The organism is Vibrio sp. SCSIO 43132 (assembly GCF_019904195.1).
Lineage (GTDB): Bacteria > Pseudomonadota > Gammaproteobacteria > Enterobacterales > Vibrionaceae > Vibrio > Vibrio nigripulchritudo.
The window spans coordinates 2,767,421-2,825,091 of sequence record NZ_CP063199.1 but is presented as its reverse complement, the minus strand read 5'-3'; the positions used below and the strand labels follow the sequence as shown (position 1 = coordinate 2,825,091).

The window sequence follows — 57,671 nt, the reverse complement described above, 5'->3', positions numbered from 1 at the left end:
TTCGTCTGATAAAAGAATCAGTTAAGGATGAAAATCAATCGCAAGCGTAATCGCCTTTCGTTAAAAGCCAATTACGCTTGGTCAAAAAATACTTGAAATTCCGTATCGTTGAGCGTATTGATTCAGTATCAATACGAAATACGCATCCTTGCAAAATAACACTCACGGTTGCCTAAATTGTAAATAACAGCAACAATGAGATTGAGGGTTTGCTAAGGATAGCGATAATGACCCAAGATAACAAAAAAATTTGAGTGCATTTTAACTAGAATCAATTTTTTTGCAGCTTTTTTTTAAAGGTTGTCATTTTATTTTAGTGAGAGGTCGGTATGAATAATAAAGTCGGGCTTATCCATAGTTTGAAAGATGGTCAAAAATACATGGATATTTGGCCTATGAGAAAAGAGCTGACCCCTCTTTTTCCAGAACAACGCATCATCAAAGCGACGAAGTTTGGTATTAAAGTGATGCCAGCTGTAGCTGCGATCAGCGTGCTGATGCAAATGGTGTTTCAGAACCAGCAGGCGATGCCACAGGCAATCGTAATGGCGCTGTTTGCCATAAGCCTTCCGCTTCAGGGAATGTGGTGGTTGGGAAATCGCTCCAACACTCAACTTCCTCCTGCTCTTGCCTCTTGGTATCGAGAAATCCATCAAAAGATCATAGAAGCTGGTGGTGCTTTGGAGCCAATCAAAAGCAAACCGAGATATAAAGAGCTGGCGGTTACATTAAATCGCGCTTTTAGGCAGCTCGACAAATCTGCACTGGAACGTTGGTTCTAACTGCGAAAACCACAGAGATACATGAAAGGAGGCATTTGCCTCCTTTTTTACTGCCTAGTAAATTCATTGTGCCATTCATTATCCCTTCAAAGATTTGCTTTTATATGAAAGTCAACCCTTAACGAAAAATTGCCAAAGCTAGTTTTGTGCATAAAATCATCATCCGACTTGCTTGGGATTAACGAGAAGATAAAGTTGTTAGAACAAAAAGCGGTGGTTTTGTGTGCTAAATAACCTTAGATCTACATTTTGTTACTTCGTTGTTAATACTTGCTTCCATTTGTCCGGTCTTACTGGTAAAAATGTGTACATATGCGTAAATAAGCGCGTACAAAACAAATAAATAAAAAATAGTAGCTGTTTATTTCAAGTTTCCTAAACTTAAGCGCGAGAGACTGAAAAGTTTTTCTTCTAGTTTTTAGAGAATTTCAGCCACTTAGCTTACTGGAATCAAACAGCTTTCCACCCGGAGTGGGTGGTCACAACATCACAACTACTTTACTGCTGAATCAAGGAGTCAAGATGAAAGCAAGTCAAATCATTGTTGCTGCGTGCATTGCAGGAACAGCGTTACTTTCCTCCACAGGTGTTATTGCAAAAACTGCAAAAGTGGCAGTGTCTCAAATCGTTGAGCACCCAGCATTGGATGCTACCCGCCAAGGTCTGCTCGACGGTCTGAAAGAGAAAGGGTATGAAGAAGGCAAAAACTTAGATTTTGAATACCGCACCGCTCAAGGTAACCCTGCTATCGCTGTACAAATTGCGCGTCAGTTCGTAGGTGAAAACCCTGACGTGCTCGTAGGTATCGCAACGCCTACTGCACAGGCTCTGGTATCTTCTACACGTTCAATTCCTGTTGTGTTTACAGCGGTAACGGACCCGGTTGGGGCAAAACTGGTTAGCCAACACGAAAAGCCGGGCAAAAACGTAACGGGTTTGTCTGATCTGTCTCCGGTTGCACAGCATGTTGACCTTATTAAAGAAATTCTTCCCAATGCTAAATCTATCGGCGTGGTGTACAACCCAGGTGAAGCGAATGCTGTGACTTTGGTTGAACTACTAAAAGAAGCGGCAGAATCTAAAGGGTTCAAAGTTGTTGAAGCGACAGCGCTGAAAAGTGCTGATGTTCAGTCGGCGACTCAGGCTATTTCAGCGAAATCCGACGTTATTTACGCACCAACTGATAACACAGTCGCAAGTGCCATCGAAGGTATGATTGTGGCAGCGAATCAGGCGAAAACACCAGTTTTAGGTGGTGCAACGTCTTATGTTGAAAAAGGCGCAGTAGCGAGCCTTGGTTTTGATTACTATCAGGTGGGTGTTCAGACAGCAGATTACGTTGCAGCAATTCTAGAAGGTGCTGATCCTGGTAGCCTGGATGTAAAAGTTGCAAAAGGTTCTGACTTAGTTGTGAACAAATCAGCGGCTGAAAAAATTGGTATCACCATTCCTCAATCCATTCTGGATCGTGCAACAAGCGTAAAATAATAACTATTAGCCCGAATAGCGCCTGCTATTCGGGTTTTTTATATCAAGCAGAAAGGGAGTCGTTATGTCTGCTTTTGCATTTTTTGGAGCCCTCGAAATTGGGCTCATTTATGGATTGGTCGCACTGGGCGTTTACTTAACCTTTAGGGTACTGGATTTTCCCGACTTAAGTGTTGATGGGAGTTTTCCTATGGGAGCCGCGGTCGCTGCAACAGCGATTGTGGCAGGTATCGACCCTTGGATTGCTACAGGAATGGCAATCATTGCAGGCGCAATAACGGGCTGGGTTACGGCTTTTTTAGCTGTAAAGTGTGGGATCTTGCATCTATTGGCTTCGATCTTAACCATGATCGCGGCTTTCTCAATCAATATTCGAATTATGGGTCGTCCTAATATGGCTCTGATCGGCGAAGATACCATCTTAACGCCGTTCGAAGCGTTGGGTGATTCGATGTACGTAAGACCAATTGTGGTCGGCGTACTTGTTGTGCTTTCTGCCATCTTTGTCGTTCGACTTCTTAACAGTGATTTTGGACTTGGGCTTCGCGCTACAGGTGTGAATGCTCGCATGGTCGCATCTCAGGGAGCGAGTACTGCTTTCTATACCTACTTTGGTTTAGCTCTGTCTAACGGATTTGTCGGTTTTTCTGGTGCTTTGTTTGCCCAGACGAACAGCTTTGCGGATGTGACCTCTGGTGTCGGTACTATCGTGGTGGGGCTTGCAGCAGTTATTCTGGGGCAAACCCTGATTCCGGGTAGAAAAATTTGGGTTGCTGTCGTGGCTGTTATCGTGGGTTCGGTTCTCTATCGATTAGCGGTCGCGTTTGCACTGAGTACAGGAATGTTTGGTTTGCAGGCGTCTGATCTGAACTTAGTGACAGCGGTATTGGTGGCACTTGCACTGATCGCACCAAAACTAAAAGGAAACCTAAACGCAAAAAAGGGCGGTAAGCCTGCGAAGTCTGAATCTAAGGAGGTAGCATGATCCAGCTCGACAATATTCAAGTTACTTTCAATGCAGGCACTATTCTAGAAAACCGTGCACTACGCGGTGTTTCTCTGACGGTTCCAGAACATGAATTTCTCACTGTGATTGGTTCAAACGGGGCGGGTAAATCCACGCTACTTGGAGCAGTAACGGGCGAAACCCCAATGGCGGGTGGCAGTGTTGTTATCGATAACGTAGACGTAACAAGACAAACGGTTGATCAACGTGCAAACCAATGTGCTCGTGTATTTCAGGATCCACTCGCGGGAACCTGTGGCGATTTGACCATTGAAGAAAACATGGCGCTGGCGTACATGCGCGGTAAGCGCCGTGGCTGGAAGCTTTCGCTATCTTCCAAGCGAAGAAAACTGTTTCAGGAGCGAATCAGCATTCTGGGTCTTGGTTTAGAAGACAGGTTAGGGGACAACATTGGTTTGCTTTCAGGTGGACAGCGCCAGGCGGTAAGCCTTGTGATGGCGACGTTGTCGGACAGTAAGCTTTTGCTTCTTGATGAACACACCGCGGCACTCGACCCGAGAATGGCGGCGTTTATCATCGACTTAACTAAGCGAATCGTGAAAGAGTTCAACTTAACGGTCATGATGGTGACTCACTCCATGAAAGACGCACTTGCTTGCGGAGACCGGACTGTGATGCTGCACCAAGGAGAAGTTGTGCTGGATGTCGCTGGTGAAGAAAGGGCAAATATGTCGGTGCCAGATTTGCTTGAAATGTTCTCTAAAGTTCGAGGTGAAGAGCTGGCGGATGATAGTTTGCTCTTGAACTAGAACTTTTATAAAAATCAGCTCGGCAAGGCAACACACTTTATAAACCCTCTTTATCATAAAGAGGGTTTTTTCTTTGATTAAGATACTGTTAATATTGCGCTTTCGTTTTGAGATGGAGTGTCTCTCTGAATGTGTTTTAAGGCGCTGTTGTTGTGTTTGGGGTTCATATGATGTCTTCCCAACACATGAGTTTAAGATACGTATTTCTTGTCCCTGCCATATTTGCCATTGGCATGTTGCTGATGGTAGCAATGAATTACTTCGAGCGAACCGAAAAGCGGGTAGCTCACGAATATCAGCGTGTTGAACACGCCATCCACCGTTCCGTTAAGATACTGACCTCTCTTGATTACACACTTTCTACTCATTATCAGAACGAGAACTTTCCACATTTTCAACACAATTCTCAGGTGCAAAACGGAGTGTGTCGGATCTGGCCGATCGAAGCTCTAATTCTTGCTGAAGACAAAAACCTGAACATACCTGCTGTAGATATCAGCTATATGATTTCCGGCGACGACAGCATGTGCGTCCGAGGTTCTGCACTGAACCTTCATGCCGTTGAAATGATGGACCTCGCGCCTATGTTGTCTTTTCTGCATGATCTGGATGAGCACATACTTGGCGTTCACTATGTGGCGGAAGAGGGGCTGGTTATCTCATCTCCAGATAATCTTGCGAACAATATTGAACGTTCTTCAATAGAGCACTTTAAATCTCTTCCGTTCTGGTATCTGACAAGCCAAAACTCTGATTCCATTACGGTGACCGGACCAATAGAAAGCCCGAACGATCTGGACAGAGTGCTGACCTTGTCTTTACCTGTTAGCCATGGAGAGGATTTTAAAGGTGTCGTCTCTCTTGAAATAAATACCAATCTGCTGCTGACATCCAATACGTCTGCCAGCCAGCGTTTGATGTTGGTACAACACGAAAATCTCGCTGATTACCAAAACCGCAAATACGTTTACCCACTATCCATTCAGGGGGTGGCATTTGAGCACGTTCTTTTTTATCAGTCTGACTTGATGGATGAACTGATCTCATTGCTTAATGAAGAACGTAACGCCGTCTTTATTATTGCGATCATATACATACTCACGGTTATCAGCTTGTTTTACCTTAACCTCAATTTTGAAAGGCGATACTTCCAAAACCTCGCGGAGAGAGATCCAATGACGGGTCTGCTCAATCGACGCGGACTAGAGATTGAATTTAAGAAACCATGTCGATTTCAGTTTGAAGGAATCGCTGTGTTTGATATCGATAATTTCAAGAAGATCAACGACACCTATGGTCACGAGATGGGCGATCAGGTGATTTGCTTTGTGGCTGACCAAATGCGGAGTGTGTTACGTGAAATGGATGTGGTTTCACGCTTTGGAGGGGAAGAGTTTGTTGTGTACATACGTGCCAACAGCCCACAGTTGATTGTCGAAATTGCGCATCGGATACACAATCAAGTCGCGAGAGAATCCACAAAAATACTGGCAGAAGGGTTCACGTTATCGGGTGGCGTGTGTGTGGAAGATCATCATGATCACAAAGGGTTAAAAGAGCTGGTGAAGTCGGCCGACAAGAAACTCTACCATGCTAAAGAATCTGGCAAGAATCAGGTCACCTTTTAAGGAAGCGGGGGGTTATACCGCTTCCAGCAGACTGTCTCTGTAACGAGAGATATGCTCGACGATTGGAGCCGCTTTGTTAAAGGTGCGAATGTCTCTGAATAACGCTGCGGCTTCTGAGTACTCTTGCCTAAGGTAAGAGAACCACTGTTTTACGCGGTTGGGGTAGTACAAGCCTTTGTCGCCTTTGATTTCGTATTCAGAATACTTCAAGAGCAAATCGACCACTTCATGCCATGGCATCGCAGAATGGTTATGTTTGACTACATTACCTAAGTTAGGCACGTTGAACGCACCGCGGCAGACCATGAGCGAATCAATACCGGTCATGTCGATGCAGCGCTGACCATCCTCATAGTTCCATATTTCGCCATTGGCGATCATCGGAATCCCCACTTTTTGCTTCAGCTTGGTCAGGTATTCCCACTTAATTTCTTCTGCCTTGTATCCACCAGCTTTGGTGCGAGCATGAACGGTGAGTTCGTTTGCACCTGCTTGTTCAATTGCATCGGCAATCTCAAAGCAGTCATTTGGGTCTTCCCAGCCTAGGCGGATTTTTGCTGTTACGGGAACAGAAGGGTCTACTGCATCTCGGCAGGCTTTAACAACCTGATAGATGAGCTCTGGGTGCTGAAGCAAGGCAGCACCGCCCTTACTTTTGTTGACCATTTTGGCTGGGCAGCCAAAGTTAAGATCAATGCCATCAGAGCCTAGCGTAACTGCCTTAACGGCATTTTCAGCCATCCAGTTTGGCTCCTGACCGAGCAACTGAGTACGAACAGGAGTGCCGGCTTTGGTCTTGCTTCCGGTGAGTATTTCCGGGCAGATGCGTGTAAAGACATGGTCGGGCAATACTTGATCAACCACACGCACGAACTCTGTGACACACAGATCGTAGTCGTTAATGTTGGTCAGTATTTCACGCATTAGATGATCTAATACGCCTTCCATTGGTCCGAGTATTACACGCATATTGGTTACCTTGCATTAGGTCAGAGACCTGAGGGATGCGCGATTGTACGCGAGAACTTTTGGTGATGCAAAAGTGGTGCAGGCATCTTGGCTTGGGTATAATCCAGCCCCCAATGCACAATGAAGACGCTAAACATGTACCAATTGATGACCTTACCAGAGAGTTTCGAAGGCGAAACACCGCTTTTCTACGAAGGCGCCGTGCTGGCTGCGAATTTTGCCACTCAGCCTTTAGACCCTAAAACCTGGTTGTCTGGTCTGAATGCATTGGAACTTGAACCCACAATAACGGAGCAGATTCATAAGCAATATGCTGCGCTTAAATCTTCAGCCTATGAAGCGTTAAATCTGACAGCGGATAAAGAGGGCTTCGCAGACTTCTCTGAAGGATTCATGTCCGTATGGCCAGTGGTTGAAGAACAGTGGTACGAAGCAACCCCGTCTGATGGCACGCTTAGAATGCTTCAGGCTCTGCTAACCACTTTTATGCTTGGGATCGATGAAGCACAAACCCACGAGCAGATGAAAGCGGCAGGTATTGAACAACCCCCGCGATTGGAAGACTTATTGCCCCAGTTGGACATTATGATTTCTGAAGTGGCCATGGCGGCCGATGAAATGATGATCGGTGCAAAATCGCAGAACGTAAATCCATACAAAGACATTGGCAGAAACGACCAGTGTCCATGCGAAAGCGGCAAGAAGTTTAAGCAGTGTTGTGGTAAATAAATAGCCTTAGCCAAATTGGCAAAAAAGCTCCGAAAGGAGCTTTTTTACTATCTAAGATACGTAACTCTAGATGTATTACTCGGGTTTCTTTGCAAACTGAGAAATGATAACCACACCCAGAGCGACAAGCATGCCTGCAAAGATCACCACCAGCCATTGAGGCATAGAAAGCGTCAGGAACTGCCAGACCACTTTGCTACAGTCACCGTATGCATTGAATACGGAAGGCATCCATTCATGCAGAGGTGCCCATTCAGGGAAGGTAACAAAGATATCGCATGTCGCGAAAGGTGATGGATTGAATTGGTAGTCGACGTGCTGTAAAGAAAGCATCAAGCCTTTGTATGCGCTTGCACCCCAGCCTGCAAACCCCAGCCAGCGTATGATGGCATTTTTTGGATTCAGCATCCCCAATATGGCAGCAAAACCCACTCCCATCATGGCGACACGTTCATAGATACACATTACACAAGGCGCCAACATCATGACATGCTGGAAGTACAAGGCAGTTGCTTCAAGTGCAACGATGGAAATCAATAAGATGAGCCAGGACAAACGGCTTTCAGAAAACTGTTTAATGGCATATAAAGCGTTCAAGTGAAGAATCCTTATAAAAAAAGCTCTGATAACTCAGAGCTTTTTATCCTGAATAAGTTCTCTATTCAATAAAAAATTTAGTGACCGTGTGATGAACTTACCGCTTCCGCTGTGTGATGCGATATCCACCCCATCTCGTAGAAACTTGCTGTCATTGGTTCCAGCAGGAATGCGATACCAAACAGACCTACGATTGCCAGTACAACAGTGTATGGCAATGCCATGATAACCATGCGTCCGTATGACAGACGAATCAGTGGTGCCAGTGCAGAAGTCAGCAGGAACAGGAAGGCAGCCTGACCGTTTGGTGTTGCAACAGAAGGCAGGTTAGTACCTGTGTTGATTGCAACCGCCAGTAAGTCGAACTGGTCACGGGTAATTACACCATCTACCAGCGCAGATTTCACTTCGTTGATGTACACCGTACCTACGAATACGTTATCCGATACCATGGATAGCAAGCCATTCGCGATGTAGAACATGATCATTTGCTGACCACCTTCCAGCGCAAGTACAGCATCGATAACTGGTTTAAACAGTTCCTGATCGATGATGACCGCAACAACTGCGAAGAAAACAGCAAGTAGAGCAGTAAACGGCAGGGCTTCTTCAAACGCTTTACCCAGAGAATGCTCTTCAATAACACCAGTGAACGCAGTGGCAAGGATGATAACGCTCAAACCAATCAAGCCTACTTCTGCCAGGTGGAACATCAAACCGATGATCAACCAAACGGCAATTAAACCTTGAATGATGAGCTTAGCCACATCTTGTTTGTTGCGACGCTTACGCTGCTCGTTATCAAAATCTACAAGGATTTTGCGCACACTTGCTGGCAGGTCGGTGCCGTAACCACAAATCTTCAGCTTCTCAACCAGTGCACAGGTAATCAGACCACAGAAAAACACAGGTAAAGTTACAGGGAGCATACGAACCATAAACTCACCGAAGTTCCAGCTCGCCTGATCCGCAATAATTAGGTTTTGTGGTTCACCTACCATGGTCATTACACCACCTAGTGCAGTACCAACACCAGCATGCATCAGCAATGAACGTAGGAATGCACGGTAGTTTTCAAGGTCATCACGAGTTACTTCACACAAGTGGTCATCGCTCGTATGGTCGTGGCTCGCTTGTGAGCCTTTTCCTGAGGCGACTTTGTGATAAATCGAATAGAAACCGACAGCGACCGAAATTACAACGGCAATTACAGTTAGTGCATCAAGGAAAGCAGATAAGAAAGCCGCCACAAAACAGAAAGCTACTGAAAGCATCATTTTAGAGCGAACGCCAAGAAGTATCTTGGTAAAGATAAACAGCAGCAGCTCTTTCATGAAGTAGATACCAGCAACCATAAATACTAATAGAAGAAGTACTGGCAGGTTGGCTTCGATTTCATGGTAAACCTGATTTGGGCTCGTCATCCCGATCGCGACCGCCTGAATCGCTAACAAACCACCGGGCTGAAGTGGGTAACATTTTAGCGCCATTGCCAAAGTAAAGATGAACTCAATGATGAGCATCCAACCTGCAATGAACGGGTCAACAAAATAGAAGACAATCGGGTTAATAATAAGAAAGGCAATAATGGCAAGTTTGTACCAATCTGGGGCTTTGCCTAGAAAATTCTTAATAAACGCATTTCCGAGTGACATCGGCATGATAAGACTCTTTTTATAGTAAATTCGACACTGAGAGTGTGTCTCGATCCCTGATTATGAAATGTTAAATTTCATAAAAATTACATCTTAAACAGCGACTTAGAAAAACAACTTCGATGAGAATCTCTGTAGCCTTGCCAAGTCACTCCTTGAGAAAGACAAGCACTCCTTTACTTTCGCCCGCAACTCTACTCCTACCTAATATTTAGTCAACCTAAAAATGTTTAAAAACGTAATAATGGCAGGCCTTTTTATTGAGATTCGAGGTCAGCGTGGCATAGAATACCATGAAATTTTACTTTTACTTACACTTTTGATCTTGCCTGTACAACTCAACAAATTATTGCTGTTTTTTATGAATATACAGGTGTTTTTGCCGAAATTAGCCTAATTTTCCGGTCAAAATTAAGTCGTAAAAATGTATGAGATGACAAATTTATTTCGTTAGCTGATTGTTAAAATTGTTGAAAAATGGGAGTTGACTCACAATGAGGGGTCTAATCTATTTCAGAATAAAAAATTCTAACGGCAGATCTCACAATCAAGTCAGGAAAGTGCATGTCAGTTTTCTGAATTGAGCAAGTAGTGGTATGATGAGTGCAATTTTACGTTATAAAAGTACCGGAAACCCGAATTCATGGTTATAAAGGCAAAAAGCCCAGCAGGTTTTGCTGAGAAGTACATTATCGAAAGTATTTGGAAGGGGCGTTTCCCTCCTGGTTCTATCCTTCCTGCAGAGCGCGAGCTATCGGAACTGATTGGTGTGACACGAACTACGTTACGAGAAGTGCTTCAGCGCCTTGCACGTGACGGCTGGCTGACGATACAGCACGGCAAACCCACCAAAGTTAACCAGTTTATGGAAACATCGGGTTTACACATTCTGGATACCTTAATGACGCTTGATGCGGATAACGCGACCAGCATAGTGGAAGACCTGCTGGCAGCACGCACCAATATCAGCCCTATCTTTATGCGTTACGCATTCAAAGCAAACAAAGACAACTCCCTTAAGACCATTCAAGGTGTGATTGATTCTTGTGAGCAGCTTCTTGCCGCAGATAACTGGGATACATTTGTTGAAGCGTCTCCGTATGCAGAAAAAATCCGGGCGAACGTAAAAGACGAAAACGAGAAGGATGAAGAGAAGCGCCAGGCAATTCTGGTTGCAAAAACCTTCAACTTCTATGACTACATGCTATTCCAGCGTTTGGCTTTCCATTCTGGTAACCAAATTTATGGATTGATCTTCAACGGTCTGAAAAAGCTTTACGATCGAGTAGGCAGCTACTACTTCTCCAGCCCAGAAGCACGTGCATTGGCTCTGAGCTTCTATAAACAGCTTGGTGAAGTATGTGAATCGGGCTCTCGTGATCAGCTTCCGCTAGTTATCCGCCACTATGGTCTGGAAAGTGCGCAAATCTGGAACAAGATGAAAGTTTCTCTTCCAACAAGCTTTACCGAAGACGACAGCTAATTCAGCACAGAAACCATTTTAAAACCCGCTATTGGCGGGTTTTTTTATTTCATAATTTCTGGTTTTATCAGTTGGCATATACTCCAAAATTTCAGGTAACGGCTCATAAAGCTCCTGGCAAATAGCACTGATGACTTTGTCGTAAGAACCAAACAGAAATGCAGAGATACCATTCGTTAGCTTGTACAAAGCAGTAATATCCATCGGGTTTTCCTTATAGGATTCATTTGAAAGTCGGTTTAGCACATCATTCAGACTGAACAAAACGTCTGAAGAAATGGGAACCGAGCAATTGACGCTTATCTGATTTAACCGTCGAAGTATCAGGTGACCATAGTGAAGGTAACGTTTTCTACCGGTCTCTGTTTCTGTATCCTGAATGCACATCCTTAATTGAGTTAAACACTCCATGGCTTCGCAGATTAACTGCCAGTCCTGATGGTATTGTTCGGTCAGATCCTCTCGGTATGCTTCGATCATCCAGGTTACTATCTGCTCATCCATTAAATACAAACAATGGCGAATAACCTTTCCGTGCGAAATTTGGTTGCGGTTGATTGAATGCGTTCGCCACTCTTTGCATAAGAGCGTCAGGTTAATCAGCAGAACACGATACTTAGCTTTATCTGATGTGGTGCTGATTTTTCTAGCCTGAGCCGAGATGGCTTTAATTTGCTCCTTCAGTTTGAACAGAGCTTTGAGCGTTGAATGTGATGCATGATTGCCCTCTACCAATACCTGATGCGTAAGCGTTCGATGCGTTCTGCACAGTTCTATGAGCTGCCTGAGCAGGTGGAGGTTATCAAGGTGACGCTGGTCATTCACGGCGCGTGTCTGGCTATGCATAAATAAGAGCAGTATGCAGATCAATATGATGGTTAAGCTGATGAGCACGAACATATACACCTCCTATGTATCTCTCAATTCAATAGAGTGCATAGTCAGTGCCAGTATTTTAGTAATTTAGAATCAGTAGGTTAGCCAGATTGGCTATGGTAATGATGCGATAGGTTGGTGCAGTTGCACCAATATTGAAAAATTAATAATAAAAAAACCGCCAGCAAAGCTGGCGGTTTCTAGTATTTGCAAAGGATGATTACATCACACGCATACCCGGCTGAGCGCCTTCATGTGGCTCAAGCAACCACAAATCACTCCCGCCTGGACCTGCTGCTAGAATCATACCCTCAGACATGCCAAATTTCATCTTACGAGGCTTAAGGTTCGCTACCATTACAGTCAGTTTACCTTCTAGTTCCTCTGGCTTGTAAGCTGACTTAATGCCAGAAAAGACCTGTCTTGTTTCGCCGCCGATATCCAATTGGAATTTAAGCAGTTTGTTTGCTTTAGGTACTTCTTCACAGGAGATGATACGAGCAATACGCATGTCGACGGCTGCAAAGGCGTCGAACTCAATTTCGTCTGCAATTGGATCTTTATCAAGCTCTGTCTGGCTTGCTTTGTTCTTCTCTGCTTCAGCTTTTTCTTTTGCTGCCATTTCTGCTGCTGCATCTTCTTTTGATGCTTCAACCATGGCTTCAATCTTCTTAGGATCGATACGGTTAAACAGAGCTTTGAACTTAGTGATTTCGTGGCCAGTCAGTGGCGCTTCAATGCCTTCCCAAGTCAGTGTTTCGTTGAGGAACGCTTCAGTACGAGCCGCCAGAGCAGGCATCACCGGTTTCAGGTAAGTCATCAGAACACGGAATAGGTTGATACCAACAGAACAGATGTCCTGCAGTTCTTGATCTTTCCCTTCTTCCTTCGCGACTACCCAAGGTGCTTTTTCATCAACATACTGGTTTGCTTTGTCTGCCAGAGCTGTAATTTCACGAATAGCACGACCAAACTCACGAGATTCGTATAGCTCTGCGATGCGATCAGCTGCTGCAACGAATTCGTTGTACAGTTCAGGCTCCGCAAAGTTTTCAGACAGTTTGCCCTCAAAACGCTTAGTGATGAAACCCGCGTTACGAGAAGCAAGGTTAACAATCTTGTTCACTACATCGGCGTTTACACGTTGAGTGAAGTCTTCAAGGTTAAGATCCAGATCATCAATACGGCTGTTGAGTTTCGCAGCGTAGTAATAACGCAGGCACTCAGGATCCAGGTGATTCAGGTATGTTGCTGCCTTAATGAAAGTACCTTTCGATTTAGACATCTTCGCGCCGTTTACCGTTACATAGCCGTGAACAAATACATTGTTTGGCTTACGGAACCCGCTGCCGTCCAGCATTGCTGGCCAGAACAGAGAGTGGAAGTAGACGATGTCTTTACCGATGAAGTGGTATAGCTCGGCTTCGCTGTCTTTTTTCCAGTACTCGTCGAAATCTAGATCGTCACGTTTGTTACACAGATTTTTGAATGAAGCCATGTAGCCAACAGGCGCGTCCAGCCAAACGTAGAAGAATTTGTCTTTCTCGCCCGGGATTTCGAAGCCGAAGTATGGCGCATCACGGGAGATGTCCCATTGCTGAAGACCAGACTCGAACCATTCCTGCATCTTGTTGGCCGTTTCTGACTGTAGTGAGCCTGAACGAGTCCACTCTTTCAGCATGCTTTCAAACTGAGGCAGATCGAAGAAGAAGTGCTCTGAGTCTTTCATTACTGGCGTCGCGCCAGAAACAGCAGACTTAGGCTCAATCAGCTCTGTCGGGCTGTAAGTTTCACCACAGTTATCACAGTTGTCGCCGTATTGATCATCGGACTTACACTTAGGACACGTACCTTTAACGAAGCGGTCTGGAAGGAACATTTCCTTCTCTGGATCGTAAAGTTGTGAAATCGTGCGACTGGAGATAAAACCGTTTTTCTTGAGCTGCAGGTAGATGTGAGAAGCCAGCTCGCGGTTCTCTTCCGAGTGCGTGCTATGGTAGTTATCAAAACTGATATCGAATCCAGCGAAATCTTTTTGGTGCTCTTCACTTACAGCAGCGATCATCTCTTCTGGCGTAATACCCATCTGTTGTGCTTTAAGCATGATTGGCGTGCCGTGAGCATCGTCCGCACAGATGAAATTAACAGTGTTGCCACGAAGGCGCTGATAACGAACCCAGATATCCGCCTGGATATGCTCAAGCATATGACCAAGGTGAATAGAACCGTTTGCATACGGTAGGGCACAAGTTACCAGAATTTTCCTTGTAGAAAGGTTTCTTGGATCGGTTGCCATACTTGTTATTCGCTTTAGATAGGTATTAATGAGACAGCCGCTAATAGTACCTTAAGCAGCAGCGTACTCCAAGTCACAGACTGGGTGTATTACCTAGTTTTTTCAGGGTTCTTTAGCAATGATTGAAGTGTTAGGATGAGCTCAAATAGTGGGAGGTAATATGGAACAATTTCAATCAAAAGATGCACTTTGTCAGTGGCTGGGTCAATATCAGCATCCGATGCTGATTTCTGGTTGGTGTCAGACTCCGGGTATTGTGTCTGTTTTGGCAAGCGGTGTAGTCAAGATTGAACTTCCGTTTATCAACCAATCTCTCCACGAAGGGCTGTCAGCCTGGGTTAAAAATCAGATTTCTGACGGGGTTGTTCCCGATTTTAAATATGACATCGTAAGCAAAACCAAAGCTCTACAGACAACAGTAGCTGCTGAAGTGAAAGGTGTTAAAAACATCATTGCGGTGACTTCCGCTAAAGGTGGGGTAGGCAAATCAACCACAGCGGTGAACTTTGCACTGGCACTGAGCGAAGCTGGAGCAAAAGTGGGTATGCTGGATGCGGATATTTATGGCCCTTCCGTGCCTATTATGTTGGGAACCCAAGGACAAAAACCAGACGTCAGAGACAACAAATGGATGCAGCCGATACCTTCACATGGTCTCTACACAAATTCCATTGGCTATCTGATTGAAGATGCTGATGCGGCAATCTGGCGTGGACCTATGGCATCTAAAGCGTTATCCCAGTTATTGAACGAAACGGAATGGCCGGATTTAGATTATCTGGTGATTGATATGCCACCGGGTACGGGAGACATTCAGCTTACGTTGTCACAGCAGATTCCGGTAACAGGTGCTTTAATTGTCACCACACCTCAAGATCTGGCATTGGCAGATGCCAGAAAAGGTGCCGCCATGTTCGAAAAGGTCAACGTGCCTGTGCTTGGGCTTGTGGAAAACATGAGCTATCACATTTGCAGCCATTGTGGCGAGAAAGAACATATTTTTGGTCAGGGTGGCGCTGTCCAGATGGCACAGGATTTCGGGCTTGCACTACTCGCACAAATTCCCCTTCACATTTCGGTACGCGAAGATCTGGATGCGGGGAAACCCACCACAGTTGCTCGCCCTAACTCCGAGCACGCCCACATCTACCGAGAACTGGCTGAGACAGTAATCAGCAAGATGTTCTGGCAAGGAAAAGCCAAACCTGACGCGATCAGTTTTGTGGCGCTGTAGCAAAGAATTTCGTCTGAATCACGCAGTATAAGAGCCAAGGTTAATAGCAGGAAATGGTATATATCCCCTGCTTTTCATACAGATATTGAGTAATTACTCATCTACTAATGATAATTTCGACACACTATACTGGTATTAAGTATTTTATCTCCCTATAATCAGGCGGTTTAACCCAACCACAGCTACCAAATTAGTATCAGGTGCTTTTACATGTCTAATAATAATCAATGCGTCATCGTGGGAATTGCTGGCGCTTCTGCTTCTGGAAAGAGCTTAATCGCAAGTACTATCTACAATGAGCTTCGTGCGAAAGTCGGAGACGACCATATCGGCGTGATCACTGAAGATTGCTACTACAAAGATCAAAGCCAGTTGAGCATGGAAGAGCGCGAGAAAACCAACTACGACCACCCTAACGCACTTGATCACGACCTGCTTTGTCAGCACCTGGAGCAGTTAGTTCAAGGCAACTCTGTTGAAGTTCCTGAGTACAGCTATTCTGTACACACCCGCACTGACAACACAGCTACAATGACACCGAAGAAAGTGATCATTCTTGAAGGTATCCTGCTTCTTACCGATCCACGTCTGCGTGACTTAATGCACGCAACAGTGTTTATGGATACACCGCTTGATATTTGTCTGTTGCGCCGTGTAAAGCGTGATGTGGAAGAGCGTGGTCGTACGATGGAGTCGGTACTTAAACAGTACCAGGATACGGTTCGTCCAATGTTCATGCAATTCATTGAGCCTTCTAAGCAATACGCCGACATCATTGTTCCTCGCGGTGGCAAAAACCGAATTGCTATTGATGTACTTAAGGCGCACATCGCTAAGCTTCTGAAGAGCTAAGCACCAGATTTGTCAAAGTTCTGATAAATCGACAAAAATTCATAACAAAAAGTGGCGCATTATGCGCCACTTTTGTATGTTTGAAGGAATATCTACAGTCGCAGATTCAAGGAATCCATGATGAAGAAGTTGCTTCTATCCATTGCCGCGCTCATCGCTCTGGTGATCGTTGCTTTGTTAGCTCTGATTCTATTCGTAAATCCCAACCAGTTTAAACCTATGATTGTCGAGCAGGTGCAGAAAAACACCGGAATGATGCTCGCAATTGAAGGCGATATTAGCTGGCAATTTTTCCCAAGTTTAGGGTTCAGTGTTGGTAAAACAGAACTGAGAAACCCAGAAGGCTTCTCCAGCCCCAATCTATTGAAAGTAGAGCAAGTAGGGCTTGCCATTGAGGTGACTCCTCTACTTAGCAACCAACTGGTAATTGGCAATATCCTGCTTGATGGTGCTGAAGTCTCGCTCGAAACACTCAAAGACGGCACGTCAAATCTGGATAGCCTGACCAAAGCCAATTCAGCAAAAGAACAGGCTGAAACAACAGATACGACTCAAGCACCAGCCGAAGAAGCGCCTGCTGAAATGGGTGAACAACCATCGGCTCTGGAGCAATGGGAAGTTCTGGTTGCTGGTATCACTATATCGAACGCCAAAGTGACGGTATCCGATAAACAGGCGGGCACGCTCTTAACTCTAAGTGATGCGAATGCATCGCTAACCGAATTTGAATTCGGTCAGTGGAGCAAGCTGACTTTTGATGTCACTGGTGCCCAGAATCAGCAGAACTTCGCAGCAGAAGGGCAGGTCGAGTTCAAACTGTCTCAAGATCTCAAGCAGTACGAACTTCGTGAAGTTGCGCTTGATGCCAGCGTCGATGACAAATCATTAGGGCTGAATGCAAAGGCAAAACTGTCACTGCCTGCCTTTGCGCTTGGTGCGTGGAACAGCATCGAATTTGACGTGAGCGGTAAGAATCAACAACAAAACTTCGCGGCGAAAGGTGGAACAGAGTTTTTCCTTTCTGAAGATTTTCAAGATTACCAACTCCGCAAACTCGGGTTGGATGCCTCTTTCAACGACCCTGGAAACAAGGTAGAGAAGCTACGTCTTGACCTTGCCTCCTTTGCTTTTGATAAACAAAATGCTCTGTCTTACGAGTTGCTTGGTGACTTAGCTGGATTGGCTGTTGACTCGAAAGGTTCACTGAATATTACGGTCGATAAAGCCATCAGCAAAATTAAAGTGGCAAGCATTAAGCTCGCGAACAACCTGAAAGGTGAGGCACTTCCTCAGTCTCCAATGGCAGTTAACCTTGATGCCGGGCTTACATTTGATGTGAAGAAAAGCGCGTTGTCGCTGGTTCTGAATAAGCTGACAGCCAATGACATTGCACTGGACGGGAAAGCCAGCGTAGTGCTTGCCGAAGTGCCTCAAGTGAACTTTGACTTACACAGCCCAAATATCGATTTGGATGCATTTTTGGGGCTAAACCAAAAAGCAGAAGCGGAAACCAGCCAAAGTTCTGGCGGTGGAAGCGCGCCGACAGGAGAAGCGCCAAAAGCCCCTGAGGTCGAGCCTGATTTAAGTGCGCTGAAATTGGTGAATGCTAAAGGTAAGGTGGTGATTGACAAGTTCAAAGCCAACAATGCCAAACTGCAAAAAGTCACAACTCAATTTACTTTGAAAAATGGGGTCTTTGACCTTACTCGCTTTAGCGCAAACCTGTATCAGGGCAGTATCTCTACCAAAGCTAAGTTAGATGCTCGAAAAGCAACACCGACATACAGCGTCAATGGTTTAATCAAAGGTGTGAAAGTTCAGCCATTGTTGGTCGATGTTGCAGAAACCGACCTGCTGGAAGGAACGGGTAACATCGATTTGGCTCTGACGGGTAAAAGCTTGAAACCAACTGCACTTCAGGAAAACTTGAAAGGTACAGTTAAGATCAACTTTGCAGACGGTGCAGTATATGGGGTGAACTTACCTCACCTTATCCGCACTCACTACGCAAGGTTTAAAGGACAGGATGTTTCGGCTGCAGATACGGTAGAGAAAACCGATTTCTCTGCAATGACAGCCACACTTAAACTAAATAAGGGTGTTGTAACTACAGACAATCTGAATATGCAGTCACCATTGCTTCGTATTACGGGTAAGGGTAATGCAAACTACATCAAACAAGATGTGGATATGGTTATCCGTACGTCGATTGTCGGCTCTTTGAAAGGTCAGGGTGGCGAAAGTATTGATGACCTGAAAGACGTGACCATTCCTGTTCAGATTTCGGGTAAGTGGACCGATCCCAAATACAAGCTAGTCTTTGATGATGTATTAAAGCAAGAAGCCAAGAAAGAGGCTGAGAAAGGTTTACAAAAACTGCTCGGTGATAAAGTGAAACCAGATCAGACTAAAGACATTGCAGATAAGTTGTTGAAAGGCTTGTTTAACTAAACAAATAGCCTCTAAACCCGGTAGGCTAGCATACGGTTACTGAGTTTTTACATATTATTGCAGATACAAAAAGCGCGCTGTCTCGCAAGGCAGTGCGCTTTTTATTAAGGTGGTCTTTATATCCTTTATGTCGTGAATTGAGTCACAAGAAATATGAAATGAAATGTTTATTATCCCAATGTAATTGAGATAAGGATGTGTATTACATGGCAACAAAAATCATATTAGACACCGACCCAGGCATAGACGATTCCATGGCGCTACTGTATGCCGAAGCTCTTGAAGATATTGACCTTATTGGTATTACCACCATTTTTGGCAATGCGACAATCGAAAACAGCACACGCAATGCCGTCTATCTTAAAGATAAATTCCAACTCACCTGCGATATTGCGCAGGGCACTGATAATCCTTTAGTTCGTGAACCCGTTGGAGCATCGTCTGCGGTACACGGAGAGAGTGGATTAGGTGATGTCGATGTATCGGGTGTTGAAGTGAATGACATAAGCGACAAGCCTGCCCACCAGTACATCATTGATACGCTAAAAGCGTATCCAGGAGAGATTACGCTGGTGGCAGTGGGACCTCTTACCAATTTAGCGTTAGCGCTGGAGAAAGACGAAAGCATCACTTCTTTGGTGAAAGAGGTAATCATCATGGGGGGCGCGTTTGGTTTAAACAACCGTCGTGGAAATGTCACTCCTTATGCAGAAGCAAACGTTCATGATGACCCGCATGCCGCTCAGCAGGTGTTTTCGGCACCTTGGTCGATTTCGGTGATTGGTCTGGATGTGACTGAATCCAGCGTATTTGACGATCCGTACTTTGCGAATTTAAGGGAAAATGCTGGTTCTGTAGGTGATTTTATCTGGGATGTGAGTCGTTTCTACCTTAAATTTTACTCATCGATCATTGGGTACAACGGTTGCCATGTTCACGATCCTTCTGCCATTGCCTGTGTAGTCAAACCTGAACTGTTTGAATTTGAAGTCGGGGCAATTGAAGTAACGACTGAAGGAGAAAAACAAGGCATGACGACTTTAGTGACAGGAGATGCTGCGAAAGGAAAAGTACAGCAGAAAGTGGCAGTCAGAGTGAATACAGAAGCTTTACTCAATGACTACAGAGACAACGTCGTCACTTACAGTAAGAAATTTTCGTAATCGCAGAATTTGTAAGAAGAGAAAAGGGCTGAATCTTATATTCAGCCCTTTGAAATTTAGTACTCATAGATGAATGCGAGTAATTACCAGTCCACGCCTTTCAGTGCTTTTACACCGTTTTCAAAAGCGTGTTTGACATTACGGACTTCAGAAACTGTATCGGCAAGCTCAGTCAGTTCACGGTGTGCACCGCGACCAGTAATAACGACCGATTGCATGAATGGGCGATTCTTGAGTGCTTCCAGTACTTCTTCTAACTCAATGTAGCCGTAGTTCACCATGTAGGTAATTTCGTCGAATAAGACAACGTCGATAGATTCATCTTGCAGCATGCGTTTGCATTCCTGCCAAATCTTCTGTGCTGCATCGGTGTCTTTTTGGCGATTCTGCGTTTCCCATGTGAATCCAGTGCCCATTACCTGGAACTCTACTCCAAGCTTTTCAAGCAGGTTACGCTCACCGTTGTCCCACGTTCCCTTGATAAACTGAGCCACTGCGCAGTTCAAGCCATGTCCGACTGCTCGGCAAATTGTACCAAAGCCCGATGTTGATTTTCCTTTACCGTTTCCGGTAATAACCAGCAATATTCCTTTTACATCTTGGGCGGCGGCAATGCGTTCATCAACTTGTTCTTTAACTCTTTGTTGACGTGCTTTGTATCTTTCATCTTTTCTTTCTTCTGCCGACATGGAGCATCCCTTTCTTACTGGTTCTGGTTGAAGCGACCTGGGTATAATAGCCTAACAAAGTCGGTGGAAAAACCATAAGGAAAACAGGTGAAAGCAAAGATTTCTAAAGTTCTGGTGGTGTGTTTAGGTAACATCTGCCGATCACCAACCGGAGAAGCGATTCTAAGAGCAAAGGCGAAGCAATCAGGGGTTGATTTACAGGTAGACTCCGCGGGTACAGCTGGATACCACATTGGTGAAAATCCAGACAGTCGTTCCATGCAGGCTGGAAAAAGAAGAGGCTATTCTTTTCAGGGGATCCGCTCAAGGAAAGTCGAACAAAGCGATTTTGAGGAATTCGACCTTATTCTCGCAGCGGATCATTCCAACTTATCGGATTTGGAAGACATCTGCCCACAACAATACCATCATAAGCTCAAGCTGTTCTTAAGCTATGGGCAGAGTGGCTATGATGAAATACCGGATCCTTACTACGGTGGTGAGCAAGGATTTGAACTTGTTATCGATTTGATTGAAGAAGCCAGTGATGTACTGCTGAAAGAGATTGCATCTTAGACCCATCAAGATGACGTTACTTTGATTTGCGGTCACTCTCATTTTACTTGTCGCTGGCACACAGCCGGAGGTGCTCGGGTTATGCTTGTGCATGAAATCACAACGACGGACTGGCATTGACAAGAATATTTAAAGCGGGGCTATTGGCGTGCTGCGCGGCGTTAAGTAGTGAAGCATACAGTGCTTCCCCAGATGAACTGGTTGACGCTGCTATGGAGCGTACAGAACATTTTGTTATCTACGACGGCAGCTATGTGAGTATTCCATATCCCAATGGGGATGTGGCTCCTAACAAAGGAGTGTGTACAGACGTCATTATTCGAAGCTATCGGACTTTAGATATCGATTTACAAAAAAGGGTGCATGAAGATATCAAAGCCCATTTTGATCAGTACCCATCTAAACGAATCTGGGGTTTAAGTCGTCCAGACAAAAACATAGACCACCGACGCGTGCCTAATTTGCAGGCTTACTTTAAACGTCATGGAGAAAGCCTGAGGGTTTCTCAGAAGGGCACCAACTATAAACCTGGCGACATTGTAACTTGGATGCTTCCCGGTAACTTGCCTCATATTGGCATTGTGGTTGATCAGCGTTCTGAAGATGGGGAGAGACCGTTAATCGTTCACAATATTGGCTTTGGTCCCAAGATGGATGACATGTTGTTTGATTATCAAATAACAGGCCACTACCGATACTTCCCTCAGAAATAAAAAAACCGACGCGATGGCGTCGGTTTTTTTTCTCAACTGAATTAGCCAGCTAGCACATCAGTGGCAACTTTATAGCTTGGATCTTCCTTCACGTTGATTTCAACCAAGCTTCCTGCTTTATCCAGTAGCGCTCTACAATCCTGGCTCAAGTGACGAAGATGCAGAGTTTTACCTGCTGCGGCATAACGCTCTGCCAGTGTTTCGATCGCTTCGATTGCGGAGTGGTCTGCAACGCGAGAATCTGCAAAGTCCACAATGACATCTTCAGGGTCATTTTTAGCGTCGAAAAGCTCAAGGAAATTCGCTGCTGAACCAAAGAAGATAGGACCGTTGATGTGGTATTCCTTTGAACCTTCTTCGGTGATTTTGCTTGTCGCGTAAATGTGTTTTGCGTGTTCCCATGCAAACATCAGAGCCGAAGCAATCACACCTACCGCAACCGCAACTGCGAGGTCAGTAAGCACCGTTACCACGGTGACCAACACAATGACAAAGAAGTCCTGCTTAGGTACACGGCGCGCAAGCTTGAACGTTGCCCATTCGAATGTACCAATAACCACCATGAACATCACACCAACCAATGCTGCCAGCGGAATCATTTCGATAAGGTCAGATGCAAACAGGATGAAGAACAGAAGTGCCAGTGCAGCAACGATACCCGACAGACGACCACGACCGCCTGAGTTTACGTTGATCATAGACTGACCAATCATCGCACAGCCACCCATAGCACCAAACATAGAACAAGTAACGTTAGCCATGCCTTGACCGACACATTCACGGTTTGACTGACCACGGGTATTTGTCATCTCATCCAGAACGGTCAGAGTCAGTAGTGATTCGATCAAGCCAATTGCTGCAAGAATAATGGCGTAAGGCAAGATAACCTGAAGTGTTTCCAAAGAAAGAGGCACGCTAGGCACGGAGAAAGTTGGCAATGAACCAGCCAGCGTTGCCGCTTCATCGCCAGACATAGTACGAAGGAAATCGACAACGGTGCGCGTTTCCAGATCCAAGCCAACAACCAAACCAGTCACCGTGACGATAGCGACCAGAGAAGAAGGCACTGCCGTGGTGAATTTTGGCAAGAAGTGGATGATAGCCATAGTCAGAGCAACCAGACCAAGCATCAGGAACATCTGGTCTGAAGGTAGCCAGGTTAGCATTCCGTCGATGTCTGGTGCTTTGAACTGACCTAACTGTGCCAGGAAAATGACAATCGCCAAACCGTTTACAAAGCCAATCATTACCGGATGTGGCACCATGCGGATGAACTTACCTAACTTGAAGATACCCGCTGCGATCTGCAGGATACCCGCTAACAAGATAGCGGCAAATAAATACTGGATTCCGTGAGAAATAACCAGGCTGGTCATAACAACGGCCATTGCACCAGTTGCACCAGAGATCATGCCTGGACGACCGCCGAACACAGAGGTAATCAGACCAACAATGAATGCGGCGTAAAGACCGACCATAGGGTCGACACCAGCGACAAAAGCAAATGCAACCGCTTCTGGTACCAGTGCTAGCGCTACGGTCAAACCAGAAAGCACGTCATTTTTTACGGAGTGCTTGGAAAATTGTGGAAATTCGAACATGTTAGCTCAGTCAATTAGCTTAAAAATACATACTTCCGACTATTGGGGCTGAGTAACAGGTTGTTTAAAAGAGCAGCTCAATAATCGACACTTGAGTCGGCGAATCCTACAGAAAAGCGTGATGAAGTTCAATATTGATACCAAACTAATCAATAGACTTCGTGAATAACGCTCTCTATCGAGACACCTTATTTACTGGTTTAGGTGAACAGACACCAGAATCCTAGAATAGCCTTTAAATATTGCAAAGAAAAAAACGGGTCGCGTTTGCGACCCGTTTTCGTTTCTGGTTCAGATTAGCTGAAATCAGGCTTTGCCATTTCAGCAGACGCGCGGTTTTTCGCAGAAACGGCTCCGGCTCCAATTGGCTGGAAGCGTTCTGTACGGAAAGGTGCAGCAACGACCTGAATTTCACGCATCTCAGTGCTACCTGGCGCACTTGCCATTGGCGCTGAAACGTGAGACTTCACCTGATGCGCGACTTTCACCTTAATCGGCTCTGCAGACTCTTCGGCTAAAGAAGCTTTAACTTCAGGTGCTGGTGCTGGTTCAGTTTCTACAACAGTATTCGTATCCACAGGCGCATCTATCAGTGCTTCTGGCTCCGCTTTTGTTTCAACTGCTGGTGCTACAGTTTCAGTCGCTGATACTGCTTCTTGTTCAGGTTTATCTGCCGCTACAACAACATCATTCTGAACAGGAGTTGCTTCAACCACAGGTGCTTGAACAGCTGCTACTGGTTTTTCTTCAACTGCAACCTCTTCACGACGAATGATCACTTTGCCCATTGCCATTTCTGGGAATGCGTAACCACCATGTACTGGTGCTGCCAGTTCAACTTTCTTCTCAACCTTGTCGTCTTTACGACGTTTTGGCTTAGCAAGATCGTATCTAGGCATGACTTTACCCATCGCCATCTCAGGTGACGCTACACCACCTTTACGTAGACGGAATGGGTTCGGCTTGCGATCGCGACCACGGCGGCGACGCTGACCACTTGCACGCAAATGACGAGGTGAACGACGGTTACGACGTTGCTTGGTTTCCTCTTCTTCACCTGCTGTTTCCGGCTTCTTCGCTTCCACTTCTGCAGCCTGTTTTAGTTGCTGTTCGGTGTTAGCTTCTTCTGCCGCTTTCTGGTCTTTAACGCGAACTTGTTTCTTAAGATTACGACGCTGACGACGTTCTTTAACCTGTTCCGCTTTCTTCTCTTTTCTCTCTGGTTTAGCGGTTGCTTGAGCATCAGCGGCTAGCTGCTGACCTTCTTTCGCTAGTTTAGAGTTTTTGTTCTCGTCTTTGGTGCGTTTCTCGTTACGAGGTTTGCGGTTTTGCTTACGAGAATCTGCAGCTTTCTTAGTATCGTTTTCAGATACCTCAGCTTCCTGATCTCGATCGCGGCGACGATTACGGTTTTTGTTATCACGAGAGTTACGACGGCGGTTTTCACGCTGGTCTTTGCGATCACGACGCTGGCGGTTGCCACGGCGATTATCCGTTCTTTCTTCTTTCTTCTCTTCTTGTTTCTGCTCTTCTTCATCAGAGCCAAACAGGAAGCTACCCAGAGCTTTGAAAATGCGACCAAACAATCCTGGTTGAGCATCTTCTTCTTTCTTCACTTCAGGCTTTTTAGCAGGTGCTGGTTTCGGTGCCGGAGCAGATTGCGCCGGTGCAGCAAACCCTTTCAGAGCAGGCTCTTCAATCTTCTTAGGCTTCAGAGAAGGCTCTTCAGATTCTTTCGCTTCTGCTTCTTTCATCGCTTCCAGTTTCTTTGGAACCAAGTAGGAAAGCAGATCTTGCTCTTCACCATCACGAACACGAATTACTTCGAAGTGCGGCGTTTCCATATCTGAGTTAGGAACAACCGTGATCTTCACTTCCTGATGTTTCTCGATGTGGTTCACCGAGCGACGTTTTTCGTTAAGAAGGTAGGAAGCAATAGCAACAGGAACAACAGCCAGTACTTGGGATGTGTTGTCTTTTAGTGCTTCTTCTTCAATCAGACGAAGAACAGACAGAGCCAGTGATTCATTATCACGAACCACACCTGTACCAGAACAGCGAGGACAAATGTGATGGCTTGCTTCTGCCAGAGAAGGGCTCAAGCGCTGACGAGACATCTCCAGAAGACCGAAGCGAGAGATACGACCAATCTGAACGCGGGCACGGTCTAAACGAACGGCTTCACGCAGACGGTTTTCAACTTCACGCTGATGACGAACAGGCGTCATATCGATAAAGTCGATAACAACCAGACCACCTAGGTCGCGTAGACGAAGTTGACGGGCAATTTCATCGGCTGCTTCTAGGTTGGTGTTTAGCGCGGTCTCTTCGATGTCACCACCCTTAGTAGCACGCGCTGAGTTGATGTCGATAGACGTCAGTGCTTCTGTCGGGTCGATTACAATAGAACCACCAGACGGAAGGCGAACTTCGCGCTGGAATGCTGATTCGATTTGGCTTTCGATTTGGTAGTGACTAAATAGCGGCACTTCACCGTCGTACTTCTTAACTCGATTAATGAAGTCCGGGCGAACCAATTGAATGTGCTGTTTAGCACGCTCATAAATGGTGTTGCTATCAATCAGGATTTCACCAATGTCGCGACGCAAGTAGTCACGAATTGCACGTACGATGACGTTACTTTCCTGATGAATCAGGAAAGGGGCTGCATTGGCATCAGACGCTTCTTTAATTGCGCTCCAGTGATTAAGCAGAACGTTTAAGTCCCACTCTAGCTCTTCAGCACTTTTGCCTACACCAGCTGTACGTACGATCAAGCCCATGCCCTGAGGCAATTCAAGAGTGCTTAACGCCGCTTTCAGTTGTGTACGCTCATCACCTTCGATACGGCGTGAAATACCGCCAGCACGAGGGTTGTTAGGCATAAGAACCAGGTAACTACCAGCAAGAGAAATGAAAGTAGTCAGCGCAGCGCCTTTGCTGCCGCGTTCTTCTTTCTCTACTTGAACAATAACTTCTTGGCCTTCTTGTAGCACTTCTTTGATGCTAGGACGACCTTGGTAGGTATAACCTTCAGGAAAGTAATCTTTGGCAATTTCTTTAAGAGGGAGGAAACCGTGTCTCTCGGCACCGTAGTCTACAAATGCAGCTTCAAGGCTAGGTTCGATTCGAGTGATACGTCCTTTGTAGATATTCGCTTTTTTGGATTCGTGACCAGGACTCTCGATATCTAGATCAAAAAGTCGCTGTCCGTCGACCAAAGCGACACGCAACTCTTCTTTTTGAGTTGCGTTGATTAACATTCTTTTCATTGTAAAAAAATCTCGTTGTCTTTTTCTTTGTTTTCATTTTTCAGCTTGTCGTTTAGCACTTTGCTTGTGGTGTCTGATCCCATGGTTTTACGATGCAACCTCACGGCTGGAAGGGATGCTCTCGGACACTTCAGTTGCCACACCTAATTAAAAAGTGTGACCTGCCGAATTTGGCAGTCATAACTCAACACAAATAAAGAGAGTAGAACGACAAGTGACACTTCCATTTCTATGTCTGACGCCGACTGCTGCATAGAAGCTGAGAAGCGATCTACTCTTTATTGCTGATTGCTCATGGATTCTGCTACCAAGGAAACAGAGAATGGGTAAAGGTTGCGGTTTGAAAAGATCCAATAGCGGAAAAGTTGATCCCGGAATTGCCGGTAAAATGTAATTCACGCTTGTTTCTTGGAAAAGTTATCTGCGCAACTGACCTAACACAGCTCTGTTTATCGGTTTGAGTACAAAATGTAATCAATTCGACCATTGCAGCACTGAACTATAGCAGTGCAAAGAAAAGTGGGCAATCAGGATTCATAGAAAGCATCAAAAAAATGAGAGATGAATAGTTTAACTGTTCAGTAATTCACTGTTATTAATGGTTAAATTAGTAAAACTCAATGAATTGTATATTTATTCGCCCACCAGTTATTCACAACTTTTTTCACTGCACAATTTTCTAAGTTTTTGCTTTTTGCCCAAATGGTCGTTCGCTTCTCCGCTAGCGCTCATTTTATCTAGCTTCAAAGATTGAAAATGTTAGAATGCGCGTCATGAACGAAATCAAAACTTCCGTACAGTTCGTCGATATCGACGACGACATGGCTGGGCAAAGAATTGATAACTTTTTGCGCAATCAGCTTAAAAATATCCCTAAAAGCATGATTTATCGCATTTTGCGTAAAGGCGAAGTGCGCGTGAATAAAAAAAGAATCAAAGCAGAATATAAGCTCCAGGCTGGTGATACTGTTCGAATTCCACCTGTTAAAACATCAGCAGAACCAGAAGCAGCCCCTGTGAGCACTAAGCTAAACAAAGTTGCGGAGCTAGAGCAGCACATCATTTTCGAAGATGATCATATGCTGATCCTGAATAAGCCGTCTGGTATTGCTGTGCATGGTGGCAGCGGTTTGAAATTTGGTGCGATTGAAGCTCTTCGGGCTTTGAGACCAGATGCTCGTTTTCTGGAGTTGGTTCACCGAATTGACCGTGATACATCTGGCATTTTGCTGGTGGCGAAGAAACGTTCGGCGCTGCGTCATCTGCAGGCTCAGTTTAGAGAGAAAACGGTTCAGAAGTATTACTTTGCGCTAGTGATGGGGCAGTGGAAAAGCAGTTGCCGAGTCGTGAATGCTCCGCTTCTGAAAAATGAAGTCAACAGCATTGTTCGGGTAAACCCGAAAGGCAAACCTTCGGAAACACGCTTCAAAGTGCTGGAAAAGTTTGAGCAAGCAACCCTGATTCAGGCAAGCCCGATTACGGGTCGAACCCACCAAATTCGCGTGCATACGCAATATACAGGGCATCCGATTGGCTGGGATGACAGGTATGGCGATCCTCGTTTCGATGCTTATACAGCAAAAGTTGGTTTAAACCGTCTGTTTTTGCATGCAGCAAACATCAAGTTTGAGCACCCTGGGAGTGGAGATAAGGTCGATATTTCTGCCCCGATGGGAGATAAGCTCGAAAAAGTGTTAGCTGGGCTTCGAAAGCTTAAAAGCTAACTGTCCAATCGCACAAATATAAAGTAGATATAAATAAGACCGCATGAATCGCGGTCTTTCTAGTTTGACGGCTAGATGACTTTAAAGCCTTGTTTCTCTAGCATTGAAATAAGCGTGATGAGCGGAAGACCAACTAATGTGTTTGGGTCTATTCCTTCCAGGCGTTCAAACAGTGCAATCCCCAAACCTTCACTTTTAAAGCTGCCTGCACAATATAATGGCGCTTCCTTATCTACATAATTTTCTATCATTGATGCAGAAAGCTCGCGAAAGTGAACTTTAAAGGTATCTATCTCTACATCACACTGATCCGTTTGAGAGTTATAAAGAGCAACTCCAGTGTAAAAAGTGATGGCTTTACCGCTTTGTGAAGTCAGCTGCTTTATCGCATTTTCTCGGGTGTGAGGTTTACCGACGATCTTTCCGTCGATCACACAGATCTGATCCGAACCAATGACCAGAGCGTCCGATTCTACTGAACAAGAGCGTGCTTTCAGTTCGGCTAACCGTAGAACAAGATCTTCAGGCGATTCGTTCTCTAAAGGCGTTTCATCGCAACTTGGTGATGCGACTTCAAAGGGTACACAAAGCTTGTCTAAAATAGCGCGCCTGAAAGGGGAGGTGGATGCCAAAATCAAAATGCGTGAAGTCATGGTTTTCGTCAGAATAATTACGGGTTTGTGGCAGAATAAACCAAGTTTTATCGCTTATCCTAATCGTAAGGAAAAAAACTCAAGTTTTTTACCTTTTTCTTTGACTCAAGAGGATTTGGACGATAATATTCGCGCCCTATGCAAAAGGTAAAAATACCGCGAACGGTTGACCCGGCGAAAGCGGCTCAGAAAAGATTAGACTACGATGGCATCATCCAAACTAGCCTTTTCAAACGCTTAACTGATACAGCCGAAGGCGTAAAACGTGACGCAGAAGTCTCATTGTCCTTTGGGCATGATGAACAGCGATTAGTCGTTATCTCTGGTAAAGCTAACGTCGAAATCGATTTAGAGTGTCAACGTTGTAATGAAGTTTTCGCACATGAGTGCGAAGTCCAATTTACTTATACTCCTTATTACAGTGAGAAAAGTGAAGAGGATGCACCGGAAGAGTACGATTTGGTAGATCTAAACGAGTACGGTGAAGTCGACCTCATACAACTGGTTGAAGACGAGTTCATCTTATCTTTGCCTCAAGTTCCAATGCACGATGAAGCGGATTGTAGCGTTAATTCAGACAATTTGGTGTTTGGCGAAATCCCCGAAGAAGTGGTGGAAGAGAAACCGAACCCATTTGATGTTTTAAAAGACTTAAAACGTTAATTTTTAAGTAATAACATAGGAGTAGGGTCAATGGCCGTACAAAAGAGCAAGAAATCACGTTCAATGCGTGGCATGCGTCGTTCACACGATGCGCTAACTTCTAGTGCACTATCTGTAGACGCAACTTCAGGTGAAACTCACCTACGTCACAACGTGACTGCTGACGGTTACTACCGTGGCAAAAAGGTTATCAACAAGTAAGGTTGACCTTTGCAAACTATTACCGTTGCACTTGATGCAATGGGCGGGGATTTCGGTCCCCGCGTAACAGTGCCTGCCGCCGTGCAGGCATTGTCGCATTTCCCAGAGCTAAAAGTGATCTTAATTGGTGATCGCGATCTGATCACATCTCAACTTTCCCGAATTGGGTATATCCCAAATTCACGCTTAAGTATCAAACACAGCGATCGTACCATCTCCAATACCGAGCGTCCGTCTCAGGCTTTGCGTAACAGTAATGGCAGTTCGATGAAACTGGCGATAGATTCTGTTGCCGATGAATCTGCGGATGCATGTGTAAGTGGCGGAAATACGGGAGCGCTGATGGCGTTGTCGCGTTTTCGTTTAAAACTGTTACCTGGAATAGAAAGACCTGCGCTGGTCTCCGCATTACCCACAGCCAATGGCAACAAAACCTGGATGCTGGATTTGGGGGCGAATGTATCGTGCGATGCCGATACTTTATTCCAGTTTGCAGTTATGGGCAGTGCACTCGCTGAACAGCACTTGGCTCGTACACCCAAAGTGGCGATTCTGAACATCGGTGAAGAAGACATCAAAGGCAATGATCTGGTAAAACGCTGCTCCGAATTACTTTCCGAGACCGAAGCGGTGGACTACGTAGGTTACGTAGAAGGGGATCAGTTATTGCATGATTCAGCCGATGTGGTCGTATGCGATGGATTTGTCGGCAATGTTTGTCTCAAAACAACGGAAGGGGTTGCTCATCTTTTTATAGATAAGTTGAAAAGCCAGCTTGGAAATTCGGGTATAAAAGCCTGGATTGCAAGAAAATTGTTCAGTGGGCTAATGGATGAGCTAAAAAAACTGAACCCCGACCAGTATAACGGCGCAAGTTTGTTAGGATTGCGCGGCATTGTCATTAAAAGTCATGGAAGTGCTGACGTATCTGCAGTCGTCAACGCGATTGGCGAAGCAGTACACGAGGTCAAACGACAGGTTCCCAGCCGGATTAGCGATCGTTTGGAAGCGGTTTTACTCGAGAGGCATTATTAGTCTTCATGTATAGCAAAATTTTAGGAACAGGCAGCTACCTGCCGTCTCAAGTGCGTACTAACGCCGATCTTGAAAAAATGGTAGATACAAGTGATGAGTGGATCGTAACTCGTACTGGCATCAAAGAGCGCCGTATCGCAGCAGAAAACGAAACGGTAGCGGACATGGCTTACCATGCTTCGGTAAATGCCATAGAAATGGCGGGTATTGATCGCAGAGACATCGACCTGATTATCGTTGCCACAACGAGCGGTAGTCATGCCTTCCCATCTGCAGCCTGCCAATTACAGGCTCAACTCGACATCAGCGGTTGCCCGGCATTCGACTTAGCGGCGGCTTGTTCAGGTTTCGTTTATGCCTTATCGGTTGCTGATCAACACATCAAAACAGGCATGTGTAAGAATGTTTTGGTTGTCGGTTCGGATACACTATCCAAAACCTGTGACCCGACTGACCGCTCCACCATTATTTTGTTTGGTGACGGTGCGGGTGCTGTTGTGGTCGGTCAGAGCGAAGAGCCTGGCATTTTGTCGACTCACCTTCATTCCGATGGTCGTTTTGGTGATCTACTTAACTTACCTTTGGCAAGCCGTGAAGATGCAGAAGCGGATAAGTGGCTGCATATGGCAGGTAACGAAGTCTTTAAAGTGGCCGTTACTCAGCTTTCACGTCTGGTAAAAGACACGTTAGAAGCGAACCAAATGGAAAAAGCTGAATTGGATTGGCTGGTACCTCACCAGGCTAACCTAAGAATCATTTCGGCTACAGCGAAAAAACTGTCTATGCCTATGGAGCAAGTGGTGGTCACACTCGATCGCCATGGTAATACCTCTGCGGCAACCATCCCAACCGCCCTTGACGAAGCGGTACGAGATGGACGAATTCAACGTGGTCAGACGCTTCTTCTTGAAGCATTTGGCGGCGGCTTTACATGGGGATCGGCGCTCGTTCGATTCTAATCATTTCTGCCAGGCAGCCAGTTACCTGCTGTCTGGCATTTTCAATTTTATTGCATTGCTTTAAAGGAACTTTACGATGAGCAAGTTTGCTGTTGTATTCCCAGGTCAAGGCTCACAAGCTGTTGGCATGCTGGCTGAACTAGGCGAGCAACATGAAGTAGTAAAAAATACATTTGCAGAAGCTTCTGACGCTCTTGGCTACGATCTTTGGGCTCTGGTACAAAGTGGTCCGGCTGAAGATCTGAATCAGACATTCCGCACTCAACCAGCATTACTGGCATCTTCTGTTGCCATCTGGCGTGTGTGGCAAGAGCAAGGTTTAGCAGCACCAGAAGTGCTAGCGGGTCACAGCTTGGGTGAATACTCTGCACTGGTTTGTGCGGGCGTTATCGATTTCAAAGAAGCCATTAAACTGGTTGAGCTACGCGGTCGCCTTATGCAAGAAGCGGTACCAGCAGGTACGGGTGCAATGTACGCTATCATCGGCTTAGCGGATGATGCGATTGCGAAAGCGTGTGAAGAGGCAGCTCAAGGTGAAGTTGTTTCACCTGTAAACTTTAACTCTCCTGGTCAGGTTGTTATCGCAGGTAACAAAGACGCAGTTGAACGTGCAGGTGCATTGTGTAAAGAAGCGGGCGCTAAGCGTGCCTTGCCGCTTCCTGTCTCCGTTCCTTCTCACTGTGCGCTAATGCAGCCAGCCGCTGATAAACTGGCTGAAGCATTGGAAGCGATCGAATTCAGCGCGCCAAGCATTCCTGTCATCAATAATGTTGACGTGGTGACTGAAACCGATCCTTCAAAAATTAAAGATGCACTGGTTCGTCAGCTTCACAGCCCGGTTCGCTGGACTGAAGGCGTCGAGAAGATGAGCGAGCAAGGCATTGAAAAATTATACGAATTGGGTCCAGGTAAAGTGCTGACTGGTCTTACAAAACGAATCGTGAAAACGCTTAGCGGTGCAGCTGTAAATGACGCAGCAACGTTAGAAGCGGCTAAGTAGTTTTAAATTTAAGGAATAATCAACATGATGAATCTAGAAGGCAAAATTGCACTGGTTACAGGTGCAAGCCGTGGTATTGGTCGTGCAATCGCTGAACTTTTGGTAGAACGTGGTGCCACAGTAATTGGTACTGCAACAAGCGAGAACGGTGCGGCAGCGATCAGTGAGTATCTAGGCGAGAACGGTAAAGGTCTTGCTCTGAACGTGACTGATGCGGAATCTATTGAATCTGTTCTTAAAACCATCAATGATGAGTTTGGTGCGCTGGATATCTTAGTAAACAACGCGGGTATCACACGTGATAACCTGCTGATGCGTATGAAAGATGATGAGTGGACAGACATCATGGATACTAACTTAACTTCGATCTTCCGCTTATCTAAAGCGGTACTTCGCGGTATGATGAAAAAACGTAACGGACGTATCATCAATGTTGGTTCGGTTGTTGGTACTATGGGCAACGCTGGTCAGACAAACTACGCGGCTGCTAAAGCGGGTGTAATCGGCTTTACTAAGTCGATGGCACGTGAAGTTGCGTCTCGTGGTGTGACAGTGAACACAGTTGCACCAGGTTTTATTGAAACTGATATGACAAAAGCGCTGAATGATGAGCAACGTGCTGCTACACTATCAGCGGTACCAGCCGGTCGTCTTGGTGACCCGCGTGAGATCGCATCTGCAGTGGCTTTTTTAGCATCACCAGAAGCGGCTTATATTACAGGTGAAACCCTGCATGTAAACGGCGGTATGTACATGGTTTAAGTCTTGCGTAATTGATTTATGCATGATTTAGGTCAAAAATGTACCGAATTTCGGGAAAAATCGCGCAAATTGTGGTTTGACCAGCAAGGACACCCTTGCAACTTTTAAAAGTTTGAATAAACTACGGAAAACATCGCATAAAGCGAAGTCTGTAAAGGAAAAGAAAAATGAGCAACATCGAAGAACGCGTAAAGAAAATCATTGTTGAACAGCTAGGTGTAGACGAAGCAGAAGTTAAGAATGAAGCTTCTTTCGTTGACGATCTAGGTGCTGATTCTCTGGACACTGTAGAGCTAGTTATGGCTCTAGAGGAAGAGTTCGACACTGAGATTCCAGACGAAGAAGCTGAGAAAATCACTACTGTTCAAGCTGCAATTGACTACGTGAACAGCGCTCAGTAATTTGCACTCCCAGGCGGTCATCCTTGACCGCCTGAGTTTTTATCGTCTATCTTCTATCCTTTCACTTTATCAATTTCAACTCCGGAGAGTTATATCGTGTCCAAGCGTCGTGTAGTTGTCACTGGCATGGGTATGTTGTCACCGGTAGGCAACACTGTAGAATCATCGTGGAAAGCCCTGCTAGCAGGTCAGAGTGGTATCGTCGATATCGATCACTTTGATACTTCCGAATTTTCAACTCGTTTTGCAGGTTTGGTCAAAGACTTCAACTGCGAAGAGTACATGTCTAAAAAAGACGCCCGTAAGATGGATTTGTTCATCCAGTATGGCATTGCTGCGGGTATTCAAGCGCTTGATGACTCAGGTCTGGCGGTTACCGAAGAAAATGGTCCTCGAGTAGGTGTTGCCATTGGCTCGGGTATCGGCGGTCTAGGCTTAATCGAAGCTGGTCACACTGCGCTATACGAAAAGGGTCCACGTAAAATCAGCCCATTCTTTGTACCTTCAACCATCGTTAACATGATTGCGGGTCACCTTTCTATTATGAAAGGTCTTCGTGGTCCTAACATTGCTATTTCAACCGCTTGTACAACAGGTTTGCACAATATCGGACATGCGGCACGTATGATTGCATACGGAGACGCAGATGCCATGGTAGCGGGTGGTGCAGAGAAAGCATCTACCAGGCTGGGTATTGGCGGTTTTGGTGCTGCAAAAGCCTTGTCCACGCGTAACGATGAACCTCAGAAAGCATCACGTCCATGGGACAAAGATCGCGACGGTTTCGTTCTTGGTGACGGTGCTGGCATGATGGTACTTGAAGAGTATGAACACGCTAAAGCGCGCGGTGCGAAAATATACTGTGAGCTTGTCGGCTTTGGTATGAGCGGTGACGCTTTCCACATGACTTCTCCGAGTGAAGACGGTTCTGGTGGCGCGTTGGCAATGGAAGCAGCAATGCGTGATGCAGGCGTAACTGGTGAACAAATCGGTTACGTGAATGCGCACGGCACTTCAACACCCGCGGGTGACATTGCAGAAATCAAAGGCATCAAACGTGCTCTTGGTGAAGCAGGCTCAGAGAAAGTGCTTGTGTCTTCTACCAAGTCTATGATTGGTCACCTGTTGGGTGCAGCTGGCTCTGTAGAAGCCATCATCACTGCTTTGGCTCTGGTCGATCAGAAAGTGCCACCAACAATCAACCTGGATAATCCAGACGAAGGTACTGAAGGTATCGATCTGGTTCCACATACGGCGCGTGATGTGAATATCGAATACGCTTTGTGTAACTCGTTTGGTTTCGGTGGAACAAACGGCTGTCTGATCTTCAAAAAGATCTGATGCGATTCTAAAAGAATCGATAGAGTAGTATAGTTAAGCTTGTTTTAAAGCGGCTTGATGCTTAGCATTGAGCCGCTTTTGTTTATATGGAGTAGCTATGATTCTCGTCAACGGACGACCACAAGAACTCTTTTCTGTAACCGATCGAAGCTTCCAATATGGAGATGGATGCTTTTCGACACTATTGACCTGTAAAAAGCAGATTCAATCCTGGAATTACCACAAAGAACGTTTGGCAGAATGCCTGACGGTGTTAAAAATCCCGGCTCCGAATTGGCAACAAGTTTATGAATGGTGTAACAAAGTCGCTTTAGACGATGAAAAAGCAGGCTTAAAAATCCATATCAGTCGCGGGACAGGGGGCAGAGGCTACGGAACAGAAGGTACTTCTGCTCCAGCCGTTACAGTAACGGCTTTTGCGTTTCCTGCGCATTACAACAAATGGATTCGTGAAGGCATTGAGTTAGGCGAGTGCAAAACTCAGCTTGGCCATCAGCCTTTACTCGCGGGGCTAAAGCATAACAATCGACTGGAACAGGTTCTGGCTAAGTCTGAAGTCGAGAAAAATGGCTGGAAAGATGCGATCGTCTGCGATATTGATGGTAATGTCGTAGAAACTAGCGTTGCGAATCTGTTTTGGCTAGATGGTGGATTCAGGCTCTGCACACCTAAGCTTCACCTGGCTGGTGTTGCAGGCATCATGCGAAAACAGGTGATTGAAGAAGCAATGAGTAGGCGCATGACGCTCGTTGAGCGCTCGTTTTCCATGGAAGAGGTCTTGGATGCAAAAGAGGTCTTCATCACCAATGCTCTTCTACAAATTTGCCCCGTGACAAAAATAAACGAGACTGAGTTTGAAATCGGTCCAATTACCAAAACATTTCAGGAGATATTTTTAACGTGATTAAAAAGATTGCGGTTGTTTTGGCTCTCGGCATCGCAGTACTGATCGCTGGTGGGCTTTACGTCAGTCAACAGGCTAAAAACTATGTTGGTCAAACTTTAGAAAATGCTCAGCCTACACTCATCACCATTAAATCTGGCACTAGCTTTCAGGGCGTATTGACTCAACTGGAGCAGACAGAATTGATTGCTCCAAGCCCACTTTCTAAGTTAATCCGCCATTTGTACCCAGAATTAGTTAGCGTTAAAGCGGGAACGTTTATGTTACCTGCGTCGCTTTCATTAAGTGATGCGCTGAAATTTTTAGGTGAAGGAAAAGAGCACCAGTTTTCCATCACCTTTGTTGAAGGAACGACGTTTAAAGAGTGGCGAGCGGTTTTGGACGGATCTGAGCATCTGCGTCATTTAACGAAAGACAAGACGGAAGCAGAAATTGCACAAGCGCTCAAGATTGGTGGTGAAAAGCTAGAAGGTCTTTTCCTCGCGGAGACATACCACTATACCGCTGGCACCTCTGATCTGGATATTCTTAAGCGTGCGAACAGAGATTTAAATCGCGTATTGAGCAATGCCTGGGATGGGAAGCAAGAAAAGCTTCCGCTTAAATCCAGTTATGAAGCGCTGATTCTGGCTTCTATCATAGAGAAAGAGACGGCTATAGATGAAGAACGTGAGCGTGTGTCTTCGGTTTTTATTAATCGACTAAATAAAGGAATGAGGCTGCAAACAGATCCTACCGTAATCTATGGTATGGGTGACAGCTACGATGGCAACATACGTAAGAAAGATTTAAGAACGCCGACCCCGTATAATACTTATGTGATTAAAGGGCTGCCGCCGACTCCAATTGCCATGGCGGGACCCGCGTCCATTTATGCGGCTGTCAATCCAGAAGAAAGTAATTACCTGTATTTTGTGGCCAGTGGTCACGGTGGTCACGTATTCAGTAAAAACCTTGCTGCTCATAACCGAGCAGTTCGCGAATATTTAAAAGTATTAAGAAGTAAGAAATGATCCCAGCGAAATTTATCGTCATTGAAGGGCTTGAAGGGGCAGGTAAAAGTACTGCTATTCAAGCGGTAAAAGAAAAACTTGAACAGATCGGTGTTGAAAACATCGTAAATACGCGGGAACCTGGCGGAACAGCGTTAGCCGAAAAAATGCGCGCTCTGGTAAAAGAAGAGCACGAGGGTGAAGCGTTACAGGACATTTCTGAGCTTCTGCTCATGTATGCCGCTCGTGTTCAGCTCGTCGAGACGGTGATTAAACCTGCTCTGGAAAGTGGTTCTTGGGTAGTAGGAGACAGGCACGACATGTCGTCTCAAGCTTATCAGGGTGGTGGTCGCCAAATCGAACGCGACACCATGAGCGCATTAAAGCGAGTCTCGCTTGGTGAATTCAAGCCAGATCTGACGATTTACCTCGATATCGACCCGAAAGTCGGATTGGAACGCGCGCGTGGTCGTGGTGAACTTGATCGTATTGAAAAGATGGACATCAGCTTCTTCGAACGAACTCGTGATCGTTACCTGGAAATGGCCCATGCAGATTCAAGCGTTGTTATTGTTGACGCACAACAATCCATCGATCAGGTGGCAGACAGCATTCGAAACGCATTACAAACCTGGTTTGAAAACCTGGAGCACTAATGGACGCGTTATACCCCTGGCTACAGACAACTTGGGAACACTGGCAAGCTTTGTTACGCAATGATCGAGTAACAGGTGCTTTGCTTTGTCATGCCCATTCAGGTCTTGGTGCAGAGCAGTTAGCGTCAAAATTTGGAGAAGCGTTGGTCTGCGTAAACTCAGATGATGATGCGTGTGGGTTTTGCCATAGTTGCGATTTATCTAAGTCAGGCAGCCATCCCGACATCCATCAGATTTCACCTGAGAAAGAAGGCAAAACCATCTCGGTTGACCAGATTCGACAGGCAAATCGTTGGGCGCTGGAATCGTCTCAGTTGGGTGGGAAGCGCCTAATTGTTATAGCACCTGCTGAAGCCATGAACGAATCTGCCTCTAATGCGTTGCTAAAAACGCTGGAGTCTCCAGCTGAAAACTGTGTCTTCCTGTTACTGACAGGTGATAAGCATCAACTGTTGCCAACAATAGTGAGCCGCTGTCAGCAATGGGACATTGTTCAGCCAGACCAGCAGCAGGCGATGAGCTGGCTAAACCAAAATAGCGATAAACCAGTCAGTGAACTAGCGCTAAAGCTTACTCACGGTGCTCCGCTATCAGCTCAGGCGTTTGTTGAAAGTGGTTCGGAAAAGGTATTTTTAGAGATGAACCACGTTCTGGTGGAGCAGCTCTCTGAACCGATACCGTCATTCGGTCAAGTCTGGAAGAGCTTAAAAGATGCGCCTGTTGAACGTTTGGGCTGGCTCAGTATTGTCCTGACCGATATCCAGAAAAGTCACTTCGTTCAAAATAAAGAAAAGCAGGTGGAGCCACTAGCCAAACTGGTGAGTTATGATCTTGCTTATAAAAAAACACGAGAATTAAACCAGCTTATTCACCAGTTAAAAACATTTCCCGGCTTAAACGCGGAATTACTGACTGCAGAGTGGTTTTTAGATTTACACGAGAAGAAAAATGTTTGTTGATTCACATTGCCACTTAGATAAGTTGAATTATGAAGATTTGCACACCGATGTGGCAGATGTTGTAGAGAAAGCAAAACAAGCTAAAGTTGAGCACTTATTATCGGTGGGCGTGACGTTAAACAGCTTTCCGAAAATGATGGATATGATTCGACCATTTGAAAACGTGTTCGCATCGTGCGGCATTCATCCTTTAGATGTAGAAAGCGATTTTACACTCGAAACGTTGCATGAATATGCTAAGCACCCTCGTGTTGTTGCGGTTGGTGAAACGGGTCTTGACTACCATTACAAACCGGAAACTAAAGCCCTTCAAATCGAGCGATTCGAGCAACAAGTCGAGCTTGCTGTTGAAATCAATAAGCCGCTGATCATTCACACGCGAGAAGCCAGAGAAAATACTCTTAGTATATTAAGAAATGGTCAGGCTCAGAAATGTGGTGGTGTCATCCACTGTTTCACAGAGGATTTACCCTTCGCAGAGGCGGCAATGGAACTGGGTTTCTATATCTCTGTTTCCGGCATCGTGACATTCAGGGCGGCAACAGAGCTTAAAGAAGTGGTGAAAGCGCTGCCGATGGACAGGCTTCTGATTGAAACCGATTCACCTTATCTGGCACCGGTTCCTCATCGTGGAAAAGAGAATCAACCAGCTTACGTTGTAGAAGTCGCTCAGTATATTGCGCAGCTAAAAGAAGTGTCTTTAGGGGAGGTTGCTCAAACAACCACCAGAAATTTCCAAAATCTTTTTTTGAGATAAAAAGTTCAAATTCGATAAAAAGGGAGCGAAAGCTCCCTTTTTTTATTCCAAATCAAACTTTGTGAGACGTTCACTATATGTGTTGGTGAATAAAGTAGCAAAAATAAGAACTTGTAAATTTGTTACGTAAAATAACAAGTGTTTATTTTTTGTTTACCTTATGTCAAGTGTGGGTGTGATATTTATCTTTATTAAAAACAATGAATTAGATATTTGAAAAGCATTACATCGTAAAATTTGAACTGTGATCCCGGTACTGTTTTGGAACTAAATTTCACAATCCAATTTAAAGGGTGAGATAGGTCACGAAATATTTAGAGGCTAAAAATATAATTCTCAACAGGAATTCGTTCCTTTGAAACCTGACATGTTTACTAGTGTGATTGGTATCGAGATACAGGTACTGATCGTGGATGGTACAAGGCTACGGGGGTGTGCCGTCAGTGTTCAAAATATAATAATCAATCAGGAGCATAAACATGTTTAAAAATCTTTTCGCTAACCTGCAAAAAGTAGGTAAGGCGCTGATGCTTCCCGTCTCTGTGCTGCCAGTCGCGGGTATTCTATTAGGTGTCGGTGCCGCCGATCTCAGTTTTATCCCAGAAGTCGTATCAAGTTTAATGGAAAAAGCAGGGGGCTCTGTCTTTGGTCAGATGCCACTACTTTTTGCTGTAGGTGTTGCTTTAGGCTTCACAAATAATGACGGTGTATCCGGTCTTGCTGCTATTGTCGGCTACGGCATTATGGCGGCAACTTTGGGTGTGCTTGCTCAAATGGATGTTGAATCTGCTCAGGCTGCTGCACAGGCGGCAGGTCAGGTTCTGGATGACAGATCTATCGATTTGATCACCAAGCAATACGAGACCGGTGTACTAGGTGGCATTTTGGTCGGTGGTATTGCGGCTTGGTCATTTAACCGTTTCTTCAAGATTCAGTTGCCTGAATACCTTGGCTTCTTTGCGGGCAAGCGTGCAGTTCCAATTATTACTGGCTTCTTAGCCATCGCATTGGCACTTGTTCTTTCAATCGTATGGCCTCCGGTCGCAGTGGTTATGCAGACGTTCTCCGATTGGGCTGCTCATCAAAACCCAACCGTTGCTTTCGGTATCTACGGTATTATTGAACGTTCACTAATCCCATTTGGTTTGCACCATGTTTGGAACGTGCCTTTCTTCTTCGAAGCGGGTTCATGTCTGAATGCAGCGGGTGAAGCTCAAAACGGCGTACTTACTTGCTACCTTGTTGCAGATGAAGCGTCTCGTGCTGCGGGTAATGGTTTTGGTCAGCTTGCGGGCGGCTACATGTTCAAGATGTTTGGTCTGCCAGCAGCAGCAATCGCTATTGCTCACTGTGCGAAGCCAGAAAATCGCGCAAAAGTAATGGGTATCATGGCATCTGCTGCTCTGACTTCATTCCTGACCGGTATTACGGAACCAATTGAGTTCTCATTCCTGTTTGTAGCGCCTGTACTATACGGAATCCACGCACTGCTAGCAGGTTCTGCTTATGTTGTGTCTAACATGCTTGGCTTTGTTCACGGTACGTCTTTCTCACACGGTCTGATCGACTTCATTGTTCTGTCTGGCAATGCTCAGAAACAAGTACTGATGATCGCTGTAGGTCTTGGTTATGCAGCAATTTACTACTTTGTTTTCCGCGCAGTGATCACTGCACTGGATCTGAAAACACCAGGTCGTGAAGAGGAATCAGAGGAAGAAGCGACAGTATCAACAGGTACTGAACTGGCTGGTGACCTTGTTTCTGCGTTTGGCGGTAAAGGAAACATTACTGGTTTGGATGCGTGTATCACTCGCTTGCGTGTTTCAGTCGCAGACACTGAACAGGTTGACCAGGATCAGCTGAAGAAGCTTGGTGCAGCAGGTGTTGTTGTGGTTTCTGGTGGTGTTCAGGCAATCTTTGGTACTCGCTCAGACAACCTGAAAACGGATATGGATGAGTGGATTCGCAATAACGCGTAATACTTAGTAATCATTAAAAAAACCAGCCGAACTTCGGCTGGTTTTTTTGTTTTATTAAGCAGGGTAGACGACAGGATATTGATGTTTAGGATGCTTTTCGATGAAGGTTTTGAATCCGTACACATCTTCGATCAGCTGGGAGTTCAGAGCTTCCCAAGGTGAGTCATCTTCAACAATCTTTCCGTTATTCAGGAAAATCATTCTGTCTGAATATTGTGCCGCCAAATTCAGGTCGTGCAATACAACGATAACTGCCGCACCTTCTGCTGCCAATTCCCTTGCCAAGGCTAACGTGCTGTGTTGGTGAGCAAGATCCAGAGCCGAAGTAGGCTCATCCAGCATCAGTATTTTATTCTCACTACTGGAAATCTGCAGCAATACTCGAGCTAAGTGAACCCGCTGCTTTTCTCCGCCAGAAAGAGAAGGGTACAGGCGGTTAGCCAAGTCTGAAACGTCCACTTTACGCATCATCTCTGATGCCAGCGGTTTTATTTCTGAGTTAGGAAGAGCCAATGGCATGGCACCAAGTTCAACCACTTCCTGGGCAAGAAATGGAAAACTCAAAGTACTGTGCTGAGGAAGCATGCCTACGTACTTCGCTAATTCGGTTTTATCCCATTCAGTACGTGACTTATTCAGATAGTAAACGTCGCTTTCACTTGGGATTTCGCCATTTAAAATTTTCAGCAGGCTGCTTTTACCTGCGCCATTTGACCCCATCAGCGCAGTCACTTGACCTGCGTAAATGTCGATAGAAAGATCATCGATGATTTTTCGATTGCCAAAGCTCAAATTAAGGTTTTTAGCCGAGATCACTGGAGTGGTCATATCATTTTCCCTCTCTGTTGGATCAAAATAAGAAGGAAGAAAGGTGTACCAATCAGAGCCGTCACAATACCCACCGGGAGTTCGGCAGGTGCCACTGCTACTCGAGCAATCATATCTGAGCCAGTTAATATCAGCGCGCCAAATAAAGCGGAGAGGGGAAGTAAACCTCTATGATCCGGACCAACCAGCATTCTTATCAGGTGAGGGACGATAAGACCGATGAATCCAATCACTCCAGTCAGGCTGACCGCAACGCCCACACCTATGGCAGACAACACAATCAAACGACGCTTAAAGGACTGAACGTTGACACCCATATGCGCGGCTTCAGATTCTCCGAGCAACATGGCGTTTAAAGGCATCGCCTCACGACGGAAAGTGATGTACAGCAAAAGTAAGGTGATGCTGCCTAAGCCAATTCCTGACCACGTAGCACCTGCTAATGAACCCATAGACCACAAAGACAGGTCACGTAGTGCCTGATCGTCTGCTGCGAAATTCAGATATCCGATTCCAGCACCGCTAAGTGCACTAATGGCAATGCCTGCCAGCAGCATGATGGTTACAGATGTCCCAAATTTGCTGGTGCCCAGACGATAAACAATCATGGTTGCGATTAAGCCACCGATAAACGCAAAAATCGGAACAGCAAACAGGCTAATTATGGTTGCTGCTTCTTCGAGCCAACTGGCAAAAAGCACCATTGCAATGGCTGCTCCGAGCATTGCCCCAGCGGAGACACCAATAATACCTGGTTCAGCCAGTGGGTTGCGGAACAACCCCTGCATTACCGCACCACAAAGCGCGAGAATCGCACCAATAATTATGCACATTAGTGTGCGAGGTAGACGGATTTCGTTGATAACAATTTTGATGTGATCCGGCAGCGTAAAAGCCGATGGAAACAAGCTTTTGAAGCTGTCGGCAATGGTGATGTTCATTGGACCGACAGCGATAGAGCTTGCAGAGGTAAACACCAATAACGCGACAAACAGCATTACTAACGCTGAAATTGGAATTTTTCTGAGCATAGATAGCGTTTTCTTATGGGTAAAGGATTTGGTTAACTCGTTGAGCTTCTTCTAGGGTTCTCAACCCAAGACCGCCAACCAGTGCTTTTCCATCAATAGTGACAAACGCTTTGTTTTTGCCTGCAGGAGTGGCGGCAAGCAAAGGCATAGTTTTCAGAATGGCATCTGCACCACCCAGTTTTTCCCAACTGCGACCACTTACCAGAATGACGTCTGGCTGCATCTCTACAAGAGATTCAGTCGAAAGAGGCTTATAGGATTTTACCGAAGTCGCTACCGGATTAAATGCACCAGCAAGAGAAATCAATGCATCTGGTGTTGTTTCGCTACCGGCAACATTGGCTGGGCGACCTTCATGAATCAGCAAGAAAAGGACGCGTTTCTGCTTGGCTTTATCAGGATGGTTGTTTGTGATGGTGTCGATTTGAGTCTGAACTTTATCTTTTAAAGCAGGTGCTTGCTGCTGAGAACCCGTAATTGAAGCCACTTCGTCAATTCGAGATAGCAGACCTTCAACAGTAGGAGACGTGTTCACCACTTCTACCTTTACTCCAGCGTTTTTTAGTTGGCTTAGTGCCGTTGCTGGTCCCATTTCCTCAGAACCGATCAAAGTGTTAGGCGCCAGAGCCAGAAGCCCTTCTGCCGAAATTCTTCTGTGATAACCGATCACAGGAAGCTCTTTGCCCTCAGGCTGGTTGCTTGTTACGTCGATCGCTACAAGCTGAGAGGAAGCCCCCAGAGCGTCGATCAATTCTGTGACTGCTGCTCCGGCGCTGATCACGCGTTCTTGAGCAAAAAGGGACGTACTAATGAGCAAAGTTGCCATTGCAATGGTAATGGACTTAAAAGTAGATAGGATCTTTTCCATGATTGAAATGTTCTTAATTTGGATGAGGTTTCAGTTAATCACATTGCATATTGGCGCATTTAGAAATAAAAATACTATTGTGACAGACTGATACGAATGACACTAATTATCAATTGCATTATCATAATCTGAAAATTACTATATTGCGAGCTTAGTTATATATACCCAAGTGACCTTAGGATTCGGCGCTCAGAGTTTTATATTCTGTCTGATGCTATAAGAGTAATTGGCTGGGATTCGTCGTTTATTTTGATGGTAATCGCAGAGACCGAGCACAGCTGAATACCAAGAGATTACTTCGGTATAAGCGTTATGAGGCACATTGTGTGTAAACTAAGATGACTATAAACCTTCAAGTGCTGGACGAATCTGTATTGGGAACATCCACCCCGGATCCGTTGAGATTTGCCTTCGAGAAAAAGCGCTCAGCGCATGCTGGAGGTCGTTCACAGCCTCCACTTTCTCAAGAGCAATTATCTGAACAGCTAAAACTCGCATTGTCTGGGTCGGAGTTAAACCCAAGCAAGAAAAGATGCCTTTATGTTCATATCCCCTTCTGCCGGGTTCGTTGTACGTTTTGCAACTTCTTTCAGAATGCAGCAAGTCGCAAGCTGGTAGATGAATATTTTTCTGCATTGCTTGTAGAACTGGAACATAAAGCGAAACAACCCTGGACTCAGTCCGGTGCGTTTCACGCTGTGTATATTGGTGGCGGTACTCCTACGGACCTGTCATCAGAACAAATTAGGATCCTGGGAACAAGAATAAGGACTCTGTTTCCATTGACCACGGATTGTGAAATTACACTTGAAGGTCGAATTAATCGCTTTAGCGATGAAATGTTTGAAAATGCGTTGGAAGGAGGATTTAACCGATTCTCTTTTGGTGTGCAAAGCTTTAACACGCTCGTTCGTCGGACCGCTAAACGTTTGGACGACAGAGAAGTGGTACTTAATCGCCTTTCTGAACTGAGTCGACAAGATGAAGCGCCGATTGTGATCGATCTACTTTACGGATTGCCACATCAAGACAGGCAAGTCTTTGAACAAGATTTGAATGACTATCTTGAAACAGGCGCTCACGGTATTGATTTGTACCAGCTTATGGTTGGTGGTTCAGCGCCGATGATCAATTTGGTCGAGAAAGGAAAAATGCCTCCGCCAGCAACAACACCTGAAAAAGCGGAGTTGTTTGCTGCTGGGGTAAGTTTTATGGATAAGCACCATATGCGTCGCTTAAGTGTGAATCACTGGGCGCTCGATAACCGCGAACGCAGCTTATACAACAGCATCGCGAAAACGTCGGCAGAAGTACTGCCCGTTGGCTGTGGGGCTGGTGGTCATTTATCAGGTTACTCTCTGATGAATGTCCGAATGCTGGATCAGTATTTGAAGCGAGTGAGATCTGGTGAGCCAACTGCGGCAATGATGATGCCCAGAAGCAAAGACGCCGATTTGCATGACGAGATTAAAGCAGGCTTTGATGCCGGAGTTCTCGCCGCGAGAAACCTGGAAAAACTGGGTTACTCAGGTGTGTTTGAGTGGCTTGAACCGCTATTCAAACACTGGGAATCAAACGGTTTAGTTGAGCGGGATGGGCGTTATCTGCAATTGACACTTGCTGGAGCATTCTGGTCTGTCACCCTTGCACAAGGCGTGATTCAAGCACTTCAAACTTACGAAAATGCTGCGAGTGTTGCGTAGCTGTTAACTGGAAATATTATGGATAAAGAACAATTAAAACAAAATGTTGCTGAACTGCTAGAGCAAGACGAAACCTTACTTCCTTCGACTATCGCAGAGCAATTGAATGTATCAGAACTGGAAGTGGTTCGCTCACTTCCAGGCGACATGGCGACGATGATTGCGGGTGAATCTGCTCAGGAAATTCTGGAAGGTTTAGTCGATTGGGGACCTGTAACAACGATTGTTCACTCAATGGGCTCAATTTTTGAAGTGAAAGCCCCATTCCCTAAAGGCAAGGTAGCACACGGTTATTACAACCTGATGGGTAAACAGGGCGAAATGCATGGTCACCTTAAGCTGGATCTGGTCAAAGCCGTTGCTCTGGTCAGTAAGCCTTTCCGTGGTAAAGAAAGTCATTACTTCGGTTTCTTTACGGAGCAGGGAGATAGCATTTTCAAAATTTACCTGGGTCGAGATGAGAAGAGAGTGCTCATTCCAGAGCAGGTAGAAAAGTTTAACGCGCTAAAGAAGCAATACGCGTAGTTCAACTAACGTGCAGCGAAAGAAAAATGAGATCGACTCATGGCTGCATGTTAGATTAAATATAAGTGTTAGGAGAGAACAATATGGATCAAGCTGCAAAACAAGAGCGCTTGCAGACTCGTTTAGGACCTGAAATCAAAGAGTTCCGTGAAGAGCGTAAGACATTACAACTGGCAACAGTAGACGAAGAAAACCGTCCAAACGTGAGCTACGCACCGTTTGTTCAAAACGAAAATGGTTACTTTGTACTGATCTCTGAAATTGCTCGTCACGCAAGAAACCTTGCAACAAACCCTCAAGTTTCGATCATGATGATCGAAGATGAGGACACGTCAAAGCAGTTGTTTGCGCGTAAGCGTCTAACGTTTGATGCAACGGCTTCAGTGGTTGATCGTGAGGCGGCACAATGGGGTGAAGTTATTGACCAGATGCGTGACCGCTTTGGCGATATCATTGATGGTCTTAGCCAGCTTCAGGATTTCAAACTGTTCAAGCTTACGCCTATCAAAGGTCTGTTTGTAAAAGGTTTTGGACAGGCATTCCAGGTGTCTGGCGATGATTTGGTTGATGTTGTACATCTTGATGAAGGTCATAAGAAGATCGAACAAGACTAAATCCATCACACCGTATACATCATTAAAGGTCAGCAGTGCTGACCTTTTTTCTATCTCCAACCTTCTTTAGCAGTACAAGCCACACGTATTCTTCAATAATTTGACACAACTTTAACTTCTTTTCTATTTACCCCAACCATAGGTTTACGGAAAATCCGCATAACGAAATTGTGTAAGGGTTAAAAATGAAAGCTGTTTCTCGTTCAGTAGCTGGTGTAGCAATGCTGCTAACAGTGGTTGCTCAGCCTGTATTCGCAGAGTCTAATCAGAAAGGTGAATGGAAGTTGGGTATGGGCTTAGACCAAGGTTTGAGTGTTGTGGCTCAATACAAAGATACCTACAACTTTGCGATAGGTAATCACGGCATTTCGGCTGATTATCTACTCAAAAAAGGCCAGTTCGAATCTTCAGAAGTGCCTTTTACTTGGTACTTTGGAGCTGGTGCCTGGATTGGCTGGGAGGAAAGCTTTGGACCAAGAATGCCATTGGGGCTGGATTGGGATTTCGCCAAAGGCTGGGATGCGTATGCGCAAGTGGCTCCGGGTCTGAACATCCATAAAGGTATTAACCTGGGATTGGATGCTTCGGTTGGTGTCCGATATTCATTCTAAAAAAATGCCGGCAACTGCCGGCATTTTTTATTTAAGCGACTGATTAGTCTTGTTTGTCCATCGCTCGCTTGATGCAGAATGCTGCGCCGCCCCAAGTGATACCCAAACCTAAAACCATCATGATGATTGCACCTGTTGTCATGCGTTGATCTCCTTACGGCTAGTTGCGTTAATGATAAGACCGAATGCAAATAGGGCAGCAATCAGAACCCAACCAAGAGTCAGGTCGTAACCACCGTAGCCATCGGTGAACAAAGCGCTAAGCTTGTTGATTAAAATGTAAATCAGAATCGCTGGCGTAATAAAGCGCAGACAGATATCAAACCACTGACCGATAGCGAAATCTGAAGAACCGTTAACGTATTCACGAACTTCGCCTACTTTGCTCACAATCCAAGCCATCAATACGATTTCGATCAGACCGCCTAGCATGATGCCCACGTTGTTTGCGAAGTGGTCTACAAGATCCAGCAGTAACAAACCACCGTTAGTTGCAAACGCCATAGAAACCACAAGCCCGATACCTACCACAATGTTTGCGGCTTTCTTACGGCTCCACTTAAGCTTGTCCATGATGGCAGACGTTACCGCTTCCATGATGGAAATATGCGAACTAAGACCTGCTACGACAAGTGCAAAGAACAGCAGTGGACCAAGGATATATGGTGCAGGAAGCAAGTTGATTGCTGCTGGCAGAGTAACAAATGCCAGTCCTACGCCCGCAGATACAACTTCTGTCAGAGGTTTACCCTGTTCCTGAGCCATGTAACCCAATACGGAGAAGATCATGATACCCGCCAGAATCGAGAAGCCACAGTTAATCAATACTGTCATGAACGCATTATTCGTGATGTCTGATTTCTCAGGCAGGTAGCTTGAGTAAGCTAGCATGATGGCGAAGCCGATACTTAAGGAGAAGAAAATCTGACCGTAAGCAGCTGCCCAAACCTTAACATCCCATATCTTGCTGAAATCAGGTTCAAACATGTAGTTAACACCGTCAAGTGCACCTGGCAGGAAGATCATTCGACCAATCAGAACAATAACCATGATGAACAAAACAGGCATCATGATCTTAGATGCACGTTCGATACCAGATTTCACGCCACCAACGATTGCTGCGTAGGTAATCCCCCAAGCAATCAACATAGCAATGGCAATTTTCCACTGAATGCTGCCAAGGTTTGTAGGTGAGTTATTACCCAGTTGCAGGTATTCGCTGAAGAAGAATGCGTTTGTATCTTCGCCCCATCCTTGAGTAAAGGACATGCCAAAGTAAGAAATTGCCCAGCCGATAACTGCTACATAGTAAACAGCGATAACGGCGGCAACGCCTACCTGGAACCAGCCAAGCCACTCAAATTTAGGATGGATCTTAGATAACGTTTTTGGTGCTGAACCACGGTATTTCTGACCCATACTGAATTCGAGGATCATAAATGGAATACCTGCGGTAATCATGGCGAAAAGGTATGGAATAAAAAATGCGCCGCCACCATTCTCGTAGGCCATATAAGGGAAACGCCATATGTTTCCAAGCCCGATTGCTGATCCTACTGCTGCCAATATAAAACCGGCGCGGGATCCCCATTGTTCTCGCTTCATTAATTAACTCCTTTACGACTTACTGAGTCTGTCTATTCACACTTACACTTCCCATATTTGAAATTGTTTTTTTGCTCACAATGCATGAATTTGAAATTAACAATCAATGCTAAGGCAATTTATTAGGGAATTATTTTGGTTTTAAGTGTAAAACTCAGTGATTAGTTCTATTTGTTACGATGTGTGTATGCATATTCTGGAACTTTCCGCTATGCGTAGAGTTGAGACTACCCATTAAGATTCTGTATGGCAATAGTTTCTATTGTGTAATTTGTTTTGGTGAAATGGGTTTCGATATCTTTAAATCATAATAATTAAGAATAATATTCTGCTAATTTGCAACTTATGTTCAGTAAAGGTCTGTTTGTGGTTTTGATCGCAGATATGAATGACTTAATGGAAAAAAAGTTCATTTGACGGAAAAAACATCAAATGTGGATATTTGTGTACTGCACTTAACACGATCAGTGAATATTTTTGCAAATGTGATACTGGCAGCATACTTGTTTGTAAGTTGATAAGAAGTCTTGAATGAAAATCTTTCTGCTGTTATTAATTTGTTAATAACCGGAGGTGAAGTATGGACTTTGATTTGAAATTTGCAGTCGGCACAACCGTCATCGTATTTTCTGTATTGGTGGCATTTGCTGTAATCGCGATTACAACCGCTTAAGAAGCGGCTGTTGTTAGAAGCCGGATATGACAAATGCCGGAATAGTCACGGAGTCTGCCACCGCAATTGATACCACTCGTTTACACAGTTATTTTGGTGGCAACACGTCTTTGGTCGCACAAGGTGGCGGTCAAAGAGGCATTTTTACGGCCGGTGTTTTAGACGCTTTTCTTTATTCTGATTTTGACCCCTTCGATACCTACTATGGCACCTCTGCTGGTGCATTAAACCTTTGCGCTTACTTGTGCCGTCAGGCTGGGTTGGGGCGTTCTTTTCTTCTTGATCTAACCACGCAACCTGAATTTTTCAGCCTGTTTGGCTATATACGCAATCAGCAAACGCTTGATATCGACTGGGCTCTGGACAAAGTTTGCCAGTATCCCTATAAACTCGACGTGGATTTGGGCAGGCAGCAACTACAGGGTAAGCAAGCCTTTGCTTCAGTAACCGATGCAGTTCATCTGCAAGATCACTATTTACCTATGTTGAGAGATAACTGGGTAGATGTGTTGAAAGCGACTTGCGCCATTCCGAGGCTGTATAAGGGAGAAGTGGTTATTGATGGTGTGCGCTACCTTGATGGGGGCGTATCTGCTTCTGTGCCTGTCCAGCAAGCCTGGCGAATGGGTGGGCGAATGATTGTTGTGATTCGTACTGAACCGTTTGAACAACAATCTGCGGTAGAAGATATACCTGACTCAGAAAACGCTATGCCAGTTTGGTTAAGGCAATCGGTCGATGCTTTGCAAAATCAGTGGGACACAAAAGTATTGGAGTGGAAAAGTGACTGGGCAGATTTTCTATTAGAAAAATTTAATCAGTCTGGTCTGAATCGCACTCATAAAGCTCAACCAAGGTTACTTAACGGTGGACGTTGGTTGTTTGGTGCAGGGGATGTATACCGCCTCAGCCATATGCTGGGAGAAACGTTTGATTCTGGTTTGGCGGATATGTTGATGGTGCATTACCAGACTTATTCTCTGACTCAGCAATTTCTGACGTCACCTCCTGATGATTGTTTTGTTGTACAAATTCATCCGGAAGCTCCTCTGGAATCGACTTCTCTTCTGAGTGATAGGGAAGCGCTTCTGTCCGATTACGAATTGGGTTTGAAAGCCGGAAGCAGGTTTATTGAAACCTACTTGGAGGCAGAAGCGAGTCAAAACCCTCGCTCTGCCTGATTCCCAAACAGGTTCAAATCTATCTTACTTCGATAATTCGCATGCAGTTGGTCGAACCAATAACATCCATCACATCACCTTGAGTAATAATGACGACGTCTCCGGCATCGAGAAAACCTTGTTCTTTCAGTGTCTCCAGCGCTGAATAAGTAGTATCTAAACCTGAACCACCTTCAGTTCCAAAGTACACAGGCGTAACGCCGCGATATAGGGTACAACGATTAAGTGTCGCTTCATTTCTCGATAGAGCAAAAATAGGCAGACCAGAGCTCAAACGCGACATAGTCAGTACGGTTTTTCCTGATTCCGTCAGGCTAACCATCGCTTTTACGCCTTCTAAGTGGTTAGCTGCGTACATGGTTGCCATGGAAATAGTTTCTGAAGCTGACTCAAATTGCCTTGTCAGGCGGTGACCAGATACATTTACAGACGGCATTTTCTCTGCCCCTATACAAACTTCTGCCATTGATCTGACGGTCTCTACAGGGTAATTACCCGCTGCAGTTTCTCCAGAAAGCATGACGGCGTCAGTACCATCTAACACGGCATTCGCTACATCCATCACTTCTGCACGTGTTGGCATTGGGTTTTCGATCATGGATTCCATCATCTGTGTTGCTGTAATCACGGTTCTGTTGTGCTTGCGGGCTCGTCGAATCAGTTGCTTCTGTACGCCAACCAGCTCAGGGTCACCGATTTCAACACCCAAGTCACCACGTGCCACCATTACAGCATCTGAAGCCAGAATGATGTCGTCCATGCTGTCGTCATCAATAACCGTTTCAGCACGCTCAACCTTCGCAACCATTCGAGCCTCTAACCCTGCGTCTGTTGCAAGGTGACGGGCGTATTTCATATCTTCCCCGTTTCTTGGGAAGGAGACGGCGAGGTAATCAACTTTGATTTTTGCAGCCGTCAGGATGTCGGCTTTGTCTTTTTCAGTGAGTGCTTCAGCAGAAAGTCCACCGCCTTTTTTGTTGATCCCTTTGTTGTTAGAAAGGTCGCCACCAATGAGGACTGAGGTATGCACTTTAGCGTTTTCTACCGACAGGACTTTAAGCTGCACACGTCCGTCATCGAGCAGCAAGATATCTCCATTACTCACATCCCGAGGCAGTTCTTTGTAGTCTACGCCAACAGCCGTCTCTGTTCCTTCACCTGCCGGAAGTTCTGCATCTAAAACAAACTTAGCGCCGACATTGAGCTCTACTTTTCCCTCTTTGAACGTAGACACGCGGATCTTTGGTCCTTGCAAGTCGCCCAAAATCGCCACGTGAGTACCTAATCTTGCAGCAATTTGTCTTACTTTCTGAGCTCGTTGAATGTGGTCTTCTGCGCTACCATGCGAGAAGTTCATTCGCACCACGTTTGCTCCAGCTTCTATGATCCCTTCCAGATTGTTGTCTTTGTCAGTCGAAGGACCCAGAGTAGCAACAATTTTTGTTCGTCTGATGAGTTTAGACATATGAATCTCCGTTAGATCGCCTTAATTCCATGTATTCTTGCTTTTGTATAAACAAGTGTAGCGAGTAGGAGATATTTTCGTTCGCAAAAAAACATCGAGTGGATCACTATTCTCAGGTTTAAAAAATGTCTAAATTCAAACTTGTATAAAAAGAATTGAGAGATACGTGATGGGAGTCACGACGATGGATTAAGCTGCTTCACAATTAGTTTTCAAAGTAAAAAAATTAGTAGGTTTACAATCTTCGGAGTTTCCTATGTACATGGCTCAACCAGGCCATATTGATCATATCAAGCAGGTCAACGCTGGCCGTGTATATAAGTTGATAGACTTAAAAGGTCCTATTTCTCGTATAGACTTATCGAAAACCAGCGAGCTGGCACCCGCCAGTATTACCAAAATTACCCGAGAGCTCATCGATGCTCACCTAATTCATGAAACGACGGTTCAGGAAGCGACGAGCCGTGGACGTCCTGCGGTTGGTCTTCAAACAGATAACGAAGGTTGGCAATTTCTATCGATGCGCCTTGGTCGAGGCTACCTGACTATTGCTCTGCATGAACATGGCGGTTCCGTATTGGTAGATACGAAAATCACCATTGATGAAATCGAACAGGACGAAGTGCTGGAAAGGCTACTTCACGAGATTGAAGAGTTTTTTCAGGTGTATTCAGACAAACTGGATCGCGTAACCAGTATCGCTCTTACTCTTCCCGGGCTGGTGGATTCCGACAAAGGCATTGTTTTGCAGATGCCTCATTACAATGTGAATAACCTGGCGTTAGGACCAGAAATCTACAAAGCGACGGGTCTGCCTGTGTTCATTGCTAACGATACCCGAGCCTGGGCACTGGCAGAGAAGTTATTCGGGAATTCTCAGGGTGTAGAAAACTCTGTTCTGATTTCAATTCATCACGGCCTAGGCGCAGGTATCATCCTTGATGGTCGCGTGCTGCAAGGTCGACATGGCAATATTGGTGAGTTAGGGCACATTCAGATCACACCTGAAGGGAAGCAATGCCACTGTGGCAATACAGGATGTCTGGAAACCTTAGCGAGCTCAAAGGCATTAAGGGAAGTGATCACTGCCCGCATAGCTGACGGTGAAGAAACTTCGATTCCTCACGACGACATTACTATTGAGTCTATTTGTGCAGCTGCGGAAGCAGGGGATGCATTAGCCATAGAAGAAATTCAGAGACTCGGCAGATACCTCGGTGCGGCAATTGCCATTGTGATTAACTTATTTAACCCGGAAAAAGTGCTGATCGGTGGTGTGATAAATCAGGCTAAGTCTATTTTATATCCGTCGATTCAAGAATGTATCGAAACACAGACCTTGCCAGTTTACCATCAAGATCTACAATTGGAGGAGAGTCGTTTCTATACTGAAGCAACGATGCCGGGAGCTGCTTTGATAAAACAAGCGATGTACGATGGTCAGCTACTCATGAAAGTGGTTGAAGGTTAATCCATTCCTGTACAGATTGAGCCGGATTAGTTGGTTCGTAATATGGCGCAGATGCAATTGATGCTGTACTCTGTAATTATTGATTAATTAGTGAGAAACCGTATGTCTGGAGTATTAAGCAGCGTTGACCAAAGAACAAAGCTAGTCGGTGAAAACCGTTTAGAGTTGTTATTGTTCCAGCTCAATAGCTCGCAAATTTTTGCCGTAAACGTATTTAAGGTTCGGGAAGTCTTAAAACTTCCGCAACTCACTAAACTACCAGGTGCGCATCATTATATTACTGGTGTTGCATCGCTTCGTGGTGAATCTGTCCCTGTTATTGATCTTCGCGCTGCGATTGGCTTTCGACCTATGCAGGATAGCGAAGAACAGAATCTCATTATTACTGAATACAACCGTACTATTCAGGGCTTCTTGGTCGGTCAGGTTCGCAACATCATCAATACCGCATGGACAGAAATCCAGCCACCACCAAAAACAGCTGGTCGTGCTAACTATCTGACCGCTATTACCAATATCATGGAAAACGAGCAAAAGCGCATCGTTGAAATAATTGATGTTGAGAAAGTTTTGGCAGAAATAGTCGACTATGACGTTTCAATTTCCGACGGCGTTTTAGATGAAGATTTAAGTCACGAGATGGCGGGTCGTAAGATCCTGATTGTCGATGATTCTTCAACGGCTCGAAATCAGGTTCGAGGCACGTTGAGCCAGTTAGGGCTTGAAATCATGGAATGTAATGATGGTCTTGAGGCTCTTAATCTTCTCAAGTCATGGTGTGATGAAGGGAAAGATGTGGCTAATGAATTGCTCCTCATGATCACCGATGCAGAGATGCCTGAAATGGACGGCTATAAACTGACGCACGAAGTGCGCAGCGATCCCCGAATGAAAGATCTCTACATCACATTGAATACATCTCTCAGCGGTAGCTTTAACGAGGCGATGGTTGAGAAGGTAGGTTGCAACAAGTTTATATCTAAGTTCCAACCTGATTTGCTGGTAAAAGTGACTCAGGATCGGTTAAGAGACATTATCTAACAAAACGCCCGGCACTGAGCCGGGCGTTTTTCTTTCGTGCGAAACTCATCTACTTTTTGGGTTGAGCGTCGATACACTCTCCATGTACGCTTTTACCCTCTGGAGCCATTAGGTAAAGATAAAGTGGCATGATATCCAATGGGGTCTTCAATAATTCTGCATCTTCTGCCGGGTAGGCTTTAGCACGCATTCCCGTTCTTGTACCACCAGGATTGATCGCACTAACTCTAACGCTTGTGTCTTCCAGTTCATCTGCCAGTACTTGCATCATGCCTTCAGTTGCAAACTTAGACATGGCATAGGTTCCCCAGAATGCTCGCCCATCGTGCCCAACGGTTGAAGAGGTAAATACCAGACGACCGTCTTCAGATTTTTTCAGAAGCGGTAACACAGCCTGAGTCATCAGAAACTGCGCTTTTACGTTGATTTGCATGACATCGTCGTAGGTGTCTTCACCAATTTGGTCAAAAGGACTGATCACACCAAGAATACTGGCGTTATGAAGTACACCGTCTAAACGACCAAACTGACCTTCGATGGTCTCTACCATATCCTGGTAATGTTGTTTGGTTGCTCCTTTCATATCAAGTGGAATAATCGCAGGCTGTGGTGCGCCGATTGCTTCAATTTCGTCGTAGGTTTCTTCAAGTTTGGCAACGGTTCTTCCCAAGAGAATTACGGTAGCTCCGTGTTCGGCATAACTGATAGCCGCCTGCTTACCAATACCTGCTCCTGCACCCGTGACCAATATGACTCTGCCTGCTAAGGCTTTATCTGAGACTGAATAATCCACTTTTCTCACCTTGTAATATGAATTGGCGACCACCATTAATGTCCTATAAGTGATTGATACATCACTATCGAAAATCGGCATTTACTATTGGTAATCGTGACAAGATGGTTACAATACACCAATTCATTCTCTTGGGGATATCACATTGGAATTTTTATTAGATTACGGATTATTTTTAGCCAAGATCGTCACAATACTGGCAGCCGTTGTAGTGCTACTCGTGGTGGTAAAGTCTGTGGGTGGAAAGCAAGGCGGTGCAAAAGGTGAGTTGGAAGTAACCAATCTTACTGAGCGATACGAACACAGCGTAGAGCAGCTTGAGAATCACCTTCACGATGAAGCGTTTTTAAAAGCCAAACACAAGGCAGATAAAAAAGCGCAGAAAGAAAAAGACAAAGAACGTGAAAAAGAAGTGAAGAAAGCTGCAAAGGATGGCGAGTTAGAAGCGAATAGAAAGCCACACCTTTTCGTATTGGACTTCAATGGATCCATTGACGCAAAAGAAGTGACAGCGCTACGCGAAGAAGTCAGTGCTATTGTAGCTGTTGCGAAAGAAGGAGATGAGGTTCTTGTAAAACTCGAGTCAGGAGGTGGAATGGTTCACGCTTATGGCTTAGCGTCTTCTCAGTTAGATCGTATCAAAGCGGCTAATCTGCCTCTTATCATTTCTGTCGACAAAGTCGCTGCCAGTGGTGGTTACATGATGGCGTGTGTGGCCGATAAAATTGTCTCTGCCCCTTTTGCTGTAGTAGGTTCTATTGGTGTTATTGCTCAGTTGCCAAACTTCAATAAACTTCTGAAAAAACACGATATCGAGTACGAGCAACTCACTGCAGGTGAGTACAAGCGTACCCTGACTATGTTTGGTGAAAACACCGACAAGGCACGTGATAAATTCAAAGAAGAGCTAGAAGAAACACATGGTCTGTTTAAAAACTTTATCAATGAGCGCAGACCGACACTTGATCTGGATAAGGTAGCGACTGGTGAACACTGGTTCGGTACACAGGCAAAAGACCTGGGGCTGGTTGACGAGATCTCAACCTCAGACGATTTGGTGATGAAAGCCTGCCAAGACAAGACGGTTCTGTCTATTCATTATGTTCAAAAGAAAAAATTGTCTGACAAGCTTACAGGTGTAGGTGCAAACATTATTGATAATGTGATCATGAAGTGGGTGTCTAAAGGTCAAAGACCGATTCTATAGACTATTATTTAGTAAGGTCTGATATTTCAAACAAAAGTCCGTTTTGTGTAAGTGGTGTTACATTTTCTTGTATAAACAGAAACTTGTATCACATGTATACAAAATATAACGGACTTTTTTGTTTTTTATTCATCATAGCTTTCGGTATAATAGCGCGCCGATAAAAGTGGGTGGCATAAGAACGCTCACTACAAACGAAAACGGAGAAAAACATGTCCCTTCAACCTCCAGTTATTACTGTAGACGGTCCTAGCGGTGCA

Annotated in this window: 54 protein-coding genes (1 of these 54 cut by a window edge); 38 read left to right on the top strand and 16 right to left on the bottom strand. The window is 45.2% G+C overall.

Annotated elements, in window-relative coordinates; translation table 11 throughout:
- The first annotated feature begins 329 nt into the window (after positions 1 to 329).
- From yfbV to INR79_RS12580, 5 genes are all read left to right on the top strand, one after another.
- A complete protein-coding gene (gene yfbV / locus INR79_RS12600; RefSeq protein WP_004406170.1) occupies positions 330 to 782 on the top strand; it encodes a terminus macrodomain insulation protein YfbV in 453 nt (150 codons plus the stop codon).
- Positions 783 to 1,304: 522 nt separating this feature from the next.
- Positions 1,305 to 2,270 carry an ABC transporter substrate-binding protein gene (locus INR79_RS12595; RefSeq protein ID WP_004406168.1) on the top strand — a complete coding sequence of 322 codons (966 nt, stop codon included), beginning with the start codon at positions 1,305 to 1,307 and terminating at the stop codon, positions 2,268 to 2,270.
- A gap of 64 nt (positions 2,271 to 2,334) precedes the next feature.
- Entirely contained in the window at positions 2,335 to 3,255 is a 921-nt protein-coding gene (locus INR79_RS12590; RefSeq protein WP_004406166.1) for an ABC transporter permease, read from the top strand.
- Entirely contained in the window at positions 3,252 to 4,046 is a 795-nt protein-coding gene (locus INR79_RS12585) for an ABC transporter ATP-binding protein (RefSeq protein ID WP_004406162.1), read from the top strand. Before INR79_RS12590 ends, INR79_RS12585 begins: the two co-directional genes overlap by 4 nt.
- A gap of 167 nt (positions 4,047 to 4,213) precedes the next feature.
- Positions 4,214 to 5,674, top strand: a complete 1,461-nt coding sequence (locus INR79_RS12580; protein ID WP_200766893.1) for a diguanylate cyclase — start codon at positions 4,214 to 4,216, stop codon at positions 5,672 to 5,674.
- A 12-nt stretch (positions 5,675 to 5,686) separates the two neighbouring features.
- Here the strand turns inward: INR79_RS12580 and dusC are convergent, their stop codons facing one another.
- Positions 5,687 to 6,643 carry a tRNA dihydrouridine(16) synthase DusC gene (dusC, locus tag INR79_RS12575; RefSeq protein ID WP_223094512.1) on the bottom strand — a complete coding sequence of 319 codons (957 nt, stop codon included), beginning with the start codon at positions 6,641 to 6,643 and terminating at the stop codon, positions 5,687 to 5,689.
- A gap of 135 nt (positions 6,644 to 6,778) precedes the next feature.
- Here dusC and INR79_RS12570 point away from each other — a divergent pair, with 135 nt between their 5' ends.
- Positions 6,779 to 7,372, top strand: coding sequence for an SEC-C metal-binding domain-containing protein (locus INR79_RS12570; RefSeq protein ID WP_223094510.1), 594 nt, complete (start codon positions 6,779 to 6,781; stop codon positions 7,370 to 7,372).
- A 75-nt stretch (positions 7,373 to 7,447) separates the two neighbouring features.
- Here the strand turns inward: INR79_RS12570 and dsbB are convergent, their stop codons facing one another.
- Together dsbB and nhaB are read right to left on the bottom strand one after the other, a co-directional pair.
- Complete coding sequence (dsbB, locus tag INR79_RS12565) at positions 7,448 to 7,969, bottom strand: disulfide bond formation protein DsbB (protein WP_004406155.1); 522 nt, start codon at positions 7,967 to 7,969, stop codon at positions 7,448 to 7,450.
- A 77-nt stretch (positions 7,970 to 8,046) separates the two neighbouring features.
- Positions 8,047 to 9,630 carry a Na(+)/H(+) antiporter NhaB gene (nhaB, locus tag INR79_RS12560; protein ID WP_004406154.1) on the bottom strand — a complete coding sequence of 528 codons (1,584 nt, stop codon included), beginning with the start codon at positions 9,628 to 9,630 and terminating at the stop codon, positions 8,047 to 8,049.
- A gap of 637 nt (positions 9,631 to 10,267) precedes the next feature.
- Between nhaB and fadR the strand changes: the two genes are divergently transcribed.
- Positions 10,268 to 11,107, top strand: a complete 840-nt coding sequence (gene fadR / locus INR79_RS12555; RefSeq protein ID WP_004406152.1) for a fatty acid metabolism transcriptional regulator FadR — start codon at positions 10,268 to 10,270, stop codon at positions 11,105 to 11,107.
- A gap of 18 nt (positions 11,108 to 11,125) precedes the next feature.
- Here fadR and INR79_RS12550 read toward each other — a convergent pair whose 3' ends face one another.
- Both INR79_RS12550 and metG read right to left on the bottom strand, forming a co-directional pair.
- Positions 11,126 to 12,007, bottom strand: a complete 882-nt coding sequence (locus INR79_RS12550) for a hypothetical protein (protein ID WP_223094508.1) — start codon at positions 12,005 to 12,007, stop codon at positions 11,126 to 11,128.
- 196 nt (positions 12,008 to 12,203) lie between these two features.
- Positions 12,204 to 14,279, bottom strand: coding sequence for a methionine--tRNA ligase (metG, locus tag INR79_RS12545; RefSeq protein WP_004406149.1), 2,076 nt, complete (start codon positions 14,277 to 14,279; stop codon positions 12,204 to 12,206).
- A 160-nt stretch (positions 14,280 to 14,439) separates the two neighbouring features.
- Between metG and apbC the strand changes: the two genes are divergently transcribed.
- From apbC to INR79_RS12525, 4 genes are all read left to right on the top strand, one after another.
- Positions 14,440 to 15,513, top strand: coding sequence for an iron-sulfur cluster carrier protein ApbC (gene apbC, locus INR79_RS12540; protein ID WP_223094506.1), 1,074 nt, complete (start codon positions 14,440 to 14,442; stop codon positions 15,511 to 15,513).
- 210 nt (positions 15,514 to 15,723) lie between these two features.
- Entirely contained in the window at positions 15,724 to 16,365 is a 642-nt protein-coding gene (gene udk / locus INR79_RS12535; protein ID WP_004406146.1) for a uridine kinase, read from the top strand.
- Positions 16,366 to 16,482: 117 nt separating this feature from the next.
- Positions 16,483 to 18,816, top strand: coding sequence for an AsmA family protein (locus INR79_RS12530; RefSeq protein ID WP_262415349.1), 2,334 nt, complete (start codon positions 16,483 to 16,485; stop codon positions 18,814 to 18,816).
- Between the two features lie 206 nt (positions 18,817 to 19,022).
- Positions 19,023 to 19,979, top strand: coding sequence for a nucleoside hydrolase (locus INR79_RS12525; RefSeq protein ID WP_223094505.1), 957 nt, complete (start codon positions 19,023 to 19,025; stop codon positions 19,977 to 19,979).
- 83 nt (positions 19,980 to 20,062) lie between these two features.
- Here the strand turns inward: INR79_RS12525 and cobO are convergent, their stop codons facing one another.
- On the bottom strand, positions 20,063 to 20,668 hold the full coding sequence (gene cobO, locus INR79_RS12520; protein WP_004406141.1) for a cob(I)yrinic acid a,c-diamide adenosyltransferase: 606 nt from the start codon (positions 20,666 to 20,668) through the stop codon (positions 20,063 to 20,065).
- A 99-nt stretch (positions 20,669 to 20,767) separates the two neighbouring features.
- Here cobO and INR79_RS12515 point away from each other — a divergent pair, with 99 nt between their 5' ends.
- A complete protein-coding gene (locus INR79_RS12515) occupies positions 20,768 to 21,223 on the top strand; it encodes a low molecular weight protein-tyrosine-phosphatase (RefSeq protein ID WP_038143796.1) in 456 nt (151 codons plus the stop codon).
- Between the two features lie 116 nt (positions 21,224 to 21,339).
- Positions 21,340 to 21,936 (top strand): DUF1287 domain-containing protein, encoded by a 597-nt coding sequence (locus INR79_RS12510; RefSeq protein ID WP_022607283.1) that lies wholly within the window; start codon positions 21,340 to 21,342, stop codon positions 21,934 to 21,936.
- A 41-nt stretch (positions 21,937 to 21,977) separates the two neighbouring features.
- On the opposite strand, the gene INR79_RS12505 is transcribed toward INR79_RS12510, so the two are convergent.
- The gene (locus INR79_RS12505) at positions 21,978 to 23,537 is read right to left on the bottom strand and encodes a SulP family inorganic anion transporter (protein ID WP_223094503.1); all 1,560 of its coding nucleotides are present in this window, start codon (positions 23,535 to 23,537) and stop codon (positions 21,978 to 21,980) included.
- A gap of 296 nt (positions 23,538 to 23,833) precedes the next feature.
- A complete protein-coding gene (gene rne, locus INR79_RS12500) occupies positions 23,834 to 26,809 on the bottom strand; it encodes a ribonuclease E (protein ID WP_223094501.1) in 2,976 nt (991 codons plus the stop codon).
- A gap of 773 nt (positions 26,810 to 27,582) precedes the next feature.
- Between rne and rluC the strand changes: the two genes are divergently transcribed.
- Positions 27,583 to 28,533 carry a 23S rRNA pseudouridine(955/2504/2580) synthase RluC gene (gene rluC, locus INR79_RS12495; RefSeq protein ID WP_004406126.1) on the top strand — a complete coding sequence of 317 codons (951 nt, stop codon included), beginning with the start codon at positions 27,583 to 27,585 and terminating at the stop codon, positions 28,531 to 28,533.
- 71 nt (positions 28,534 to 28,604) lie between these two features.
- Here rluC and INR79_RS12490 read toward each other — a convergent pair whose 3' ends face one another.
- Positions 28,605 to 29,186: a Maf family protein gene (locus INR79_RS12490; protein WP_223094499.1), complete on the bottom strand. Its 582-nt coding sequence runs from the start codon at positions 29,184 to 29,186 to the stop codon at positions 28,605 to 28,607.
- 138 nt (positions 29,187 to 29,324) lie between these two features.
- Between INR79_RS12490 and yceD the strand changes: the two genes are divergently transcribed.
- From yceD to ptsG, 14 genes are all read left to right on the top strand, one after another.
- Positions 29,325 to 29,849, top strand: a complete 525-nt coding sequence (gene yceD, locus INR79_RS12485; RefSeq protein ID WP_004406121.1) for a 23S rRNA accumulation protein YceD — start codon at positions 29,325 to 29,327, stop codon at positions 29,847 to 29,849.
- A 30-nt stretch (positions 29,850 to 29,879) separates the two neighbouring features.
- Positions 29,880 to 30,050: a 50S ribosomal protein L32 gene (rpmF, locus tag INR79_RS12480; RefSeq protein ID WP_004406120.1), complete on the top strand. Its 171-nt coding sequence runs from the start codon at positions 29,880 to 29,882 to the stop codon at positions 30,048 to 30,050.
- A 9-nt stretch (positions 30,051 to 30,059) separates the two neighbouring features.
- Positions 30,060 to 31,085 (top strand): phosphate acyltransferase PlsX, encoded by a 1,026-nt coding sequence (plsX, locus tag INR79_RS12475; RefSeq protein ID WP_223094497.1) that lies wholly within the window; start codon positions 30,060 to 30,062, stop codon positions 31,083 to 31,085.
- Between the two features lie 5 nt (positions 31,086 to 31,090).
- Complete coding sequence (locus tag INR79_RS12470; protein WP_004406117.1) at positions 31,091 to 32,044, top strand: beta-ketoacyl-ACP synthase III; 954 nt, start codon at positions 31,091 to 31,093, stop codon at positions 32,042 to 32,044.
- Positions 32,045 to 32,120: 76 nt separating this feature from the next.
- A complete protein-coding gene (fabD, locus tag INR79_RS12465) occupies positions 32,121 to 33,044 on the top strand; it encodes an ACP S-malonyltransferase (RefSeq protein WP_223094495.1) in 924 nt (307 codons plus the stop codon).
- Between the two features lie 27 nt (positions 33,045 to 33,071).
- On the top strand, positions 33,072 to 33,806 hold the full coding sequence (fabG, locus tag INR79_RS12460; protein WP_004406113.1) for a 3-oxoacyl-ACP reductase FabG: 735 nt from the start codon (positions 33,072 to 33,074) through the stop codon (positions 33,804 to 33,806).
- A gap of 167 nt (positions 33,807 to 33,973) precedes the next feature.
- Positions 33,974 to 34,207, top strand: coding sequence for an acyl carrier protein (gene acpP / locus INR79_RS12455; protein ID WP_004406112.1), 234 nt, complete (start codon positions 33,974 to 33,976; stop codon positions 34,205 to 34,207).
- A gap of 96 nt (positions 34,208 to 34,303) precedes the next feature.
- The gene (gene fabF / locus INR79_RS12450) at positions 34,304 to 35,548 is read left to right on the top strand and encodes a beta-ketoacyl-ACP synthase II (protein ID WP_004406090.1); all 1,245 of its coding nucleotides are present in this window, start codon (positions 34,304 to 34,306) and stop codon (positions 35,546 to 35,548) included.
- Positions 35,549 to 35,645: 97 nt separating this feature from the next.
- A complete protein-coding gene (pabC, locus tag INR79_RS12445; protein ID WP_223094494.1) occupies positions 35,646 to 36,452 on the top strand; it encodes an aminodeoxychorismate lyase in 807 nt (268 codons plus the stop codon).
- Positions 36,449 to 37,465, top strand: a complete 1,017-nt coding sequence (gene mltG / locus INR79_RS12440) for an endolytic transglycosylase MltG (RefSeq protein WP_223094492.1) — start codon at positions 36,449 to 36,451, stop codon at positions 37,463 to 37,465. The genes pabC and mltG overlap by 4 nt, the downstream gene beginning before the upstream one ends.
- The gene (gene tmk / locus INR79_RS12435; protein WP_022590073.1) at positions 37,462 to 38,100 is read left to right on the top strand and encodes a dTMP kinase; all 639 of its coding nucleotides are present in this window, start codon (positions 37,462 to 37,464) and stop codon (positions 38,098 to 38,100) included. Before mltG ends, tmk begins: the two co-directional genes overlap by 4 nt.
- Positions 38,100 to 39,059, top strand: coding sequence for a DNA polymerase III subunit delta' (gene holB / locus INR79_RS12430; protein ID WP_223094490.1), 960 nt, complete (start codon positions 38,100 to 38,102; stop codon positions 39,057 to 39,059). The genes tmk and holB overlap by 1 nt, the downstream gene beginning before the upstream one ends.
- Positions 39,049 to 39,816 (top strand): TatD family hydrolase, encoded by a 768-nt coding sequence (locus INR79_RS12425; protein WP_223094488.1) that lies wholly within the window; start codon positions 39,049 to 39,051, stop codon positions 39,814 to 39,816. The genes holB and INR79_RS12425 overlap by 11 nt, the downstream gene beginning before the upstream one ends.
- A 479-nt stretch (positions 39,817 to 40,295) precedes the next feature.
- Positions 40,296 to 41,795 (top strand): PTS glucose transporter subunit IIBC, encoded by a 1,500-nt coding sequence (gene ptsG / locus INR79_RS12420; RefSeq protein ID WP_004406081.1) that lies wholly within the window; start codon positions 40,296 to 40,298, stop codon positions 41,793 to 41,795.
- A gap of 54 nt (positions 41,796 to 41,849) precedes the next feature.
- Here ptsG and INR79_RS12415 read toward each other — a convergent pair whose 3' ends face one another.
- From INR79_RS12415 to INR79_RS12405, 3 genes are read right to left on the bottom strand one after another with little or no spacing between them, the layout of a single operon-like run.
- The gene (locus INR79_RS12415; RefSeq protein WP_004406080.1) at positions 41,850 to 42,623 is read right to left on the bottom strand and encodes a heme ABC transporter ATP-binding protein; all 774 of its coding nucleotides are present in this window, start codon (positions 42,621 to 42,623) and stop codon (positions 41,850 to 41,852) included.
- Positions 42,620 to 43,654 (bottom strand): FecCD family ABC transporter permease, encoded by a 1,035-nt coding sequence (locus INR79_RS12410; protein WP_022551182.1) that lies wholly within the window; start codon positions 43,652 to 43,654, stop codon positions 42,620 to 42,622. The genes INR79_RS12415 and INR79_RS12410 overlap by 4 nt, the downstream gene beginning before the upstream one ends.
- Positions 43,655 to 43,667: 13 nt before the next feature.
- Positions 43,668 to 44,522, bottom strand: coding sequence for a hemin ABC transporter substrate-binding protein (locus INR79_RS12405; protein ID WP_223094486.1), 855 nt, complete (start codon positions 44,520 to 44,522; stop codon positions 43,668 to 43,670).
- A 338-nt stretch (positions 44,523 to 44,860) separates the two neighbouring features.
- Between INR79_RS12405 and hutW the strand changes: the two genes are divergently transcribed.
- From hutW to INR79_RS12385, 4 genes are all read left to right on the top strand, one after another.
- The gene (hutW, locus tag INR79_RS12400) at positions 44,861 to 46,225 is read left to right on the top strand and encodes a heme anaerobic degradation radical SAM methyltransferase ChuW/HutW (RefSeq protein WP_223094484.1); all 1,365 of its coding nucleotides are present in this window, start codon (positions 44,861 to 44,863) and stop codon (positions 46,223 to 46,225) included.
- 18 nt (positions 46,226 to 46,243) lie between these two features.
- Entirely contained in the window at positions 46,244 to 46,750 is a 507-nt protein-coding gene (hutX, locus tag INR79_RS12395) for a heme utilization cystosolic carrier protein HutX (protein WP_004406074.1), read from the top strand.
- Positions 46,751 to 46,833: 83 nt separating this feature from the next.
- Positions 46,834 to 47,364 carry a heme utilization protein HutZ gene (hutZ, locus tag INR79_RS12390; protein WP_004406073.1) on the top strand — a complete coding sequence of 177 codons (531 nt, stop codon included), beginning with the start codon at positions 46,834 to 46,836 and terminating at the stop codon, positions 47,362 to 47,364.
- A 185-nt stretch (positions 47,365 to 47,549) separates the two neighbouring features.
- On the top strand, positions 47,550 to 47,975 hold the full coding sequence (locus INR79_RS12385; RefSeq protein ID WP_004406071.1) for a hypothetical protein: 426 nt from the start codon (positions 47,550 to 47,552) through the stop codon (positions 47,973 to 47,975).
- Positions 47,976 to 48,018: 43 nt separating this feature from the next.
- Here INR79_RS12385 and INR79_RS12380 read toward each other — a convergent pair whose 3' ends face one another.
- Together INR79_RS12380 and INR79_RS12375 are read right to left on the bottom strand one after the other, a co-directional pair.
- Entirely contained in the window at positions 48,019 to 48,117 is a 99-nt protein-coding gene (locus INR79_RS12380; RefSeq protein ID WP_004406069.1) for a MetS family NSS transporter small subunit, read from the bottom strand.
- Entirely contained in the window at positions 48,114 to 49,580 is a 1,467-nt protein-coding gene (locus INR79_RS12375) for a sodium-dependent transporter (RefSeq protein WP_004406068.1), read from the bottom strand. The genes INR79_RS12380 and INR79_RS12375 overlap by 4 nt, the downstream gene beginning before the upstream one ends.
- 580 nt (positions 49,581 to 50,160) lie before the next feature.
- On the opposite strand from INR79_RS12375, the gene INR79_RS12370 reads away from it, so the two are divergent.
- Both INR79_RS12370 and INR79_RS12365 read left to right on the top strand, forming a co-directional pair.
- A complete protein-coding gene (locus INR79_RS12370) occupies positions 50,161 to 50,253 on the top strand; it encodes a YnhF family membrane protein (RefSeq protein WP_004406067.1) in 93 nt (30 codons plus the stop codon).
- A 26-nt stretch (positions 50,254 to 50,279) separates the two neighbouring features.
- On the top strand, positions 50,280 to 51,434 hold the full coding sequence (locus tag INR79_RS12365; RefSeq protein WP_223094482.1) for a patatin family protein: 1,155 nt from the start codon (positions 50,280 to 50,282) through the stop codon (positions 51,432 to 51,434).
- A gap of 19 nt (positions 51,435 to 51,453) precedes the next feature.
- Here INR79_RS12365 and pyk read toward each other — a convergent pair whose 3' ends face one another.
- Positions 51,454 to 52,899 (bottom strand): pyruvate kinase, encoded by a 1,446-nt coding sequence (pyk, locus tag INR79_RS12360; protein ID WP_223094480.1) that lies wholly within the window; start codon positions 52,897 to 52,899, stop codon positions 51,454 to 51,456.
- Positions 52,900 to 53,155: 256 nt separating this feature from the next.
- On the opposite strand from pyk, the gene INR79_RS12355 reads away from it, so the two are divergent.
- Together INR79_RS12355 and INR79_RS12350 are read left to right on the top strand one after the other, a co-directional pair.
- Complete coding sequence (locus tag INR79_RS12355; RefSeq protein WP_004406063.1) at positions 53,156 to 54,370, top strand: ROK family protein; 1,215 nt, start codon at positions 53,156 to 53,158, stop codon at positions 54,368 to 54,370.
- 102 nt (positions 54,371 to 54,472) lie between these two features.
- Positions 54,473 to 55,411: a chemotaxis protein CheV gene (locus tag INR79_RS12350; RefSeq protein WP_004406062.1), complete on the top strand. Its 939-nt coding sequence runs from the start codon at positions 54,473 to 54,475 to the stop codon at positions 55,409 to 55,411.
- Between the two features lie 49 nt (positions 55,412 to 55,460).
- Here INR79_RS12350 and INR79_RS12345 read toward each other — a convergent pair whose 3' ends face one another.
- Positions 55,461 to 56,204, bottom strand: a complete 744-nt coding sequence (locus tag INR79_RS12345; RefSeq protein WP_004406061.1) for a YciK family oxidoreductase — start codon at positions 56,202 to 56,204, stop codon at positions 55,461 to 55,463.
- Positions 56,205 to 56,349: 145 nt separating this feature from the next.
- Between INR79_RS12345 and sohB the strand changes: the two genes are divergently transcribed.
- Positions 56,350 to 57,411, top strand: a complete 1,062-nt coding sequence (sohB, locus tag INR79_RS12340) for a protease SohB (RefSeq protein WP_223094478.1) — start codon at positions 56,350 to 56,352, stop codon at positions 57,409 to 57,411.
- Between the two features lie 212 nt (positions 57,412 to 57,623).
- Positions 57,624 to 57,671: the 5' portion of a (d)CMP kinase gene (gene cmk, locus INR79_RS12335; protein WP_022595253.1), read on the top strand. The gene runs 633 nt beyond the window's last position; the window shows 48 of its 681 coding nt (coding positions 1-48); its start codon is at positions 57,624 to 57,626; its stop codon lies off the right edge, out of view.

Excerpts from the sequence above, each read along its gene's own strand:
- udk (WP_004406146.1), top strand. The coding sequence starts at position 15,724 with ATGTCTAATAATAATCAATGCGTCATCGTGGGAATTGCTGGCGCTTCT.
- INR79_RS12505 (WP_223094503.1), bottom strand. The coding sequence starts at position 23,537 with ATGTTCGAATTTCCACAATTTTCCAAGCACTCCGTAAAAAATGACGTG.
- INR79_RS12385 (WP_004406071.1), top strand. The coding sequence starts at position 47,550 with ATGAAAGCTGTTTCTCGTTCAGTAGCTGGTGTAGCAATGCTGCTAACA.
- rne (WP_223094501.1), bottom strand. The coding sequence starts at position 26,809 with ATGAAAAGAATGTTAATCAACGCAACTCAAAAAGAAGAGTTGCGTGTC.
- tmk (WP_022590073.1), top strand. The coding sequence starts at position 37,462 with ATGATCCCAGCGAAATTTATCGTCATTGAAGGGCTTGAAGGGGCAGGT.
- fabG (WP_004406113.1), top strand. The coding sequence starts at position 33,072 with ATGAATCTAGAAGGCAAAATTGCACTGGTTACAGGTGCAAGCCGTGGT.
- dusC (WP_223094512.1), bottom strand. The coding sequence starts at position 6,643 with ATGCGTGTAATACTCGGACCAATGGAAGGCGTATTAGATCATCTAATG.
- INR79_RS12405 (WP_223094486.1), bottom strand. The coding sequence starts at position 44,522 with ATGGAAAAGATCCTATCTACTTTTAAGTCCATTACCATTGCAATGGCA.
- INR79_RS12355 (WP_004406063.1), top strand. The coding sequence starts at position 53,156 with ATGTACATGGCTCAACCAGGCCATATTGATCATATCAAGCAGGTCAAC.
- INR79_RS12580 (WP_200766893.1), top strand. The coding sequence starts at position 4,214 with ATGATGTCTTCCCAACACATGAGTTTAAGATACGTATTTCTTGTCCCT.
- INR79_RS12490 (WP_223094499.1), bottom strand. The coding sequence starts at position 29,186 with ATGACTTCACGCATTTTGATTTTGGCATCCACCTCCCCTTTCAGGCGC.
- apbC (WP_223094506.1), top strand. The coding sequence starts at position 14,440 with ATGGAACAATTTCAATCAAAAGATGCACTTTGTCAGTGGCTGGGTCAA.
- INR79_RS12570 (WP_223094510.1), top strand. The coding sequence starts at position 6,779 with ATGTACCAATTGATGACCTTACCAGAGAGTTTCGAAGGCGAAACACCG.
- yceD (WP_004406121.1), top strand. The coding sequence starts at position 29,325 with ATGCAAAAGGTAAAAATACCGCGAACGGTTGACCCGGCGAAAGCGGCT.
- INR79_RS12550 (WP_223094508.1), bottom strand. The coding sequence starts at position 12,007 with ATGTTCGTGCTCATCAGCTTAACCATCATATTGATCTGCATACTGCTC.
- yfbV (WP_004406170.1), top strand. The coding sequence starts at position 330 with ATGAATAATAAAGTCGGGCTTATCCATAGTTTGAAAGATGGTCAAAAA.
- INR79_RS12470 (WP_004406117.1), top strand. The coding sequence starts at position 31,091 with ATGTATAGCAAAATTTTAGGAACAGGCAGCTACCTGCCGTCTCAAGTG.
- holB (WP_223094490.1), top strand. The coding sequence starts at position 38,100 with ATGGACGCGTTATACCCCTGGCTACAGACAACTTGGGAACACTGGCAA.
- acpP (WP_004406112.1), top strand. The coding sequence starts at position 33,974 with ATGAGCAACATCGAAGAACGCGTAAAGAAAATCATTGTTGAACAGCTA.
- INR79_RS12425 (WP_223094488.1), top strand. The coding sequence starts at position 39,049 with ATGTTTGTTGATTCACATTGCCACTTAGATAAGTTGAATTATGAAGAT.
- rpmF (WP_004406120.1), top strand. The coding sequence starts at position 29,880 with ATGGCCGTACAAAAGAGCAAGAAATCACGTTCAATGCGTGGCATGCGT.
- fadR (WP_004406152.1), top strand. The coding sequence starts at position 10,268 with ATGGTTATAAAGGCAAAAAGCCCAGCAGGTTTTGCTGAGAAGTACATT.
- fabD (WP_223094495.1), top strand. The coding sequence starts at position 32,121 with ATGAGCAAGTTTGCTGTTGTATTCCCAGGTCAAGGCTCACAAGCTGTT.
- hutX (WP_004406074.1), top strand. The coding sequence starts at position 46,244 with ATGGATAAAGAACAATTAAAACAAAATGTTGCTGAACTGCTAGAGCAA.
- INR79_RS12365 (WP_223094482.1), top strand. The coding sequence starts at position 50,280 with ATGACAAATGCCGGAATAGTCACGGAGTCTGCCACCGCAATTGATACC.
- rluC (WP_004406126.1), top strand. The coding sequence starts at position 27,583 with ATGAACGAAATCAAAACTTCCGTACAGTTCGTCGATATCGACGACGAC.
- INR79_RS12370 (WP_004406067.1), top strand. The coding sequence starts at position 50,161 with ATGGACTTTGATTTGAAATTTGCAGTCGGCACAACCGTCATCGTATTT.
- nhaB (WP_004406154.1), bottom strand. The coding sequence starts at position 9,630 with ATGCCGATGTCACTCGGAAATGCGTTTATTAAGAATTTTCTAGGCAAA.
- INR79_RS12415 (WP_004406080.1), bottom strand. The coding sequence starts at position 42,623 with ATGACCACTCCAGTGATCTCGGCTAAAAACCTTAATTTGAGCTTTGGC.
- INR79_RS12585 (WP_004406162.1), top strand. The coding sequence starts at position 3,252 with ATGATCCAGCTCGACAATATTCAAGTTACTTTCAATGCAGGCACTATT.
- INR79_RS12590 (WP_004406166.1), top strand. The coding sequence starts at position 2,335 with ATGTCTGCTTTTGCATTTTTTGGAGCCCTCGAAATTGGGCTCATTTAT.
- INR79_RS12380 (WP_004406069.1), bottom strand. The coding sequence starts at position 48,117 with ATGACAACAGGTGCAATCATCATGATGGTTTTAGGTTTGGGTATCACT.
- cobO (WP_004406141.1), bottom strand. The coding sequence starts at position 20,668 with ATGTCGGCAGAAGAAAGAAAAGATGAAAGATACAAAGCACGTCAACAA.
- metG (WP_004406149.1), bottom strand. The coding sequence starts at position 14,279 with ATGGCAACCGATCCAAGAAACCTTTCTACAAGGAAAATTCTGGTAACT.
- hutW (WP_223094484.1), top strand. The coding sequence starts at position 44,861 with ATGACTATAAACCTTCAAGTGCTGGACGAATCTGTATTGGGAACATCC.
- hutZ (WP_004406073.1), top strand. The coding sequence starts at position 46,834 with ATGGATCAAGCTGCAAAACAAGAGCGCTTGCAGACTCGTTTAGGACCT.
- INR79_RS12410 (WP_022551182.1), bottom strand. The coding sequence starts at position 43,654 with ATGCTCAGAAAAATTCCAATTTCAGCGTTAGTAATGCTGTTTGTCGCG.
- INR79_RS12530 (WP_262415349.1), top strand. The coding sequence starts at position 16,483 with ATGATGAAGAAGTTGCTTCTATCCATTGCCGCGCTCATCGCTCTGGTG.
- INR79_RS12525 (WP_223094505.1), top strand. The coding sequence starts at position 19,023 with ATGGCAACAAAAATCATATTAGACACCGACCCAGGCATAGACGATTCC.
- pabC (WP_223094494.1), top strand. The coding sequence starts at position 35,646 with ATGATTCTCGTCAACGGACGACCACAAGAACTCTTTTCTGTAACCGAT.
- INR79_RS12595 (WP_004406168.1), top strand. The coding sequence starts at position 1,305 with ATGAAAGCAAGTCAAATCATTGTTGCTGCGTGCATTGCAGGAACAGCG.
- INR79_RS12375 (WP_004406068.1), bottom strand. The coding sequence starts at position 49,580 with ATGAAGCGAGAACAATGGGGATCCCGCGCCGGTTTTATATTGGCAGCA.
- pyk (WP_223094480.1), bottom strand. The coding sequence starts at position 52,899 with ATGTCTAAACTCATCAGACGAACAAAAATTGTTGCTACTCTGGGTCCT.
- INR79_RS12350 (WP_004406062.1), top strand. The coding sequence starts at position 54,473 with ATGTCTGGAGTATTAAGCAGCGTTGACCAAAGAACAAAGCTAGTCGGT.
- ptsG (WP_004406081.1), top strand. The coding sequence starts at position 40,296 with ATGTTTAAAAATCTTTTCGCTAACCTGCAAAAAGTAGGTAAGGCGCTG.